48 protein-coding genes (1 of these 48 running past the window's edge) are annotated in these 57,305 nt (G+C 71.2%); 28 read left to right on the top strand and 20 right to left on the bottom strand.

Features of this window, described 5'->3' with window-relative positions; translation table 11 throughout:
• A protein-coding gene (locus VLK66_RS26635; protein ID WP_325312552.1) for a carboxypeptidase regulatory-like domain-containing protein crosses the window boundary here: on the top strand, positions 1-258 show its end. Its footprint begins 5,838 nt before the window's first position; the window shows 258 of its 6,096 coding nt (coding positions 5,839-6,096); its start codon lies off the left edge, out of view; its stop codon occupies positions 256-258.
• Positions 259-477: 219 nt separating this feature from the next.
• Positions 478-1,473 carry a drug/metabolite exporter YedA gene (gene yedA / locus VLK66_RS26630; RefSeq protein ID WP_325312551.1) on the top strand — a complete coding sequence of 332 codons (996 nt, stop codon included), beginning with the start codon at positions 478-480 and terminating at the stop codon, positions 1,471-1,473.
• A gap of 209 nt (positions 1,474-1,682) precedes the next feature.
• Here yedA and VLK66_RS26625 read toward each other — a convergent pair whose 3' ends face one another.
• Together VLK66_RS26625 and VLK66_RS26620 are read right to left on the bottom strand one after the other, a co-directional pair.
• On the bottom strand, positions 1,683-3,125 hold the full coding sequence (locus VLK66_RS26625; RefSeq protein ID WP_325312550.1) for a PLP-dependent aminotransferase family protein: 1,443 nt from the start codon (positions 3,123-3,125) through the stop codon (positions 1,683-1,685).
• Positions 3,126-3,537: 412 nt separating this feature from the next.
• Positions 3,538-5,817, bottom strand: coding sequence for a glycoside hydrolase family 3 N-terminal domain-containing protein (locus VLK66_RS26620; RefSeq protein WP_325312549.1), 2,280 nt, complete (start codon positions 5,815-5,817; stop codon positions 3,538-3,540).
• Positions 5,818-6,310: 493 nt separating this feature from the next.
• Between VLK66_RS26620 and VLK66_RS26615 the strand changes: the two genes are divergently transcribed.
• Positions 6,311-6,745 (top strand): acyl-CoA thioesterase, encoded by a 435-nt coding sequence (locus tag VLK66_RS26615; protein ID WP_325312548.1) that lies wholly within the window; start codon positions 6,311-6,313, stop codon positions 6,743-6,745.
• 336 nt (positions 6,746-7,081) lie between these two features.
• On the opposite strand, the gene galK is transcribed toward VLK66_RS26615, so the two are convergent.
• Genes galK through VLK66_RS26600 form a run of 3 tightly spaced genes read right to left on the bottom strand, consistent with a single transcriptional unit; the run spans position 7,082 to position 10,325 of the window.
• Complete coding sequence (galK, locus tag VLK66_RS26610; RefSeq protein ID WP_325312547.1) at positions 7,082-8,233, bottom strand: galactokinase; 1,152 nt, start codon at positions 8,231-8,233, stop codon at positions 7,082-7,084.
• Positions 8,230-9,267, bottom strand: coding sequence for a UDP-glucose 4-epimerase GalE (gene galE, locus VLK66_RS26605; protein ID WP_325312546.1), 1,038 nt, complete (start codon positions 9,265-9,267; stop codon positions 8,230-8,232). Before galE ends, galK begins: the two co-directional genes overlap by 4 nt.
• The gene (locus VLK66_RS26600; RefSeq protein WP_325312545.1) at positions 9,264-10,325 is read right to left on the bottom strand and encodes a UDP-glucose--hexose-1-phosphate uridylyltransferase; all 1,062 of its coding nucleotides are present in this window, start codon (positions 10,323-10,325) and stop codon (positions 9,264-9,266) included. Before VLK66_RS26600 ends, galE begins: the two co-directional genes overlap by 4 nt.
• Before the next feature lie 301 nt (positions 10,326-10,626).
• Between VLK66_RS26600 and VLK66_RS26595 the strand changes: the two genes are divergently transcribed.
• The 5 genes from VLK66_RS26595 (at position 10,627) to VLK66_RS26575 (ending at position 15,304) form a co-directional block, all read left to right on the top strand.
• Complete coding sequence (locus VLK66_RS26595; RefSeq protein WP_325312544.1) at positions 10,627-11,691, top strand: J domain-containing protein; 1,065 nt, start codon at positions 10,627-10,629, stop codon at positions 11,689-11,691.
• A gap of 33 nt (positions 11,692-11,724) precedes the next feature.
• On the top strand, positions 11,725-12,651 hold the full coding sequence (locus VLK66_RS26590; protein WP_325312543.1) for a hypothetical protein: 927 nt from the start codon (positions 11,725-11,727) through the stop codon (positions 12,649-12,651).
• A 126-nt stretch (positions 12,652-12,777) separates the two neighbouring features.
• Complete coding sequence (locus VLK66_RS26585) at positions 12,778-13,998, top strand: adenylosuccinate synthetase (RefSeq protein ID WP_325312542.1); 1,221 nt, start codon at positions 12,778-12,780, stop codon at positions 13,996-13,998.
• Between the two features lie 240 nt (positions 13,999-14,238).
• Positions 14,239-14,427, top strand: coding sequence for a hypothetical protein (locus tag VLK66_RS26580; RefSeq protein ID WP_325312541.1), 189 nt, complete (start codon positions 14,239-14,241; stop codon positions 14,425-14,427).
• Positions 14,428-15,127: 700 nt separating this feature from the next.
• Positions 15,128-15,304 (top strand): hypothetical protein, encoded by a 177-nt coding sequence (locus VLK66_RS26575; protein ID WP_325312540.1) that lies wholly within the window; start codon positions 15,128-15,130, stop codon positions 15,302-15,304.
• A 119-nt stretch (positions 15,305-15,423) separates the two neighbouring features.
• Here the strand turns inward: VLK66_RS26575 and VLK66_RS26570 are convergent, their stop codons facing one another.
• Together VLK66_RS26570 and VLK66_RS26565 are read right to left on the bottom strand one after the other, a co-directional pair.
• Positions 15,424-16,131, bottom strand: a complete 708-nt coding sequence (locus VLK66_RS26570) for a molybdopterin-dependent oxidoreductase (RefSeq protein ID WP_325312539.1) — start codon at positions 16,129-16,131, stop codon at positions 15,424-15,426.
• Positions 16,128-17,180 (bottom strand): cytochrome b/b6 domain-containing protein, encoded by a 1,053-nt coding sequence (locus VLK66_RS26565; RefSeq protein WP_325312538.1) that lies wholly within the window; start codon positions 17,178-17,180, stop codon positions 16,128-16,130. Before VLK66_RS26565 ends, VLK66_RS26570 begins: the two co-directional genes overlap by 4 nt.
• A gap of 431 nt (positions 17,181-17,611) precedes the next feature.
• Between VLK66_RS26565 and VLK66_RS26560 the strand changes: the two genes are divergently transcribed.
• The 6 genes from VLK66_RS26560 (at position 17,612) to VLK66_RS26535 (ending at position 21,895) form a co-directional block, all read left to right on the top strand.
• Positions 17,612-18,037: an SCP2 sterol-binding domain-containing protein gene (locus tag VLK66_RS26560; RefSeq protein ID WP_325312537.1), complete on the top strand. Its 426-nt coding sequence runs from the start codon at positions 17,612-17,614 to the stop codon at positions 18,035-18,037.
• 228 nt (positions 18,038-18,265) lie between these two features.
• Positions 18,266-19,378 (top strand): magnesium/cobalt transporter CorA, encoded by a 1,113-nt coding sequence (gene corA, locus VLK66_RS26555; RefSeq protein ID WP_325312536.1) that lies wholly within the window; start codon positions 18,266-18,268, stop codon positions 19,376-19,378.
• The gene (locus VLK66_RS26550) at positions 19,375-19,686 is read left to right on the top strand and encodes a nucleotidyltransferase family protein (RefSeq protein WP_325312535.1); all 312 of its coding nucleotides are present in this window, start codon (positions 19,375-19,377) and stop codon (positions 19,684-19,686) included. Before corA ends, VLK66_RS26550 begins: the two co-directional genes overlap by 4 nt.
• On the top strand, positions 19,676-20,056 hold the full coding sequence (locus VLK66_RS26545; RefSeq protein WP_325312534.1) for a DUF86 domain-containing protein: 381 nt from the start codon (positions 19,676-19,678) through the stop codon (positions 20,054-20,056). Before VLK66_RS26550 ends, VLK66_RS26545 begins: the two co-directional genes overlap by 11 nt.
• Complete coding sequence (locus tag VLK66_RS26540) at positions 20,043-20,531, top strand: GNAT family N-acetyltransferase (protein WP_325312533.1); 489 nt, start codon at positions 20,043-20,045, stop codon at positions 20,529-20,531. Before VLK66_RS26545 ends, VLK66_RS26540 begins: the two co-directional genes overlap by 14 nt.
• 17 nt (positions 20,532-20,548) lie before the next feature.
• Positions 20,549-21,895: an aspartate aminotransferase family protein gene (locus VLK66_RS26535; RefSeq protein WP_325312532.1), complete on the top strand. Its 1,347-nt coding sequence runs from the start codon at positions 20,549-20,551 to the stop codon at positions 21,893-21,895.
• Positions 21,896-21,982: 87 nt separating this feature from the next.
• Here VLK66_RS26535 and VLK66_RS26530 read toward each other — a convergent pair whose 3' ends face one another.
• The 3 genes from VLK66_RS26530 to VLK66_RS26520 all read right to left on the bottom strand — a co-directional run bounded on the left by VLK66_RS26530 (position 21,983) and on the right by VLK66_RS26520 (position 28,114).
• Positions 21,983-22,570 (bottom strand): hypothetical protein, encoded by a 588-nt coding sequence (locus VLK66_RS26530; RefSeq protein WP_325312531.1) that lies wholly within the window; start codon positions 22,568-22,570, stop codon positions 21,983-21,985.
• Positions 22,571-22,710: 140 nt separating this feature from the next.
• Positions 22,711-25,233, bottom strand: coding sequence for a PBP1A family penicillin-binding protein (locus tag VLK66_RS26525; protein WP_325312530.1), 2,523 nt, complete (start codon positions 25,231-25,233; stop codon positions 22,711-22,713).
• Positions 25,234-25,822: 589 nt separating this feature from the next.
• Complete coding sequence (locus VLK66_RS26520) at positions 25,823-28,114, bottom strand: PBP1A family penicillin-binding protein (RefSeq protein WP_325312529.1); 2,292 nt, start codon at positions 28,112-28,114, stop codon at positions 25,823-25,825.
• A gap of 143 nt (positions 28,115-28,257) precedes the next feature.
• Between VLK66_RS26520 and VLK66_RS26515 the strand changes: the two genes are divergently transcribed.
• The 6 genes from VLK66_RS26515 (at position 28,258) to VLK66_RS26490 (ending at position 33,012) form a co-directional block, all read left to right on the top strand.
• Positions 28,258-28,782: a dihydrofolate reductase family protein gene (locus tag VLK66_RS26515; RefSeq protein ID WP_325312528.1), complete on the top strand. Its 525-nt coding sequence runs from the start codon at positions 28,258-28,260 to the stop codon at positions 28,780-28,782.
• 192 nt (positions 28,783-28,974) lie between these two features.
• A complete protein-coding gene (locus VLK66_RS26510; protein WP_325312527.1) occupies positions 28,975-30,399 on the top strand; it encodes a mercuric reductase in 1,425 nt (474 codons plus the stop codon).
• A 93-nt stretch (positions 30,400-30,492) separates the two neighbouring features.
• Positions 30,493-31,083, top strand: a complete 591-nt coding sequence (locus VLK66_RS26505) for a hypothetical protein (RefSeq protein WP_325312526.1) — start codon at positions 30,493-30,495, stop codon at positions 31,081-31,083.
• Between the two features lie 330 nt (positions 31,084-31,413).
• Positions 31,414-32,022, top strand: a complete 609-nt coding sequence (locus VLK66_RS26500) for an SRPBCC domain-containing protein (RefSeq protein ID WP_325312525.1) — start codon at positions 31,414-31,416, stop codon at positions 32,020-32,022.
• 5 nt (positions 32,023-32,027) lie between these two features.
• Positions 32,028-32,615: a TetR/AcrR family transcriptional regulator gene (locus VLK66_RS26495; RefSeq protein WP_325312524.1), complete on the top strand. Its 588-nt coding sequence runs from the start codon at positions 32,028-32,030 to the stop codon at positions 32,613-32,615.
• A 28-nt stretch (positions 32,616-32,643) separates the two neighbouring features.
• Entirely contained in the window at positions 32,644-33,012 is a 369-nt protein-coding gene (locus VLK66_RS26490) for a hypothetical protein (protein WP_325312523.1), read from the top strand.
• A gap of 383 nt (positions 33,013-33,395) precedes the next feature.
• On the opposite strand, the gene VLK66_RS26485 is transcribed toward VLK66_RS26490, so the two are convergent.
• Positions 33,396-35,753 (bottom strand): TonB-dependent siderophore receptor, encoded by a 2,358-nt coding sequence (locus VLK66_RS26485; protein ID WP_325312522.1) that lies wholly within the window; start codon positions 35,751-35,753, stop codon positions 33,396-33,398.
• A gap of 509 nt (positions 35,754-36,262) precedes the next feature.
• Here VLK66_RS26485 and VLK66_RS26480 point away from each other — a divergent pair.
• The 4 genes from VLK66_RS26480 (at position 36,263) to VLK66_RS26465 (ending at position 40,558) form a co-directional block, all read left to right on the top strand.
• Positions 36,263-38,134, top strand: a complete 1,872-nt coding sequence (locus VLK66_RS26480; RefSeq protein ID WP_325312521.1) for a chorismate-binding protein — start codon at positions 36,263-36,265, stop codon at positions 38,132-38,134.
• A gap of 185 nt (positions 38,135-38,319) precedes the next feature.
• Entirely contained in the window at positions 38,320-39,354 is a 1,035-nt protein-coding gene (locus VLK66_RS26475; RefSeq protein WP_325312520.1) for an acetamidase/formamidase family protein, read from the top strand.
• Complete coding sequence (locus VLK66_RS26470) at positions 39,351-39,692, top strand: hypothetical protein (protein WP_325312519.1); 342 nt, start codon at positions 39,351-39,353, stop codon at positions 39,690-39,692. Before VLK66_RS26475 ends, VLK66_RS26470 begins: the two co-directional genes overlap by 4 nt.
• A complete protein-coding gene (locus tag VLK66_RS26465; RefSeq protein WP_325312518.1) occupies positions 39,692-40,558 on the top strand; it encodes a dienelactone hydrolase family protein in 867 nt (288 codons plus the stop codon). Before VLK66_RS26470 ends, VLK66_RS26465 begins: the two co-directional genes overlap by 1 nt.
• Positions 40,559-40,975: 417 nt before the next feature.
• On the opposite strand, the gene VLK66_RS26460 is transcribed toward VLK66_RS26465, so the two are convergent.
• A complete protein-coding gene (locus VLK66_RS26460) occupies positions 40,976-42,370 on the bottom strand; it encodes an alkaline phosphatase PhoX (RefSeq protein WP_325312517.1) in 1,395 nt (464 codons plus the stop codon).
• Between the two features lie 70 nt (positions 42,371-42,440).
• The gene (locus VLK66_RS26455) at positions 42,441-43,583 is read right to left on the bottom strand and encodes a hypothetical protein (protein WP_325312516.1); all 1,143 of its coding nucleotides are present in this window, start codon (positions 43,581-43,583) and stop codon (positions 42,441-42,443) included.
• Positions 43,584-43,820: 237 nt separating this feature from the next.
• Here VLK66_RS26455 and VLK66_RS26450 point away from each other — a divergent pair, with 237 nt between their 5' ends.
• Both VLK66_RS26450 and VLK66_RS26445 read left to right on the top strand, forming a co-directional pair.
• On the top strand, positions 43,821-44,585 hold the full coding sequence (locus VLK66_RS26450; protein WP_349260552.1) for a histidine phosphatase family protein: 765 nt from the start codon (positions 43,821-43,823) through the stop codon (positions 44,583-44,585).
• Positions 44,582-45,466, top strand: coding sequence for an NAD(P)H-hydrate dehydratase (locus tag VLK66_RS26445; protein WP_325312514.1), 885 nt, complete (start codon positions 44,582-44,584; stop codon positions 45,464-45,466). The genes VLK66_RS26450 and VLK66_RS26445 overlap by 4 nt, the downstream gene beginning before the upstream one ends.
• Positions 45,467-45,723: 257 nt before the next feature.
• On the opposite strand, the gene VLK66_RS26440 is transcribed toward VLK66_RS26445, so the two are convergent.
• Positions 45,724-46,263, bottom strand: a complete 540-nt coding sequence (locus VLK66_RS26440) for a hypothetical protein (protein WP_325312513.1) — start codon at positions 46,261-46,263, stop codon at positions 45,724-45,726.
• Positions 46,264-46,720: 457 nt separating this feature from the next.
• Between VLK66_RS26440 and VLK66_RS26435 the strand changes: the two genes are divergently transcribed.
• Entirely contained in the window at positions 46,721-47,185 is a 465-nt protein-coding gene (locus VLK66_RS26435) for a Plug domain-containing protein (RefSeq protein ID WP_325312512.1), read from the top strand.
• Positions 47,186-47,531: 346 nt separating this feature from the next.
• Here VLK66_RS26435 and VLK66_RS26430 read toward each other — a convergent pair whose 3' ends face one another.
• The 6 genes from VLK66_RS26430 to VLK66_RS26405 all read right to left on the bottom strand — a co-directional run bounded on the left by VLK66_RS26430 (position 47,532) and on the right by VLK66_RS26405 (position 56,565).
• Positions 47,532-48,917 carry a hypothetical protein gene (locus VLK66_RS26430; RefSeq protein ID WP_325312511.1) on the bottom strand — a complete coding sequence of 462 codons (1,386 nt, stop codon included), beginning with the start codon at positions 48,915-48,917 and terminating at the stop codon, positions 47,532-47,534.
• A 21-nt stretch (positions 48,918-48,938) separates the two neighbouring features.
• Positions 48,939-51,911, bottom strand: coding sequence for a SusC/RagA family TonB-linked outer membrane protein (locus VLK66_RS26425; protein ID WP_325312510.1), 2,973 nt, complete (start codon positions 51,909-51,911; stop codon positions 48,939-48,941).
• A 634-nt stretch (positions 51,912-52,545) separates the two neighbouring features.
• Positions 52,546-53,343 (bottom strand): SprT-like domain-containing protein, encoded by a 798-nt coding sequence (locus tag VLK66_RS26420; protein WP_325312509.1) that lies wholly within the window; start codon positions 53,341-53,343, stop codon positions 52,546-52,548.
• Between the two features lie 21 nt (positions 53,344-53,364).
• The gene (locus VLK66_RS26415) at positions 53,365-54,477 is read right to left on the bottom strand and encodes a radical SAM protein (protein ID WP_325312508.1); all 1,113 of its coding nucleotides are present in this window, start codon (positions 54,475-54,477) and stop codon (positions 53,365-53,367) included.
• 198 nt (positions 54,478-54,675) lie between these two features.
• The gene (locus VLK66_RS26410; protein ID WP_325312507.1) at positions 54,676-55,410 is read right to left on the bottom strand and encodes an SDR family oxidoreductase; all 735 of its coding nucleotides are present in this window, start codon (positions 55,408-55,410) and stop codon (positions 54,676-54,678) included.
• A 129-nt stretch (positions 55,411-55,539) separates the two neighbouring features.
• Positions 55,540-56,565 (bottom strand): NAD(P)/FAD-dependent oxidoreductase, encoded by a 1,026-nt coding sequence (locus tag VLK66_RS26405; protein ID WP_325312506.1) that lies wholly within the window; start codon positions 56,563-56,565, stop codon positions 55,540-55,542.
• Positions 56,566-56,863: 298 nt separating this feature from the next.
• On the opposite strand from VLK66_RS26405, the gene VLK66_RS26400 reads away from it, so the two are divergent.
• Complete coding sequence (locus VLK66_RS26400) at positions 56,864-57,241, top strand: type IV pilin protein (protein WP_325312505.1); 378 nt, start codon at positions 56,864-56,866, stop codon at positions 57,239-57,241.
• Positions 57,242-57,305: the final 64 nt, after the last annotated feature.

Raw genomic sequence — 57,305 nt, 5'->3', positions numbered from 1 at the left:
TCCGTGCAGGACAACCAGGCCGCCCCCGCCGAGCCGACGGAGGCAATGACCTTCACGCAGTACGGGGTGCAGGACTTCCAGGTGCAGTACTGGACCGGGTCGGCGTGGGTGCGGGTGCCGGGCGGGGCGGTGACGAACAACGACCGGGTGTGGCGCCGCATCGCGTTCCCGCCGCTGACCACCGACCGCGTCCGCGTGGTGGTCACGCGCGCGGCGGGCGGGTACAGCCGCATCGCCCAGCTCGAGGCCTGGAGCTGACCGCGGCGCCGCCGCCCTCCGCGCCGGCGCTCGCTCTCCCCTGATCCAGCGGCCCCCCGCGTCTCCCGGACGCGGGGGGCCGCGCGTCTCTCCCCTCCCGAACTGTGCTGGGCGGCAAACCCGGTTTCTGCATCTGTCATCCCCCCCACGCCCGCGGATACCTTCGACGGTGCCGCCGGTCGAGCATCGGCGGTGGGAGATGCGACCGCGGAGCGGAGAATGGTGGAGACGACGGGGCCGGGCCGGGCGAAGACCATCGCGGCGTTCGCCATCGTGTACGTGGTGTGGGGATCCACGTACCTGGCGATCCTGTACGCCATCCGCGCCATTCCGCCGCTGCTGATGGCGGGCGCGCGCTTCGCCGCGGCGGGGGTGATCCTGTACACCGTGCTGCGGCTGCGCGGCGCGGAACGGCCCACGCGGCGCAACTGGATGGCCGCGGCGGTCGCCGGCACGGGAATGCTGGTGATGGGGAACGGCGCCGTGACCTGGGCCGAGCAGCGCGTGCCGTCCGGCGTGGCGGCGCTGGTCGTGGCGTCGGTGCCGCTGTGGATGGTGATCCTGGAGTGGGCGCGCCCCCGCGGCCGCCTGCCCTCGCGCGGCGTGCTGCTCGGCGTGCTGATCGGCGCCGCGGGGCTCGTATTCCTCGTCGCGCCGTGGAACGCGGGCGGCGGATCGATCGACCGGACCGCGGTGGGCGTGGTGCTCGTCGGCGCCTTCTGCTGGGCGGCGGGGTCGCTCTACACCCGCACCGCGCCGCTCCCGCGCAACGTGCTGCTGGGCGCGGCGATGGAGATGCTGGCCGCGGGCGCGGTCCTGCTCGCCGCGGGCCTGGTCTCGGGCGAGGGCGCGCGGCTGCGCTGGTCGGCGATCGACGCGGTGGCCATCGCCTCGGTGGCGTACCTGGCCGTCTTCGGCTCGGTGGTGGCGTTCAGCGCGTACGCCTGGCTGCTGGGCAACTGTCCCGCCACGCGCGTGGCGACGTACGCGTACGTGAACCCGGTCGTCGCCGTGCTGCTGGGGTGGTGGTTCGCGGACGAGGCGCTGACCGCGCGCACCGTGGGCGCCATGGCCGTCATCGTTGCCGGTGTGGTGATCGTGAACACCGCCCGCGCGCGCCCCCAGCCGATCGATTCCGCCGCATCGCCATCGCCCCGCGCGCCTGTCCCAACCCCGTCCGGACGTCAGCGCAGGCGGAGGACGACGCGGGCCTGAGCCGGTACGCAAAAGTCTCTGTCGACTTTCATCATCGCCCGACCGCTACATCGTTGATCTCACGCGGAGACGCGGAGACGCGGAGGATTCGTCACGGCACGGAGTTCTCCGCGACTCCGCGTCTCCGCGTGAGAAATCACCGTTGGGGAGACGCGGAGATCGAGTCGAGTCTCCGGTCCTCTGGTGCTCTGCGACAAAACCGCCGCCGGTCAGGGTGCGACGCAGTCCGCGGCGAGTTCGCGGATGACGTCGAGCGCCTGGGCGGTGCGGTCGCTCCAGGGGTGGCCGGCGCTCAGGCGGATGCAGTTGCGGTATCCGGCGCTGGGGGTGAAGACGGGGCCCGGGGCCAGGCTGATCCCCCGCCCCGCCGCCCGCCGGTGCAGCTCCATCGCGTCCGTCCCCTCGGGCAGCTCCACCCACAGCACGAACCCGCCCTGCGGCCGGCTGACGCGCGTCCCGGCCGGGAGGCGCTCGGCGGCCTCGAAGCCCAGGCGCTCCACGTTGGCGGCCAGCGTGCGCCGCAGCCGCCGCAGGTGGTGCGCGTAGCCGCCCGCCGACAGCAGCTCGGCCAGCGCCAGCTGCGGCGCCGAAGCGGTGGTGAGGGTCGTCGCCGCCTTCAGCCGCTCCACCGCCGCGCGGAAGCGGCCCGGGAACGCCCACCCCACGCGGAACCCCGGCGCCAGCGTCTTGGAAAAGGTGCCGCAGCGCAGCACCCACCCCTCGCGGTCCCACGCCTGCAGCGCGCGCGGCCGCGCCTCGCCGAAGTGCAGGTCGCCGAAGGTGTCGTCCTCAATGGCGGGTACGCCGTACCGCGCCAGCAGCTCCGCGACCCGGCGCCTGTGCTCGTCCGGCATCCGCGCGCCCAGCGGGTTCTGGAAGCTGGGCGTCAGCACGCACGCCTTCGCCGCGCCGGAGCGGAGCGCCTCTTCCAGCGCGTCCACGCAGATGCCGTCGCGCGGTTCGGTGGGGATCTCCAGCGCGCGCATCCCCAGCGCCTCGATGGCCTGCAGCGTCCCGAAGTAGGTGGGCGATTCGACCGCGATCGCGTCTCCCGGCTTCGCGACGGCGCGCAGGCAGAGCGAGATGGCCTCGCTGCAGCCGCAGGTGATCACCACGTCGGCGGCGGATGCGGCGCACCCGGCGTCCATCGCCAGCTTCGCGATCTCGCGCCGCAGCTCGGGCGTCCCCGCGGGCGCGTACGAGGCGGGATGGCGCCGCTCGCGGCGGGCGGCCGCGCCCAGCAGCCGCGCCAGCCGCGCCACGGGAAGGAAGTCGGGGTGCGGGAGCGCGGCGCCGAGCGGCACCAGCGCCGGATCGCCCACGGCCGCCAGGAACGCGGCAATGGTGTCGCTCACGCTCACGTCGCACGCCACGCACGGCGGCGCCGTGCGCCCGGGCTCGGCCACGCGCGAGCGCTCGCGCGGCTGCACGTAGAAGCCGGACTGCGGCCGCGCGCGGATCACCCGGCGGTCCTCCAGCAGCCGGTATGCCTGCAGCACGGTGGTCACGCTCACGCCGTGCTGGGTGCTCATCCGGCGGACGGAGGGCACGCGGTCGCCCGGCCGCAGCGTTCCCGCCTCGATCATCCGCACCAGCTCGCCCGCCAGCGCCTGGTAGGCGAACCGCTCCTCCGCCTGCGCAACCTGGATCATCGCCCCGACACCGGATGGAGGTGGATCTTCCGCAACTGTACTGCTATCGATTCTACGTTCCAGAATCTGTTATCGTCAACCGTGGCGGATCGCGTAGGGATGTGCTGGTGTGGTGATAGAGACGGATTGTTAAGCAGATGAGAGGATTTCCTCGCGTGATTCAACAATCGGCGAGAGAGCGGAGGCGTGGCGAAAATGCGACTGAAGTCGCGGCTACAACGGCACGCAGTCCGCCTTCGCGGACTTCCCGTGCGAAGGCCACGCCGGCGCGTCACCCGATGTCGCATCGGCCGCGATGATGGCCGGGGCCACGCCATCGGCGAGGCGCGAGCGACGTGTGCCGTTGTAGCCGCGACCTCGGTCGCATTTTTCCCCCTCGCCTGTGCCATGACGCCATGACCCGCGCGCGAGATCACCGCGTCGTCCCACCTCCGGTCGATGCCGCCGCGCCGGTGGCGTCCGTGGCGCCGGTGGCAACGGTGAAGCTCGCGGTCAGGCCGCCCACCATCACGTCGAACGTCCCTGCCTCCAGAACCGGCCGCCCGTCGCGCCCCACGTACGTGAGGTCGTCGGCCGACAGCGTGAACGTCACCGTCCGCGCCTCGCCCGGCTGCAGGGTGATGCGCTGAAAGCCGCGCAGCCGCCGCACCGCGGGCGACAGCGACGCGAACCGCTGCCGGGTGAAGAACAGCACCGTCTCCGTTCCCTCGCGGCCGCCGGTGTTGCGGACGGTGACGGTGACGGGGAGGGTGCCGCCGGGGCGGAGCGTGGCCGCGCCGGTCTTCAGGCCGGAATAGGCGAAGGTCGTGTAGCCCAGGCCGCTGCCGAACTCGAAGAGGGGATGGAAGGCGTTGGCCGCGGCCGGCCCGATCTCGTCGGTGCGCTTGTGGTCGTAGGGAACGAGCTGGTTCACCGCGCGGGGATAGGTGAAGGGGAGGCGGCCGGACGGGTTGGCGTCGCCGAAGAGGACGTCGGCCAGCGCCTCGCCGCCGTGCATCCCCGGCCAGTACGCCATCACGATCGCCCTGGCCCCGCCGGCCACGCGGGTGATGACGCGCGGGCGGCCCTCGACCAGGACGAGCACCACCGGCGTCCCCGTCGCCTCGATGGCCTCCACCAGCCGCAGCTGCGGCTCGGGCAGGGTGAGATCGTCGATGTTTCCCGGCGTCTCGGCGTACGCGTCTTCCCCGACCGCCACCACCGCCACGTCGGCGTCGCGCGCGGCGCGGGCGGCGGCCGCGATGTCCATCGTGTCGGCGAAGGCGGCGCCGGGGACGTAGCGAACGTCGCGGCCGCGCTTCAGCATCGCCTCCAGCAGCGTCCGCGGGCCGGCTGGGAATTGCGACGCGTCGCTCCCCTGCCAGGTGTAGGTCCATCCCCCGTTCAGCGCGGTCAGCGACTGCGCGGCCGGGCCGGTGACCAGGATGCGCGCGGCCTTCCGCAGCGGGAGGACGCCGCCCTCGTTCTTCAGCAGGGTGATGGCCTCGCGCGCGGCCTGCCGCGACACGGCGGCGGAGGCCTCGCCGCCGACGCGGTGCGCGGCGGTCTCGTCGGGGAACGGCGCCTCGAACAGGCCCAGGTCCGCCTTCAGCGTCAGGATGCGGCGGACGGACTGGTCGATGCGGCTCTCGGGGATGGTGCCCTCGCGCACCAGGGCGATCAGGTCGTCGTAGAACTGGTAGTCGTTGGGCGTCATGCTCACGTCCACGCCCGCCTGCACCGCCATCCGCACCGCGTCCTTCAGCGTGGGGGCCACGTGGTGGCGGGTGTTGAGGTAGATGATGTCGGCCCAGTCGGTCACGATCACCCCGTCGAAGCCCAGCTCGCCGCGGAGGACGTCGGTCAGCCAGTAGCGGCTGGCGTGCAGCGGCTCGCCGTCGATCTCGCCGCTGTTCACCATCACCGCGCGCGCGCCGGCGCGGACCGCGGCGGCGAACGGCGGCAGGTAGCTCTCGCGCACCTCGCGCACGGTCATGTACGCGGGGGTGCGGTCGTGGCCGGAGCGGGGGTTGGAGTAGCCCAGGTAGTGCTTCATCGTGGCCGCCACGCGACCGCCGCGCTGCATCCCCGCCACCTGGCTGCGCCCCATCAGCGACGCGAGCCACGGGTCCTCGCCGAAGGTCTCGTAGAAGCGCGGCCAGAGCGGCTGGCGGCCCACGTCCAGCACCGGCGCGAAGTTCCACGGCAGCGCCGACGCGTACGCCTCGTCGCCGGTGATCTCGCCGGCGCGGCGGGCCAGCGCGGTGTCGAACGTGGCGGCGATGGCGATGTTCTGCGGGAAGAGGGTGCCGCCGCGCGTGTAATTGGCCCCGTGCACGAAGTCGATGCCGTAGAGGATGGGGATGCCGAGCCGCGTCTCGAGCATGGCCACGCGCTGGATCCGGCGGACGGCGTCGTGCCACCCCTCCACGGTGAGCGCGCCCTGCTCGACGTTCAGGATGGAGCCGATGTGCCGGTTCACGATCCCTTCGCGCAGCCTGGCGACGTCCAGCCGCACGCTGTCGCGGTGGGGCGTGCCCGGCGCGGTGAAGGCGGAGAGGGTGAGCTGCGTCATCTGCCCCACCTTCTCCTCCAGCGTCATCCGCGCCAGCAGCGAGTCGACGCGCGCGCGCCGCGCCTGCGTTTGCGTCTGCGCGGCTGCCGGGGCAACGAGGATGGCCTGCGCCGCAAGGAGCATCAGAATGCGCTTCATGTCCTCCCGTCGGATACGATGTGGGCTGGGCTGGCCGGGATCGTCACCAATCGGACTCCCCACGAGAGACGTCATCCTGAGGCCGGGCACGCCGAAACCGCGTCGTCACAAACGCTTGCAGGCCGAAGGATCCATACTCGTCCCGCACGTCTGTGTCGGACGCGCACGTGCGTTGCCCTGCATCGCTGGCCAGCATCACCGCGCATTCGAAAGTGACGTGGCGCCCCGGCTATAGATCCTTCGGCCTGCCATCTTCATCGCCGTGACAAGTTCAGCGTGGCCGGCCTCAGGATGACGTCTCTCAGATTGACGTCTCTCTTGCTCGTCGACTTCCCCCCGGATTCCCCCCGGAACAGCCGGCGCGCGGGAAGCGCAGGATGAGGGCCGCGGCGGCATCTCCCGCCGCCATGCGCCTCGTTGCGCGCCCGCGCCGCGCGCGGCATCATCCTGTACCCCGGCATCATCGCGCACTCCCCGCTACCCGCGCCCCCCGATGGCGACCTCCGCCGACGCGTTCGAGACGTCCGTCGCCATCCTCCCCGGCGACGTGGACGACATCGGGCACGTGAACAACATCGTCTACCTGCGCTGGGTGCAGGAGGCCGCCATCGCGCACTGGACGGCGGTCGCGCCGCCGCACGTGCAGCGCGCGGTGGGCTGGGTGGTGCTGCGGCACGAGATCGACTACCGCCGCCCTGCGCTCCCGGGCGACGCCGTCCGCGCGCGCACCTGGGTGAGCCTGGCCGACGCCGTCCGCGTGGAGCGCCACACCGAGATCGTCCGCGCGGGCGACGGGACGCTGCTGGCGCGGGCGCGCACCCTCTGGTGCCCGCTCGCCACCGCCACCGGCCGCCCGCTGCGCGTGTCCGACGAGCTGCGCGTGCTCTTCTCCGTCCCCGAAGCCGACGGCCGCACGCTCAAGCGCTGACGTGCATCGCCACAAAAGACGAGCAGGGGAGCGGAGATGGCATCTCCGCTCCCCTGCTTCGCTGTGCATCCTCCGGCATCGCTGCCCTCTCCCCGCGCCTGAGAGCGCTCGCCCTCTCCCGTTCCGGGCGAGGGGCTGTCCGGCATCCACGGGGCCTGCATCCTCTGGTCGCGGCTATCTTTCGGAGTGGCGGAGATTCGGCCCAGCTACCTCTCCCGGTCCGGGAGAGGTGGACGGCCTCGGCCGGCCGGAGAGGGCGCGATGCCGGGCCGAACGCGCCTGAATCCTGCCTCTCTGCTTCTCCACTCCTCCGTGTGAGACATCTGCCGTTGGTCCTTACCTGACCTCCTCGATCGAGGCGCCCGGGGCGGCGGCGCAGACGTAGACGCGCGGCTCCAGGCCGACGGCGGCGCGATACGCATCACCAACTTTGCGGGCGAAGTCGTCCGCGGCCGATCGCTCGACCAGCGCGACCGCGCAGCCACCGAAGCCCGCGCCCGTCATCCGCGCGCCGAAGCAGGCGGGGTGCGCCTGGGCCAGCTCCACGATGGCGTCCAGCTCGCGGCGCGAGACCTGGAAGTCGTCGCGCAGGCTGGCGTGGCTCAGGTCCACCAATCGCCCCACCTCCGCGGCGTCGCCGCGCTCCAGCGCGGCGGCGGCGGCCAGCGTGCGCTCGTTCTCGCCCACCACGTGGCGGGCGCGGCGCAGCGTCACCGGGTCCAGCTCCGCGGCGCGCGACTCCAGCGTCGCCACGTCCACGTCGCGCAGCGCGGGGACGCCCAGGCGCTCTGCCGCCACCTCGGTGGCGCGGCGGCGCTCGTTGTACTCGGAATCGACCAGCCCGCGGCGCGTGCCCGTGTCCATCACCACCACCGCGGTCCCGGGCGGCAGCGGGACCGGGCGCGTCTCGAGCGAGCGGCAGTCGATCAGCAGCGCGTGCCCCGCCTCGCCCGCGGCCGAAATCATCTGGTCCATGATCCCGCACCGCACGCCCACCCAGCCGTTCTCGGCCCTCTGCGCCAGCAGCGCCATCCGCCGCGCGTCCCAGTCGATCCCCGAAACCGCCGCGAACGCGCGCGCCGCCGCCAGTTCCAGCGCGGCGCTGGACGACAGCCCGGCGCCCTTCGGCACGTCGCCGCTCGCCACGCCCTCCCATCCCCGCAGCGCGAGCTCGTCCCCCAGCGCCCACGCCATCCCCCGCACGTACTCCAGCCAGCCGCCGCCCGCGCTCTCCAGCCGCCCCAGGTCGAACTCCCCCGTCTCCCCGAAGTCCAGCGACGCGACGGAGACGCGCGAATCGGCCCGCGGGCGGAGGGCGATCCACACCGCGCGGTCGATGGCCATCGGCAGCACGAAGCCGCCGCTGTAGTCGGTGTGCTCGCCGATCAGGTTCACCCGCCCCGGCGCGCGCGCCACGAAGGCCGGCGGCGCGCCGAAGCGCTCCGCGAACGCCCGAACCACCGTCTCCCGCAAGCCATTGTCGTTCATCGGGATGGGGATGAAGATGGAGATGCGGGTCCCGAGTCGTCCGATCCCCCCGAGCGATCCGCGTAGCCGTGGGGATGCGCCCGGTGCCACGCCCACGCGCTGGCGATGATGTCGCGCAGCTCGCCGTGCCGCGGCTCCCACCCCAGCTCCCGGCGGATGCGCTCGCTCTCGGCCACCAGCACCGCGGGGTCGCCCGGCCGGCGCGGCGCCACCCGCGCGGGGATGGGGTGGCCGGTGACCGCGCGCGCCGTCTCGATCACCTCGCGCACGCTGAAGCCGCGGCCGTTCCCCAGGTTGTAGGTGCGGCTCCCGCCATCCAGCGCGTGCAGCGCGCGCACGTGCGCGTCGGCCAGGTCCGCCACGTGGATGTAGTCGCGCACGCAGGTGCCGTCCGGCGTGTCGTAGTCGTCGCCGAAGATCATCACCGCCTCGCGCTGCCCCAGCGCCACCTGGAGGACGACGGGGATCAGGTGCGTCTCCGGGTCGTGGTCCTCGCCCCGGTCCGGCGACACAGCGCCCGCCGCGTTGAAGTAGCGTAGCGACGCGTACCGCATCGCGAAGCGGTCGTCCATCCAGTGCAGCAGCCGCTCCAGGATGTGCTTGCTCTCGCCGTACGGGCTCCCCGGCCGGATCGCCGCGTCGGCGGGGATGGGGATGGCGTCCGGCACGCCGAACAGGTTGGCGGTGGAGGAGAGGATGAAGCGCCGCACCCCGTGCTCCACCGCCGATTCCAGCAGGTTCAGCCCGTTGCGCACGTTCTCGCCCAGGTGCAGGAACGGCCGCTCCATCGACTCGCCCACCAGCGTGTGCGAGGCGAAGTGCAGGATTCCCTCGGGGCGGTGCGCCGCCATCGCGTCTTCCACCGCCGCGCGGTCCGCCAGGTCGCCGACGATGAGCTCCGCGCGCGGGTCGACCGCCTTGCGGTGCCCCTGCGACAGGCGGTCGAAGACGACCACCTGGTGCCCCGCGTCGGCCAGCTGCGTGACCACCACGCTGCCGATGTACCCCGCGCCGCCGGTGACCAGGAGCCTCATGCGCCGCCTCCCCGGCCGTCCTCCGGGACCGCGCGCAGCCGCTCCGCCGCGGCCTCGGGGGTCAGGTCGCGCTGCGGCTCGGCCATCATCTCGTATCCCACCATGAACTTGCGCACGGTCGCGGACCTCAGCAGCGGGGGATGGAAGTGCATGTGGAGGTGCCACTCCGGGTGCGGCTCCCCGTCCGTGGGCGCCTGGTGGAATCCGGCGGAGTAGGGGAAGGAGATGCCGAACAGCGCGTCGTAGCGTGCCGTCAGCCGCCGGAGGACGTCCGCCAGCCCGTCGCGCTCCGCGTCGTCCAGCGCGGCGAGATCGGCCACGGGGCGGCGGGAGATGACGAGGGTTTCGAACGGCCACACCGCCCAGAACGGCACCAGCGCGGCGAAGGCGTCGTTCGCGCAGACCGTGCGCTCGCCGCGCGCCTCCTCCAGCGCCAGGTAGTCGCCCAGCAGCGTGCGCCCGTGGCGGCGGTGGTGCTCCGCCTGCGTCGCCGTTTCGCGCATGGGGATGAGGGGGATGGAGCGCTGCGCCCAGATCTGGCCGTGCGGATGAGGATTGCTGCACCCCATCATCTCGCCCTTGTTCTCGAAGATCTGCACGTGGCCGATCTCCGGCCGGCTCCCCAGCGATGCGTACTGCTCCGCCCACACGTCCACCACGCGGCGGATGCCGGGCGTTGCCATCTCCGCCAGCGTCAGGTCGTGCCGCGGCGAGAAGCAGACGACGCGGCAGACGCCCGGCTCCGCGCGCGCCACCAGCAGCCCGTCCACGTCCACGCCCGCCTCGGGTGCATCCGGCCGCAGCGCGGCGAAGTCGTTGTCGAACACGAAGGTGCCGGCGTACTGCGGGTTCCGCGCGCCGCCGGCCCGCGGGTTCCCCGGGCAGAGATAGCAGCCGGGATCGTACGCCGGCCGCTCGGCGCGCAGCACGGGCTCCACCTGCCCCTGCCACGGCCGCAGGGCGCGGTGCGGCGACACCAGCACCCACTCGCCGGTGAGCGGGTTCAGCCGCCGGTGCGGGTGCTCCGCCAGCAGCGTCGCCCCAGCGCGCTCAGCCACGCCGCACCATCCCGAACGCGCGCACAGAATCTTCGCGTCCCCTCATCCCCCGCTCTTTCTCGTCATCGTCCCGACCGATCCCATCCGCCGCCGCAACCGCCGCACCGGAGACGGATCAGCCTCCGGGGGAAACATGGACCGCGGCGCGGACATCGGAAAGCAGGAGCAGTGCAGACGAGCTCAGACCGTCGAAATGCTTGACACGTTCGAGCAACCGGATTATTCTCATTTTGAGAATGATATAGAGGCAGGCCAAGTCCTGCGAATCCGCACCATCCCGAGACGCGGCAGAAACGAGATCATGCCTACCCTCACCGACGCACCGGCCACGATCACCGCCGCCGCGCTCCTCGCGATTCCCGCCTGGCAGCCGGAGAAGCTGTTCAGCGGCGACGACGAGCGCGACCGGCGGCTGTACCGCAGGCTCGCGCTGGACTTCCACCCGGACCGCCACCCCGCCAACACCGAATCGTTCAAGCACCTGAGCGCGCTGAAGAACGCGCGCGACACGAAGATCGAGGCGAAGACGTGGACCGGCGCGGGCGTACGGGAGCTGGTGCTGCGGAGCGGAAAACGCCTCGTCGTTCGCTACCTGCGCCGCCACACCTTCGAGCTCGGCACGCTCTTCATCAGCCCGCGTTCGGTCACGTATCTCTTCCGCGAAGACCACCGCGCGCTGTGCCGGAACGCCGTCCGCACCATCCGCGGCTTCCGCTACGCGAACGACGCCATGCGCGACGAGGTCTCCCGCTTCCTCCCCCGCATCGAGCTGGAGGCGGAGACGGCCGACGGCCCCGCGCTCGTCATCGCCAAATCCCCCGGCGTCATCCGCCTGCGCGACGTGCTGGACCACCTGGGCGGGAGGATGGACCCGCGCCACGTGGCCTGGATCCTCAGCACCCTCCACAACTTGGGCGCGTACCTCACCTGGGCGGGGCTCACGCACAACGCCATCGACCTGGACAGCTACTTCATCTCCCCCAACGACCACGCGGGGATGCTGCTGGGCGGCTGGTGGTACGCGCGGCGGGAGGGCGAGGCGATGACGCACCTGCCGGGAGCGAGCGTGAACGTGTGGAAGACCATCCTTCCCCCCCACGCCACGGCGGCCAAGCGGGCGACCCCCAAGCTGGACCGCGAGCTCATCCGGCTCGCCGGGCGCACGCTGCTCGGCGATCCCGGAGGCACGCGCCTGCTCCGCGACCCCGCCATTCCCGCGCCGCTCGCGCGGTGGGTGACCACGCCGGGGGACGACGACGGGATTGAGGATTACGCGAACTGGGCCCGCGCGCGCGACGCGGCTTTCGGCCCGCGAAGGTTCGTCGTGATGGACCTGACGCCGCAGGAGATTTACGGCGGAGCGTAGCAGAACGGAGCCAACCTTCACCGAGAGGAAACCATGGGAAGCAGCCGATTCACCGCCGACGAATGGAACGCCTTCGCCGCCCGGTCGTTCGCCGGGAGGACGAAGAACCAGGTCCTGAACACCACCGGGATGGTGGCCGCGAACGACCCGGCGAAGATGAAGAACGGGGTGCGCGAGTCGCGCGACAGCGCCGTGAACCCGCGCTCCACCCCCATCATCATCGCCGGCGACGTTACCGGCTCGATGGACGAGCTCGCGTACCTCCTGCTGAAGGAATCGCTCCCCGCCATTGCGCTGGAGATCTACGGCCGGCAGCCCGTGAGCGATCCGCACATCCTGGTGGCGGCAATCGGCGACGTGGAGTGCCACGACCGCGCGCCGCTGCAGGTGACGCAGTTCGAGGCGGGCGCCACGGAGCTCGGCACCCAGACCCAGGCGCTGTACGTGGAGCGGGGCGGCGGCGGCAACCGCAGCGAGAGCTACCACCTGCCGTGGTACTTCGCCGCCATGCACACCAGCACCGACGCCTTCGAGAAGCGCGGCGAGAAGGGCGTGCTCTTCACCTACGGCGACGAGGGCGTGCCGCCGGCGCTCACCCGCGCGCAGATCCGCACCGTCTTCGGCACCGACGCCGAGCGCGACTACACCACCGCCGAGCTGCTGGCGATGGCGCGCCGCAGCTGGGACGTGTACCACCTGGTCATCATGCAGGGGAGCCACGCCCGCACCTACCCGCAGGTGCTGGACGAGTGGCGCGCGCTGCTCGGCCAGAACGCGATCCCCGTGGACGACTACACGAAGCTGGGCGAGATCATCGTCAGCATCCTGCAGGTGCGGCAGGGGCACGACAAGGACGCCGTGGCCGCCTCGTGGAGCGGCGACACCTCGCTGGTGGTGCGGAGCGCGCTCCGCGGCCTGACCGCCGGCGCGGTCGCGGAGGCGGGGCTCGTCACCCTGTAGCCCCATCTGGACCCGGGGTGCCGGGCGGATCCGTCCGGCACCCGGGCGCTCCACACTGCGTTTTCGGTAGATGATGACGACGCGGGGAGAGATCGTCCTCCCCGCCAACCCGCGAGAGAGCCGGCCATGAAGCACGCCAGCGTGGTGATCGGTGCGAATTTCGGGGATGAAGGAAAGGGGCTGATGACGGATTTCCTCGCCCGCACGTACGGGGGAGATGGAGTCCTGGTCGCCCGGTTCAACGGGGGAGCGCAGGCCGGGCACACTGTCGTGACGGACGACGGCGGCCGCCACGTGTTCAGCCACTTCGGCGCGGGGACGCTGGCCGGCGCCGATACCCTGCTCACCCGGCACTTCATCGCCAACCCCATCATCTTCCAGCGCGAGCGTGGGGAGCTGGAAGCGCTCGGCATCGACCCGCTCGTCTCCGTCGATCCGCGGGCGCTCGTCACCACGCCCTACGACATGCTGATCAACGAGATGGTGGAGACGAGCCGCGGGGCCGCGCGCCACGGCAGCGTGGGCCTCGGCATCAACGAGACGGTCACGCGGAGCGACAGCCGGGGCTTCCGCCTGACCGCCGGCGATGCGCTGAACGGCCCCGCGGCGGTGGAAACGATGCTCCGGCGCATCCGGAAGACGTGGGTGCCCCGGCGCGTCGCCACGCTCGGCATCGAGGCGGAATACCAGCGGCGGCGGGAGATGATCGAAAGCGAAGCGCTGGCCGAGAGCTGGCTCGCGGTTCTGGACAACTTCCTCCAGCGCGCCCACGTCCGCGCCGACACGGAGGTGCTGGGCGAGCACGAGACGGTCGTCTTCGAGGGCGCGCAGGGGCTGGCGCTGGACCAGACGCGCGGCGCGTTTCCGCACGTCACCCGCTCCAACACGGGCGTGCGGAACGTGGCGGAGATGCTGAACGAGCTGCCGCCCGCCGAGTTGCTGGTGACCTACGCCACGCGCGCCTACATGACGCGCCACGGCGCCGGCCCGCTGCAGGGCGAACTCGCGGAGAAGCCGTTCCCCGGCGTGTACGATCTCACGAACGTGCCGCACGCGTTCCAGGGCCGGCTCCGCTACGCCCTGCTGGACGTCGCCGCGCTCCGCGACCGCATCGCCGAGGATTTCCGCGACACGGAGATGCTGGACCGCACGGACGGGCTCCGGATGGCCGTCGCCGTCACCTGCCTGGACCAGCTCCCGGAGGCCGCGGCATGGACGTGCGAGGGCGAAGCCGTGCAAGGCAGCCCGGACGATCTGGTCGACGCGGTGCGATCGCACCTCTCCGCGGAGGTGTTCGCCGCAAGCGGCTCCCGCGCCGCCGACATCGCCGCGGAAATCCCCGTCTGACACCAGACCCGGGGAAGTGTCAGATTTACGGCCGCCGCCAACACTCGTCGGCGGGTCGACGTCGGAAGAGGCCGTTTCGTCCCCACCCACCGCGCTTCATCCCTCCAGCATTGAGATCGCATCACCGATCACGCTACCCTTCAATCGCCAGCGCTGCCCGGAGGGGCGCCATCCGCCCCCCGGGTCGCGCATGCACGGTTCCCGCCCGTCGTCCGAAACCACCATCCTGGAGATACCCCCATGGGCAAGAAGCTGCGCCTGAGCCTGGAACGGTTGGAAGTGGAGAGCTTTTCCGTGCGAACGGAGGAGGAGACCGAAGGGACGGTGGCGGCGTTCGCCACGCGTCGCGACAACGAAACCTGCGGTGGTCCTACCTGCATCGAGGCGAGCAACTGCGTGCAGTTTACCTGCTTCTTCTATCCCTGCTGACGCTCGCCGGGCACACCCGGATCGAACGAAGTGCCCGGCCGCGGAAACCGGAGGGTCTCTTCCCGCCCGATTCGCCCCGGAGGGGCGCGATCCACCCGTCGGTGTCGAGCGAAAACCGGGCGCCTCCCCGCGGAGGCGCCCGGTCTCCATTCATGCGACAGTCCAACCGCGATTTGCTTCCCGGCGAGATCATCCGCCCGCGGCCGGCTCAGCGCGCCTGCCGGATCCCGGGCAGGCAGCCGATGAGCGCGCGGAGGCGGCGTCCATAACGACGGGATACGCATACGCACGATAGACCAGCGGGCGGCCTCGCGCAGTACAGGCAATCAGCGTCTGAGGGTTGCAGGGCGCCGTCGAGACCCCCGACTCTTCGCTTTCCCTGAAACGCCTTCTTCTCCGACGATTTATGTGCCTTGACCGGAGAACCCGGACATCGGTATCGTGGAGCCGAGCCCACCCTCATCACACCCCGACGGCCTTGGCGCACGCCCCGCACCACGCGCGCTGTTCGCGCCGCCACGGGAACACCCACCCCTCTGCTGGGATGTCGCCAGCGCGCACCCCGCATCCGGAGGAGCGATGAAGAAGGGCAGCCCTGGCCGGGCTGATCTGCCCGGAAACGAACGTCCGCTCCGCCCATCCCACTCCGTGCGCCTTCGGCTTCCGAATGCGCATCCACACACAATCCGGAGATGAACGGATGAGAAAGATCCAGCTGGACGTGGAGTCGCTGCGGATCGCCAGCTTCGCGACGCAGGAGACGCCGGACTGGCGCGGGACGGTGCTCGCGCACGACATCACTCAGAACGCGGCGCAGTGCACCACCAAGACCCTCGGGTGCCCCATCACCTGGGGTTGCCCGTACACCACGCCCTGACGCGGGGGCCTGTCCCCCGTCACGAAGGCGCGGATGGACGGCACAAGGTCACAGTGACAAAGGCCCGCCGGGGGACGCATCCCCGGCGGGCCTTCCGTCACCCGTGGGCGAGGCGTAACTCACGTCCCCCCGTACCACTCGTACCCCTTGTCGCTCCAGTATCCGCCGTTGCGCTGGGGCATGAAGACAACTCGGGTTAAATACTTGGTGTTCTTGTAGCCCAGCTTCACCGGCGAGTGCACGCGCGCGGGGGCGCCGTACCACGCGTCCAGGAAGCGGCCCTCGCGCGCGAAGGCGACGAGCGTCTGCGGGTGCATGGCGCTCTCCAGATCCCAGCTCTCGTGGTAGCCGCTGTCGAAGCTCTGGAAGTCGGCGTAGCCCGCGTCCGGCCTGATGCCGGCGAGCCTGGCCAGCTCGCTGACGCGCACGCCGGTGAACTGCGTGGACGCCGTCCACCCCTCCACACAGTAGTGGTTGATGCGCTGCGTGACGTGCGGCAGCTTCGCCAGGTCCTCCAGCGTCAGCCGCAGCGGCCGCGCGACGGCGCCGCCCACCTCCAGCGCCCACTTCCCGCGCACGCGCTCGTCCCACACCGGGTGCGAGCGGGAGATGTAGTACGAGGGCATCCGGCCGGCCACGTTGCGCGCGCTGGCCGCGTGGTCCATCGACGTGTGGCGGAAGAGGAAGCGCTCCACCCCCTCGTTCTCGCGCTCCGCCCAGCGCAGGATCGATTGCGCGCTCCTGGGCCCGCGCGAGTCGCAGGCTTCGGCCAGCAGCGCCGCGGCCGACAGGCCGCCCAGCGCCAGGAATCGCCGCCGGTCCATCATCGCCCCGCCTCCTTTCCGCTCTCCCGCGCATCGGCCGCCGGCTGGTCCGCATCGCCCGCATCCGCACCCGCCGCACGGCGGTCGGCGGCGATGGCGGCCGGCTGTGCATCTCCATCCGCCGCGGGGCGATCGGGCACGGACGGCCCCGCATCTCCATCACCCGGAACGGCGAGCGGGGAGACGGTGGATGCCGCGGGCTTCCGATCTCCATCTTCCAGAACGACGGGCGCTGGGGTGACGGATGGGCGGACGTCTCGATCCCCATCTGCATCCCCCTGAACCACCTTCGGGGCGGGCGCGGGGCGGGCGATGGCGAGCACGGGCTTCGGCCTGCCGCGCAGGAAGGGGCGCGCGTTCAGCGCCTCGGGAGAGCGGGATTCGTCGTAGCGGCCGGTGATCATCGACGGCAGCGACGCCGGGTCGACGGCGAAGACCATGAAGACGTGGCCCAGGCCCAGGAGGACGAGCGTGAGCATCACCAGGAAGTGCCAGTAGCGCGCCCACACGTAGCCGCCGAACAGCCCCGTGAGCGGCGCCAGCTGTACCGGCTTCCAGATGGCCAGCCCGGTGAGCACCGCCAGCACGCCCAGCCACGGCAGCGCGAAGTACACGCCCTTCTGCAGCGCGTTGTGCTTCCCCTGGCGCGGGTGCGTCTTCCGGACGAAGAGATAGAACTTGATCATCTCCCACGCGTCGCGCGGGTCGCCGCGGCGTGGGGCCAGGTCGCGCCACTCGCCGTGCAGCCAGATGAACGCCAGGTAGATGGCCCCGTTCACCGCCAGCACCCACATCATGGCGAAGTGCCAGTTCCGCGCGCCCGCCAGCCACCCGCCGAAGGTGAGCCACCCGGGGATCGCGTGCCCCTCCCACGGCCAGCAGCAGAACGCCTCGCCCTTGCGCGCGAACGCCGGGTACGCGTTGAAGATGCGCAGCCCGCTGCCCACCATGAGGGTGAGCGCGACCACGTTCACCCAGTGCGTGGCGCGCACGATCCAGTGGTGGCGCCTGGTCTCGCGGGGCGCGTCGGGATGCGCGGTGGAATCGTGCATGGAGATGGAGATCGGGGGTGAGATGCCCGGCCGGGTGCGCGGTGGGACGCGCGGATGCGATGCCCGGTCTGATGGCGCCCGCGCCGATGCGGTTACATACGCCGCGGCGCGCTCGATCGGATGTGATCTGAAGGTGCATCCGATGCGATGTGTTTCCAAGCACTTCGGCCCGAGCGACGCGCGGCCGGGACTTCCGCGTGCGTCCGCGGCATCGCGCCCTCTCCGGCCGGCCGAGACCGTCCACCTCTCCCGTACCGGGAGAGGTAGCTCGACGAGATCCGTGCGAACAACGGAGACATCCTGCCCGCCCGGCTGGCCCCTTGATGCCTGACGCCAGCCGCGCGCCCGTTGCCCCGCCCCGGCGCGGCGGCTACCGTTCCCGCGTCCCGCGTGCGGAAGATGGTTCACCCAATGGAGATCGGGGACGGCGGATGGAGGTGTTCACGGAGGAGTGGGCGCGCGCGTGCTGCGAGGCGCTGAACCGCAGCGAGGCGTACCGCGCCTCCGCCGCCACGTGGGAGGGAGCGATCGTGCTGGCGATGTCGGCGGACGGGGCGCAGGGGGTGGAGGCGGACCGCGCGGTGTACATCGACGCGCACCAGGGCGCCTGCCGCGGCGCCCGCGTCGCCACGGAGGAAGAGGGCACCAACGCGCCCTTCGTCTTCCGCGCGGACGCGGCCACGTGGCAGCGCCTCCTCGCCGGCCAGGTCGACCCCGTCGGCGCGGTGATGCAGGGCAAGCTGCGCCTCGTCCGCGGCAACCTCCTCACCCTGGCGAAGTACGCGCAGGCGGCGAAGGACATGGTCACCGCCGCGGCCACGGTAGGCGGCACGTTCGACGGAAATGGAAGTGCGTGAGTGCGCGGGTCCGGTGCGGGACGAGCCCTAGCCGCGTCCGCGCTGAGTTCCCCCCTTTCTCCCGCGGAGCGGGGGAGAGGGGCCGGGGGAGGGGGCCAGCCAGGCGGGCAAGATGCCTCTTCCCAGCACGGATACGTCAGGCAAACGCACTCACGCACTTCCGCACTCACGCACTCACGCACTTCCACACGTGCCGTCCACTCTCGCACCTTCGACCGAGGAAACCGTGTGAAGCGCCGCGACCTGCTGCGTATGCCGCTGAACGCGGCGCTCGAAGGCGTGGCCCCCGCCATGGAGCGCGGGATGCGCCCGCCGCCCGGCTCCTCGCCGGGAATGCTGGAGTCCATGCCCGGCGCCGTGGCCCCGCGCGTGACCGTGTTCGCCTTCGGCCCGCACGAGATCACCGAGTTCACGGCCGACGACCTGCACGCGCTGCCCAGGCTCCGCGGCAAGTTTCCCGTCGTGTGGGTGAACGTGGACGGGGTGGCGCACGCCGGGACGGTGCAGACCATCGGCGAGGGGTTCTGCCTGCACCGGCTGGCGCTGGAAGACGTGATGCACGTCACCCAGCGGCCCAAGGTGGAGGCGTACGACGGGCACCTGTTCATCGTGGTGAAGATGGCCCGGCGGGACCCCAGGCTGGACCTGGAGCAGGTCGGCATCTTCCTGGGCCCGGACTTCGTCGTCACCTTCCAGGAGCACCCCGGCGACGTCTTCGGCGAGGTGCGCGAGCGGCTGCGCGCCGGGCACGCCAAGATCCGCGCCTGCGGGGCCGACTACCTGGCGTACGCGCTGCTCGACGCCATCATCGACAACTACTTTCCCGTGGTGGAGGAGTACGTCGACGAGCTGGAGGCGCTGGAAGACGACATCGTGACGCGGCCCACGCACGCCTGCATCCACCGCCTGCACGACATCAAGCGCGAGCTGATGGCGCTCCGGCGCGCCATCTGGCCCATGCGCGAGGCGCTGAACGTGCTGGTGCGCGACCCCGGCGAGCTGGTGCGCGAGGACACGATGGTGTACCTGCGCGACTGCCAGGACCACGCCTTCCAGATCCTGGATCTGGTGGAGAACTTCCGCGAGGTGGCGGGTTCGCTCACCGACCTGTACATCAGCACGGTGGGCAACCGCACCAACGACATCATGAAGGTGCTCACCATCTTCGCGGCCATCTTCATCCCCCTGAGCTTCATCACCGGCATCTACGGGATGAACCTCCAGCACCCGGACCATGCGTGGTACTGGGCCTGGCCGTTCGTGTCGGGGGTGATGGTGATGATGGCGCTGGGCCTGCTCTACTTCTTCTACCGCCGCGGCTGGATCGGAGACCGGGGATGAACAAATCAGCGTCCGACGCGAAGCGCGACCGGGTTCTGGACGTGCTCCGCAAGAATCGCGAAGACCTGAAGAGCTACGGCGCAACTTCGATCTCCGTTTTCGGCTCGGTTGCTCGTGGAGAGGCGGGACCGGGGAGCGACGTGGACCTTCTCGTCGAGGTGGACGACCGGATGACGTTGTTCCGCCTCTCCCGGCTGAAGAACCATCTCCAGGAGCTGCTGGGACTCCCGGTGGACCTGGTGACGCCGGGTGCCCTCCGCCCCCACATGCGCGAGACCATTCTCGCGGAGGCGATCCGTGCGGCCTAGCAGAACGTGGCAGCAGCGACTCCAGGACATCATCGCCTCTGCGGAGTTCATCCTGGGGATGATGCGTGGTCGCGGCGAAGAAGCTCTAGCGGCGGACCGCAGTCTCCGAGACGCGGTGCTGTACAACTTCGTGGTCATCGGTGAGGCGGCCCGGTCCGTTCCGAAAGAAGTCGAGACGCGCCACAGCGTGGTGCCGTGGAAAGACATGCGTGACATGCGGAACTGGGTCGCGCACGGTTATCACGGAGTTGATCTGGAGATCGTAGCGCGTACCATCCGCGAAGACCTCCCCGACCTCATCGAAAATCTCACCCGGATTCTTACCATCGATTCCGGAGGAGAAGCCGGGCTGGCGAATGCCCGGGAGTGACCGAAGCACCGGGATTGTCGGCGAAACCGACCTCGCCTTCTCCCCAGCCAGCATCGCCGACGAGGAGGTGCTGGCGGAGCTGATGCGCGAGTTCTACGTGCACGAGGGGCTCGACTTCGAGCGGGCGCGGGCGCGCGAGGCGTTCCGCACGCTGGTGGCGGACCCGGCGCTCGGGCGCGTCTGGCTCTTCCGCGTGGGCGGCGACGTCGTCGGCTACGCGGCGGTGACGGTGTGCTATTCGCTGGAGTTCGCCGGGCGGTACGCGCTGGTCGACGAGCTGTACGTGCGCGAGGGATGGCGCGGGCGCGGAATCGGCGCGCGGGCGCTGGAGCTGGCGGCCGAGGCGTGCCGCGAGCTGGGCGTGGCCGCCGTGCGGCTGGAGGTGGACACCTGGAACACGCGGGCGATGGCGCTCTACCGGCGCCTAGGATTCGAGCTGCAGGAGCGGTACATGATGAGCCGGTGGATCGCGTGACGGAGGATTTCGGACGCTTGCTCCCCCGCGTGCGCGTGGCGCCGCCGGGGCCGGAGTCGCGGCGGCTGGCGGCCGAGCTGGCGCGGGTGGAATCGCCCAACGTCACGTACCTGGGCGACGACTTCCCCGTCTTCTGGGACGAGGCGAGGGGCGCGAACGTGCGCGATGTGGACGGCAACGTCTACGTGGACCTGACCGCCGCCTTCGCCGTCGCCGGGCCGGGGCACGCGCACCCGCGCATCGTGGCCGCCGTGCAGGCGCAGGCCGAAAAGCTGATGCACGGCATGGGCGACGTGCATCCCCCCGCCATCAAGGTCGACCTCCTCCGCGCGCTGGCCGGGGTCGCGCCGGGGGGGCTGAGCCGCGCCGTCCTCGCCAGCTCCGGCGCCGAGGCCGTCGAGGCCGCGCTGAAGACGGCGGCGATCGCCACGGGAAAGCCGCGCGTGCTCGCCTTCCACGGCTCGTACCACGGCCTCACCTACGGCGCGCTGGCCGCCAGCGGCCGCGAGGACTTCCGCGCGCCGTTCGCCTCGCAGCTCCCCCGCATCGCCGCGTTCGCGCCGTACCCGTACGCCTACCGCTCCCCGTTCGGCCGCGACGCGCGGGAGGTGGGCGATGCGACGCTGCGCTACGTCGAATACCTCCTCGATACACCGGGCACCGCGACGGAGGGCATCGGCGCCATCCTGGTCGAGCCGGTCCAGGGCCGCGGCGGCGACGTGGTGCCGCCGGACGGCTTCCTTCCCGGCCTGCGCCGCATCTGCGACCAGCGCGGGCTGCTGCTGATCTTCGACGAGATCTACACCGGCTTCGGGCGCACCGGGCGCTGGTTCGCGGGCGAGCACTGGGGCGTCACCCCCGACATCCTCTGCGTGGGCAAGGGGATGACGGGGGGGATGCCGTTCGCCGCGTGCATCGGCACCGGCGCGGTGATGGAGGCGTGGCCCAAGTCGAAGGGCGAGGCGATCCACACCTCCACCTTCCTCGGCCATCCGCTCGGCTGCGCGGCCGCGCTCGCCTCCATCTCCGTGCTGCGCGACGAGCGGCTGGTGGAGCGGTCGGCGGAGCTGGGCGCGCGCATCCTCTCACGACTCGGGGAGATGACGGAAGATCACCCCCGCGTTGGCGAGGTGCGCGGATTGGGGATGATGATCGGAATCGAGCTCGTCCGCGACCGGGAGACGCGCGAGCCCGCGCCGGAGCTCGCCGGCCGCATCGTGATCGAGACACTGCGCCGCGGGATCCTGACGCTGGGCGGCGGCATCCACGGCAACGTGCTCTCCCTCTCCCCGCCCTTCGTCCTCACCGACGAGCAGGCCGACGCCGCGCTCGCGACCCTGCGGGACGTGCTCGAACAGCTCTGACCAACGATGGGTTTTCATCGTCCGAAAACCGAAAGGGCCCTCTCGCGTGAGAAGGCCCTTCGTACTTCCGTACTTCCGTACTTCGGTTCAGTCCTGCCGCGACCGCGGCGGCTGTCCCCCGCCCGCAGCCTGCATCAGCCGTCCCTGCAGCTCGCGGCCGCGGGCGAGCAGGCGGTCGGTCTCCGGCTCCATCTGCAGCATCCGCGCGTGGAGGCGCTGCTCCAGCGCCGCCGAGCGCTGCGCGATGGCGGGCTGGCGCATCACCGCCTGCTGCGCGCGCATGAAGCGCTGCTGGATGGGCACCAGCTCGGCGTTCAGCTGCTGCACCCGGGCGCGGTCGCCGCGCTGCACCGCGTCGGCGGCCTCGGCCTGCATGCTCTCCACGCGGCGGGCCAGCGCGTCCAGCCCGGGGTCGGCGCGCTGCAGGGCCGCCTTCACGTCGCGGAAGAGCGCTTCCTGCTCGCCGCGTAGCTGCGCGTCCTGCATCACGCGGTTGTGCGCCGCCTGCAGCCGCCCCTGGATCTGCTGCAGCTCGGCCATCCATGCCCGCGCGTTGGCGGTGGCGGACGTCTGCGGCGTGGCGCGCGCGGCCACCGGCCGCGGGGTCTGCGCCGCGAGCGCCGCGGGAACCATCAGGGCGGCGAACACCGCCGCCCGCGAGAATCGGTGGGTCAAAACGGATCTCTCTCCCAGGTGTGGAGCCGCCGCCGGGGCGGGCCGGATAACCGCGGCGCCGCGTCCAGCCTGTGGACGCGGCGCCTGTACAACCCCGCAGCGCTCCCGGTGTTTCACCAACTCCGGCCCGGAACGCCCGTCTACGCCCCCGCTCCCGTGGTGTCCGCGGGCGGCGGAGTCGTCCCGCCCGAGGTGCCGCCCGACGACCCCGAGGAGCCCGACGACGACCCCGACGTCCCGTCGCCCGCGTTGCCGGACGACGTGCCGCCCACCGGGTCGCCCAGCACCCGCGGCTGCGTGCGCGTGCGCCCGCCGGCCCCGTCGCGGCCGCCGTCCGAGGCCACCGGCGGCGCGTCGCCGATCACCGGCGGCGGCGCGGTCGGACGGACGCGCGTCCGCCCGGTCGTGCGCGTCCCCGCGCCCGCGCCGGCGACGGGCGGAGTGGCGTACGGGTCCTCCACGCTCCCCGGCAAGGGCGTCACCGGCGGGGCGCCGGCGGCCTCGCGGCGGCGCTTCTCCTCCAGCTCGGGCCAGTACACGCCGCGCTGCTCCAGGTCGCTCATCCCCGCCGAGTCCTGGTAGGCCCAGGCGCCCTGCTCCGGGTCCTGCCAGGCCGTGTCCGACGGATACGGCGCGGCGGGGAAGCAGTTCTGCCGCACCGGCGCGGAGTGGATGAAGTACTCGGTGTACGCCTGCCCGCTCCCCGGGCACGAGGCGTCCATCGCCATCCCGGTGCGGCGGTCCACCTGCTCGCTGATGACTCCGCCGGGCATGGGCCACGCGGCCGGCATCCGGCGCGACTGGTAGATGCGCGACATGATGCGCGCCCACACCGGCGCCGCGATGGTGCCGCCGCTGGCCTGGGGCACGATGGTCACCGGGCGGTCGAAGCCGAACCACACCGCGCCCACCAGGTCCGGCGTGTACCCCACGAACCAGACGTCGGTGGCGCCGTTGGTGGTCCCCGTCTTTCCCGCCGCGGGGCCGCGGAAGCCGGCGGCGCGCACGGGCGCCGCCGTCCCGCGGTCCACCACGTCGCGCAGCATGGAGGTCAGCACGAACGCCTCCTCCGCCTGGATCACGCGGTGCGCCTCGGCGTCCTCGTGCTGCCACACCACGTTCCCCTCCTGGTCCTCCACGCGGCGAATCACGTGCGGCGCCACCAGCGAGCCGCCGTTGTCGAACGCCGCGAAGGCGCGCACCAGCTCGATGGGCCGCACCTCGGCCGCGCCCAGCGCCGTGGAGGGCATGGTGGAGATGGGCGTGCTGATCCCCAGGTCGCGCGCGGTGCGCACCACGTCGTCCATCCCCACCTGCTGCGCCACCTGCACGGTCACCGTGTTCTTGGACTGCGTCAGCGCGTCGCGCAGCGTCATGGGCCCCGCGTACGAGCCGGTGTAGTTGCGCGGCGACCAGACGCGGTTGCGCGAAAGCTGGATCTGGATGGGCTTGTCCTCGAAGATCTGGCTGGCGGGGATCCCCTCCTCCAGCGCCGTCAGGTACACGAACGGCTTGAAGGCCGAGCCCGGCTGCCGCACCGCCTGGAACACGCGGTCGAACTTGCTGTCGTCGTAGTCGCGCCCGCCCACCAGCGCGTGGATCTCGCCCGTCCTGGCATCCATCACGATCGCGGTTCCCTGCAGGTACGGCGTCTGCCCGTCCTCCGTCGTCCCCTTGGTCTTCGCGTAGGTGTCGTGGCGGAAGGCGCCGAACGCGCCGGACTCGATGGCCACCGCCTGCCGCCCCACCTCCTCCTCGGCCGCCTTCTGGGCCACGGGGTCGTAGCTGGTGAACACGCGCAGCCCCGAGGTGTTGTCCACCCCGCCCAGCGCGTCTTCCAGCTCGCGCCGCACCCGCTCCACGAACCAGGCCCCGGCAATGCGCGGCCCCGCGCGCCCCTGCCGGGCCAGCCGCAGCGGCTCGCGGGTGGCGGCGTCGGCGTCGGCCTGCGAGACGTAGCCGGCCTTCGCCATCTCGTGCAGCACCAGGTTGCGCCGCCGCAGGGCCGCCTCGCGGTTCTCGCGCGGGTTGATCTTGCTGGGCGACACGGGAAGCCCGCCCAGCGTGGCCGCCTCGGCCAGCGTGAGGCGCGACGCCGGCTTGCCGAAGTACTCGCGCGAGGCCGCGTCCACCCCGTACGTCCCCTCGCCCAGGTAGATGTGGTTGAGGTACAGCTCCAGGATCTTGTCCTTGGGGAAGGCCCGCTCGATCTGCCGGGCCACGCGGATCTCCAGCACCTTGCGGCGCAGCGACCGCTCCTGGTACGGCAGCGCGCGGGGGAACAGGTTGCGCGCCAGCTGCATGGTGATGGTGCTGCCGCCCTCCGACACGCCGCCGGTCTTCACGTTCTTGAACAGCGCGCCGCCGAAGCGCTTCCAGTCCACGCCGCCGTGGTCGTAGAAGCGGCGGTCCTCCACGGCCATGAAGGCCTTGGGCAGGAAGCCGGGCATGGAGTCCAGCGGCAGCACGCGCCGGTCGATCCCCAGGGTGCCGAAGGGGCGGCCGGCGATGTCCATGAGCTGGGAGCCCTCGGACTGATAGCGTTCCAGCTCGGACACGGGCGCGCATCCGCCCATCCCGCACGGCGCGAACCACAGCCAGCCGAAGCCGGCCAGCGCCAGCACGGAAACGGCGAGGAGCGCGATGGTGAGCTTGCGTTTCATGGATCTGCTCGTGGGTCGCAGGGTGCAACACCTGTAGTGCGCGTTCCGTGCCGGAGTGTGTAAGCTCTGTACAGGGAGAAGATTAGGAGTGCGGAAGTGCGGAAGTGCGGAAGTGCGAGGGTGCGTGAGTGCTGAGTGCTGAGTGCTGAGGGCTGAGGGCTGAGTGCTCGGGGCATTATCGGGGGATGTGGATCCGGCCACACGATTACCCTCGACGCGCACGAATCCTCGGAAGCACGGATGTGAAGTCCGCGAAGGCGTCGCGAAGGCGGACTGTGTGCAGTTGTAGCCGCGAGTTCACTCGCATTTTCGCGCCAGAACATCCGCGCCACACATACACCGAGCCCCGCACCTCGATCGAGGCGCGGGGCTCGTCTTACCCGCGGCCACTACTCAGCCTGGCACTCGCGCTTATGCTGGAGCGCGAGTCCGCGAAGGCGGACTTTGGGCAGTTGTTGCCGCGAATTCATTCGCCCTTGCCCCAGCCTCGGCACCCCCTGGAAGTGGCACTCGGCACTCGGCACTCGGCACTCGGCACTCAGCACTCAGCACTCAGCACTCAGCACTCACGCACTTCCGCACTTCCGCGCTACGGCCGCTTCCGCTTCCCATCCTCCTGCGCCGGCGCGGGCGCGGCGCCCTGCGGCTGCACGAAGTCCTCGGGGCGCGGGACGCGCTTCTGTCCGGGGAACACCGGGCGCCCCGGCAGCTCCGGCGTGGGGTCCACGAACTGCGGCTCGGCGGCGCGCGGCGCCGGGCAGCTGGGCTCCGGCGCGTACCGCGCCGCGAAGTAGTCGATCACCCCGCCCCACGGGCAGTCGGCCGACAGCACCCGCCCCCCCGCCATCCGCCGCGCCACCACCGACTCCGGCCGCTTCCACGGCTGCGGCGCGGGGCGGCCCAGGTAGTAGCGCCGCATTACCTTGGCCCACACCGGCACCGCCAGCACGCCGCCGGTGGCCCCGGCCACGATCGTCTGCGGGTTGTCCAGCCCGATCCACACCCCCGCCAGCAGCTCGGGGGTGAAGCCCACGAACCACAGGTCGGTGTTGTCGTTCGTGGTCCCCGTCTTCCCCGCGGCGGGGATGTCGTAGTTCAGCCCGCCCACCGCCGGGTCGCGCGCCGGGTACCCGGTGCCGTGGTCCACCACGTCGCGCATCATGTCCGTCATCAGCCAGGCGACAGCAGGATCGACCGTCGGCTCCGGGTACTGCGGCGGCTGCCAGAGGAGGCGCCCCTGGTGGTCCAGCACCTTCACCACGTACTGCGGGGGGACGCGGTATCCCCCGTTGCCGAAGGTGGCGTACGCGGCGATCAGGTCGATGGGGTACACCGCCGCCGAGCCGATGTAGACCGACGGATATCCGGGGATCCGCGTGCCGATCCCCGCGCGCGCGGCCATGCTCCGCACCGCGTCGATCCCCACCTCGCGCCCCAGGCGGATGGCCACCATGTTCTTGGAGAACTTCAGCCCCGTGCGCATGGGGATGTAGCCGCTGTAGCGCCCGTCGTAGTTCTTCGGGTTCCAGTACGTCCCGTCGCCGGTGGGAATGGAGATGGGCTCGTCGGCCACCTCGTACTGCGGGCTGCGGCCGTGCTCCAGCGCCGCCGCGTACACGAACGGCTTGAAGCTGCTCCCCGGCTGCCGCAGCGCCTGCGTGGCCCGGTTGAACTGGCTCTGGCTGAAGTCGCGCCCGCCCACCAGCGCGCGCACCACGCCCGTCCCCGGGTCCATCACCACGACCACGCCCTGCAGGTACGGGGTGAAGCGCACCGGCTCGCCCGGCTTGATCTGCGAGGTGAACTTCTCGTAGGTGGGGTGGCTGTATCCCCCGTACTCGCCGTGCTCCACCGCGCGCAGCTGCTGCTCCAGCGCCTGCTCGGCGGTCTGCTGCAGCACGGGGTCGATTCCCGTGTAGATCTTCAGCCCGCCGGTGTACAGCAGCTCGCCGAAGCGCGCCTCCAGCTCGCGGCGCACCGCCTCCACGAAGTACGGCGCGCGGATGGCCCCCTTGGGCGGCGGAAGCACCAGCGGCTCGGCCTTCGCGCGCTCCGCCTGCTCGGACGTGATGACGCCCGCCTCGGCCATCTTCTCCAGCACCCGGTCGCGGCGGCGCTGGGCGCGGTCGGGGTGCTCGCGCGGGTTGTACGCGCTGGGCGCCTGCGGGAGGCCGGCGATGGTGGCCGCCTCGGAGATGGAGAGCTGCGACGCGGGCTTGTTGAAGTACGTCCGCGCGGCCGCCTCCACCCCGTACGCGCCGGCGCCCAGGTAGATGTGGTTGATGTACAGCTCGAGGATGCGCTCCTTGCTGAGCGTGCGCTCCATCTCCAGCGCCAGCCGCACCTCGGCCAGCTTGCGGCGCACGCTCTTCTCGTTGGGCGGCAGCTGCTGCGGGAACATGTTGCGGGCCAGCTGCATGGTGATGGTGCTGCCGCCCGTGCTGCCGAACCCGCCGATCACGTTGTCGCGGATGGCGCCCAGCACACGCACCGGGTCCACCCCCTCGTGGTGGAAGAAGCGCGCGTCCTCGATGGCCACGAAGGCCAGCGGCACGTAGCGCGGCAGCGTGCGGATGCTCACCAGCGTGCGCCGCTCGCGGTAGAACGAGCCCAGCTGCCCGCCGCGCGCGTCCAGCACCACGCTGGCCTGCCGCGGCGCGAAGTCCTGCACCTGCTCGGCGGTGGGGCAGGTGCCGCTGCAGGCGCGCGTCCACGCCGCGGCCGCCGCGCCGGTGGTGCAGCTGGCCAGGCTCACCAGCCCCAGCCCGATCACGATCCTGCGCTCGCCGCGGTCGCGCCACGCCTCCTTCAGGCGCCGCCACGCGCGGTCCGCGCGCCCGCGCCACAGGTCCGTATCGATCCGCTTCCAGGTCACCGCCATCGCTTCGAGCCCGCTTGGGTTGGGACGAACGGAGGTCCGCCGTAGCTCCGGTCTGCGTTGAAGCGTATATAGATACACCCCGCGCGCCCGCCGTGCCACGTTTGCTGCGCGCTTCGCCGGCCCCAGAAGCCCCGGAGGTTTCCATGCGCACCGTCACCTACGGCGCCGCCTGCAGCCTGGACCACTTCATCGCGCGCGACGACGGCGCGGTCGACTGGCTGCGCTGGAGCGACGACGTGAGCGCCATCATGTCCGCGTACTGGGCCACCGTCGACACGGTGCTGATGGGGCGGAAGACGTACGAGGCCGCGGTCGCCAACGGCTCTGCGGGATCCAGTCCGGGGGTGAAGGGATACGTCTTCTCCCGGACGATGACCGTGCGGCCCCTCGGCGGGGTGGAGCTCGTCACCGGCGACGCCGCCCCGTTCGTGCGCGAGCTGAAGTCGCTCCCCGGAAAGGGGATCTGCGTGATGGGCGGCGGCGACCTGGCGCGCTCGCTCTTCGAGGCCGACCTGATCGACGAGGTGGGCGCGAACGTTCACCCGGTTCTCCTCGGCTCCGGCATCCCCCTCTTCCGCCCCTTCGGCCGCCAGCTCGACCTGGAGCTGCTGGAGAACCGCGCGATCGGCGGCGGCTGCGTGTACCTGCTTTACCGCGTGAAACGCTGAACCCTCCCCCGCGCTGTGTTCCCCCCTTTCTCCCGCGCAGCGGAGGAGAGGGGGCCAGCCAGGCGGGCAAGGTGCCTCTTCGAAGCCGGGATATCGGAAAGCTGGATGGATGCTGGAGTAACGCGGGGGATATCCGCCCCCGCGCGGAGTCACGCACTCTCGCACTTTCGCACTCTCGCACCTGGGGTTCCCGTGGAGCGTTACGACCTGGCGGTGATCGGCGGGGGAACGGCGGGGCTGGTGTCGGCGGCGGTCTCGGCGGGGATCGGGGCGCGGACGGCGCTGGTGGAGCAGCACCGGCTCGGCGGCGAGTGCCTGTGGACGGGGTGCGTGCCGTCCAAGGCCATCATCCGCTCCGCCGCCGTCCTCCACACCCTCCGCCGCGCCGCCGACTTCGGCATCGAGGTGGACGGCGGCCGCGCCGACTTCCGGCGGGTGATGGAGCGCGTGCACGCCGTCATCCGCCAGATCGAGCCGCACGACTCGCCGGAGCGCTTCCGCGGCATGGGCGTGGACGTGGTCGAGGGCCGCGCGCGCTTCGTCTCCCCCGGGGAAGCCGAGGTCGGCGGCCGCCGCATCCGCTCGAAGCGCTGGATCCTGGCGACCGGCTCGCGCACCGCCATCCCCCAAATCGCCGGACTGGAGGAGGCGGGATACCTCACGCACGAGACGCTGTGGGATCTCCGCGCGCTCCCGGAATCCATGCTCGTCCTCGGCGCGGGGCCGATCGGAATCGAGATGGCGCAGGCGTTCGCGCGGCTGGGCTCGCGCGTGACGGTGGTCAGCGCGGCGGAGCAGGTGCTGCACCGCGAGGACCCCGAGATCGCCGCCGTCCTCCGCCGCCAGCTGGAGCGCGAGGGGATCACCCTCCACCTCGGCACCCGGGCGACGGCGGTGCGCGTCGAGGACGGGCAGAAGGTGATCACCATCCGTACGAAGACGGGGGAGATGGAGATCCGCGCGGCCGTGATCCTCGTCGCCACCGGCCGCAAGCCGAACGTGGAGGAGATGGGGCTGGACGCGATCGGCGTGGAATCGACTGACAAGGGCGTGACGGTGGATGCCGCTCTGCGCACCTCCGCGTCCAACGTGTGGGCGGCGGGCGACGTGGCCGGGCCGTACCGCTTCACCCACGTGGCCGACTACCAGGCCCGCATCGCCGCGCCGAACGCGCTCTTCCCGCTGCGCCGGAAGGTGGACTACCGCGTGGTCCCCTGGTGCACCTACACCGAGCCCGAGGTCGCCCGCGTGGGCCTCACCGAAGCCGAGGCGCGCGACGAGTGGGGCGACAAGGCGGGCGTCTTCCGCTACGGGCACGATTCGCTGGACCGCGCCCTCTGCGACGGCGAGCCGGAGGGGCTCACCAAGCTCGTGCTCGATCCGAAAGGACGCATCGCCGGCGCGCACGTCGTCGGGCCGCGCGCGGGGGAGACCATCCACGAGGCCGTCCTCGCCGTCCGGCATCGCCTGAAGCTGTCGGACCTTTCGGGGATGATCCACATCTACCCCACCTACCCCGAATCACTGAAGCGCGCCGCCGACGCCTTCCTCCGCGCGAAGTATTCGGGCGGCCTCGCGCGCCGCGTCGCGGATCTGGCCGTGCGCTGGCTGGTGTGACGGAGATGCGAATCTAACCCATTGCGGGAACGCGATTTGCACTCTCCGCAAGCAACCGCCAATTCAGGCGGCATCGCACTGGGAGGGACGATCATGGACCGCAACGACAGCAACCCCGGCATGGTGGAGCGCGAGATGGACGAGACGCCCATGCGCGGCGACTCCAGCGAGCGCGAGGAGATGAGCGGCTCGCCCTCGGAGCGCGACCACCTGCAGCGCGACGGCCAGGTGGAGCGCGAGGGGATGCAGGGCGACGGCCAGGAGCGCGACGCCATGCGCGGCAGCGAGATGGAGCGCGACGGCATGGGCGGGATGGAGGGCTCGCGCCACGGCCGCATGGCCAGCGACGACATGGAGGGCAGCTCCAGCCGCAGCCTGGGCGACGGGGCGATGGAGGGGATGTCGTCGTCCGACCGCGAGAGCATGCAGGGCGCGGCGGGGATGCAGGGCGACATGGGCACGCCGTCGGACAGCCTGGGCGCCGGGAACACGAACGCGAACGACGCCCAGATGCGGTCCAGCGGCCGCGAGGGCGGCTACGGCTACGACCGCCCGGCCGACGTCGAGGGCACGCGCGACACCATGGAGGGCTCGTCGCGCGACACCGGCCAGGGCACCGACCGCGAGCGCCCCATCGACGGGAGCGACCGCGGCACCGGCACCACCACGGCTCGCGACTGGTAAACCTCCGCCCAGCCGTGAGACTGCCCCGGCCGGGTTCGCCCGGCCGGGGCTTTCTTGTGCGTCGATCGCGCGATCCGATGGTTCGGGTGCGCGAAAATGCGGCTGAAGCCGCGGCTACAAAGGCACGCAGTCCGCCTTCGCGGACTTCACATTCGTGTGGCCCCCACATCCCCTCGGATCCGCGATGATGCCGCGGCCGCAGTCCCGCAGGGACTTTGTGCAGTTGTTGCCCGCGAATTTATTCGCCGGGGTGGAGATTGCCGGAGCGCACTCACCCATCTGTCGCAAACAAGAATCTTGACATTGTCTCCGCTCGCGAGCATGAGTTGAATGCTCAACCAAGTCCTTCATCTCCATCTCCCCACCCGCACCTCGTCTCCCGTGATCCGGACCGCAGCCATCACCGGCGCGCTGGCGCTGGCGCTCGTTCCCGCCGCGGGCGCGGGGCAGAACGCGCAGGGACCGCAGCCGTCGCCCCGCCCGACCCCCGCCGGCGCGTTCGTCGTCGAGCAGAGCGTCACCGTCCCCGGCACCCCCGCCAAAGCCTTTGCGGCCATCACCGGCGACGTGCTCCCGTGGTGGGACCATCACCTCTTCGCCAATCCCCGGCGGATGTACCTGGAGCCGCGGGTGGGCGGGTGCTTCTGCGAGGTCGCGGACAGCCTGGGCGGGAACGCGGTGCGCCACGCGGTGGTCACCGTGGTCGACCGCCCGAACACGCTGCGCTACGAGGGACCGCTGGGGCTCACGGGGATGGCGGTGAGCGCCGTCACCACGTACACCTTCGCGGCGCGCGGCGACAGCACGGTGGTGAAGGTGGAGTTCCACGCCGCGGGCGAGCTGCCGCCGGGGCTGGACGCGGCGGTGGACGGCGTGTGGCGCCACTTCCTGGCGGAGCGCTTCAAGCCCTGGTACGAGCGCACCCGCGGCCGGCGCTGAGCCCGATGCACGCGCAGGACACCCGCGAGCGGCTGCTGGACGCGGCGATGCGGCTGTTCTGGGAGAAGGGGTACAACTCCACCAGCATCGCCGACGTGCTGCAGGCGGCGCGCGCCAACGCGGGAAGCCTGTACCACTTCTTTCCCACCAAGCAGGACCTGCTGGTGGCGGTGCTCACCCGCTTCCGCGACGGCATCCATCCCATGCTGCTGGACCCGGCGTGGGAGGGCGTGGCGGACCCGCTGGAGCGGATCTTCGCGCTGCTCGCACGCTACCGGCAGGCGCTGGTGGACACCGACTGCTTCTACGGGTGCCCCATCGGCAGCCTCGCGCTGGAGCTGCACGAGCCCGACCCGCCCGTGCGCGAGCTGCTGGCCGCCAACTTCGGCGCCTGGACCGCCGCCGTCGAAGGGTGCCTGGACGACGCGGCGGACCGGCTGGCGGGCGACGTGGACCGCCGCGCGCTGGCGCAGTTCATTCTCACCACCATGGAAGGCGCGGTGATGCAGGCGCGCACCCACCGCAGCCTGGAGCCGTACGACGCCTGCATCGGCCAGCTCCGCCGCTACATCGCCACCCTGCAGTCCCCCTGACCCACCCCCTCGCACTGGAGATCGCACCATGTCCACCCCGAACAACCGCGCGCTCGCCGAGGCCACCGCCGCCGGCACCGTCCTGCAGCTCACGATGGTGATCCTGGGCCACTGGGCGCCCGTCATCGCCAGCCTCTTCGCGGTGCTGGGGATGGCAATCTCGCTGGTGGCCGGCGCCCTCTACGCGCGGATGGCGCGCCCGGGGATCGGCCAGGGCGCCGTCGGCGGCGCGGTCGCGGGCGGCGTCTGCGCGCTGATCGGCATCGCCGTCTCCTTCGCGCTGGGCGACGTGCCCGCCGTGGTGCTGGCGTTCGGCACGGTCAGCTCGGCCGTCACCGGCGCCATCGGCGGCGCCGCGGTAGCCGCCCTCACCCGCCGCCCCGCGACGAACAGCTGACAATCGGGAGAGCTTCTTCGACGCCACGGCCCAAGACGTCATCCTGAGGCCGGCCACACGGCAACCCGTTCCCGTGCAATAGGTTGCAGGCCGAAGGATCCATAGCCGGCCGAGCACGTGACTCGGGGCATCGCACCGAGCCTTCCGTCGATCGACAACGCGAGGAGGCATCGGCGCGGCGCTCGGAGTGACGTGTGGCCTACGTTATAGATCCTTCGGCCTGCTGATTCTGGCGAGGGATAAGTGACTGTGTGGCCGGCCTCAGGATGACGTCTTTTTCGTTGGTGCGAGGATTAGCCAGGTGAGAATCGCACAAGAAGAAGCAGAGCAGCGCACCCTCCGCTGCTCTGCTTCTCTGCGTGCAACCCTGATGTTGTCCGGCCCTACGGATGCGCGGTGAGGGAGATGCGGAGCGTGCGCTTGGCGCCCGGCATGATGTTGTTGTTCCCCTGGCTCGTGGCGTAGTACCTCTTGTCGAACAGGTTCTCCACGTTCACCTGCGCGCCCAGCGCGGGGTTGATGCGCACGAACAGCGCGCCGTCGGCCCGCGTGAAGCCGGGCAGCGTCACCGTGTTGTCGATCGCCGCGAACATGTCGCTCTGCCGCACGACGCCCAGGCCCAGCCCCAGCGCCGGCATCACCTGCACGCGGTTCCACAGCGACACCGTCTGGTGCGGCACCAGGGGAACGCGCGCGCCCGCCTTCGCCGCGCTGGTGGCGCTCACGATCCGCGCGTTCTGCGACGCGAACCCGCCCACGATCTGCCAGTTCCGCGTGACGTTCCCCGCGGCGCCCAGCTCGAAGCCGGTGGTCCGCTGCGCGCCCGTCTGCACGATCCGCGACGGGTCCGCCGGGTCCGGCGCCGAGGTGTTGGTGCGGTCCAGCCGGTACACGGCCGCGGTGAGCGCCAGGTTCGGCCGCACGTCCCACTTCGCCCCCACCTCGCGGTTGGCGAAGCGCTCCGGCTCCAGCGTCTCGGTCGTGGCCGTCAGCGAGCTGAACTGGTCGCCGCTGCTGGGGAGGTAGGAGATGCTCCAGCTCCCGTACAGCGACGCCGTCCGCACCGGCTTCAGCACCAGCCCCGCGCGCGGCGACCACAGCTCGTCGCGGCGGCCCAGCTCGTCTCCATTCCGGTTGTTGCGGTAATCCACGTCGAAGCGGTCGAAGCGGAGCCCGCCCACCGCCTGCAGCCAGGGCGTGAGCTCCGCCTGCTCCTGCAGGTACACGCCGGCGACGGTCGCGATCGTACGGTTGTCCGCGTCCGTCGCGCTCTGCCGGAAGGTGATGGGCGTGGTGACCGTGGGATCGCCGAAGGGGACGGAGAAGGAGGTCAACGCGTCGTTGTAGTAGCCGGTGTTGCGCACCTGCGCCGTGCGCTGGCGGCTGACCTCCGCGCCCAGCAGCACCGTGTGCTTCACGCCACCGGTGGGCGCCACGGCGATGAGGTCCGTCTGGTTGAACCAGTTGCGGCGGCCGATCGCGTGGTTGTACGCGCTCAGCGCCACCTGGCTGGCGTCCGCGTTCACCGCGCCGGGATAGCTGTTCTGGTAGAACTTGTCGTAGTCGGCGAAGCGCGAGCGGTTGCGCAGGGTGATGGCGCCCGCCGTGTGCTCCACCGACGCCGTCGCCGCGTGCACCCGCATCCGCGCGTGCGAGATGTCGGGGTTGCCGAAGAAGGTGGTGATGTCGGTCTCCGCCGGGCGCCCCTGGAACGAGGGGATGCCGCGGTCCACGTTGCGGCGGTCGCTGAACAGCTCGTAGCCCGCGCGGACGGTGGTGTTGCCGAGGCCGATCGCCAGCGTGGGATTGATGCCGTAACGCTGGAGATCCGCCCGGTCGCGGAAGCCGCCGGAGTTCTCGTACATCCCGTTGAAGCGCGCGGCCACCGTCCCGCTCAGCCCCTCGCCGACGTCGATCATCGTGCGGCGATGGCCCCACGAGCCCGTCTCGGCGGTGAGCGTGCGGACGGGGGCCCACTGCGCCTCCTTGCTCACGCGGTTCAGCACGCCCCCGCCACCGCCGCGGCCGAAGATCATGGCGTTGCTCCCCTTCAGCGCCTCCACCCGCTCGGCGTTGTACAGGTCGCGCAGATACTGCGCGTCGTCGCGCACGCCGTCCACGAAGAAGTCGGCCGTGCTCGCGTTGCCGCGGATGGTGGGCGCGTCGCGGTGCCCCTCGCCCTGCCCCATCTGCACGCCGGGAACGTAGCGCACCACGTCGGCCATCCCCTGCATGGCCTGGTCGGAGATCACGTCGCGCGTGACCACGCTCACCGACTGCGGCACGTCGCGCAGCGGCGTGGGCGTCTTCATCGCGGTGGTGCTGCGCACGGCCGAGTAGCCGGCGCTGCGCTCGGCGGTGGCGGTGATCGACTTCAGCGCGTACTCGCCCCCGTCGGCGGGGATCACGATGGCGGTGCGGACGCCGGAGAAGCGCGCGGTGAGGCCGGTGCCCTCCAGCAGCAGCCGCAGCGCCTCGGCGGCGGTGAAGGTGCCGCTGACGGCGTGCGTGCGCGCCGCGGCGCCCGCGGTGGACGCCAGCTGCACGCGCACGTCGGCCTGGCGCGAGAACTCGCCCAGCGCCTCCGCCACCGGCAGCGCGGGAATGCTGAAGGAGATGCGCCCAAGCGTGTCGCCCGGCGTCATGGCCGCGGCAAAGTCGAAGGCCGGCCGGGCGGCCTGCCCGTGGGCCGAAGCGCTGGCGAGCACGCACAGCGCGCCCGCGGCGGATAGCAGTCTCATGGTCGAGCACAGTCCAGGATGGTTGAGAACGATTCTCAATCACATCCTAAGCTCCCTCACCGCCTCGCGCAACAGCGCCATTCCGTCCGGAATTCTGGGCTTGGACGCAAGCTGTTGCGGGGAAGATACTTGCACCGTCTGATCATGGACGAAGGAGGTCGGTCGTGAGCGCCGATGCCGCGGGATGAGCGGATCAGCCTCGCGCGGTTTGCGAAGCTTCCCGTCGTTGTTGCTGCGACTTCCTCAGTCGCCGGTGCGTGGCCGGCCCGCTCACCGGCATCGTCTCCCGCCCGAAATCCGTCGCAACGAACACCGCCTGACGCATCCCCGCGGATTCGTTAGATTTCTCGCATCACCCCGGCACCGCGCGCCCATCCGCTGCCGCGCCGGGGGCGATGCCCAGCCCTCCAGCGCCCGCGCGATTCATCCGCAGCTCCGAGCCACGGATGGCGCGCGGAAGCCGCTGGAGCGCTTGTTTCTGTCTCCCGTCCATCATCCCGGCCCGTTCCATGAGCACCGAGCGCCGCCCGTTCTCCGTCCATCCCGATCGCCCCTTCTTCCTCCTGCGGCGGAAGAACGAGCCGGGCGTGTGGCTCTGCACCGGCCAGATCCGCCGCGACCGCGCGATCGACGACATCCCCCGGCGCACCGGGCCCGCGGGCGCCGAAACGCTGGACTCGGTCAGCCTCATTCCCTTCGCGCAGGCGCGCGAGCGCGGCTTTCCCGTGCACGACGGCGGCGAGCCCATCCTCACGCTGATGGTGGACGAGGCCACGGAGTACGGGCTGGACGAGGTGCTGGCCGCGCTCCCCGACCGCCCGGTGGAGCTGCGCGACCTGGAGTTCGACACCACCCCCGAGGAGTACGAGGCCACCGTCCGCCGCATCGTCGAGCACGAGATCGGGCGCGGCGAAGGCAGCAACTTCGTCATCGCCCGGCGCTGCACGGCCACGCTCCCCGGAAGCTCGTTCGAGGGAATCCTGAGCATCGTCCGCTCGTTCCTCACCCACGAGTTCGGCACCTACTGGACCTTTCTGTTCAGCGACGGCGAGCGCTACGTGCTGGGCGCCACGCCGGAGCGGCACATCTCCGCGCGCGGCGGGCAGGTGATGATGAACCCCATCTCCGGCACCTTCCGCAAGGAGCCGGGCGCCACGCCGGCCGCCGCCCAGCGCGCGTTCCTGGACTTCCTGCGCGACGAGAAGGAGATCTTCGAGCTCTTCATGGTGACGGACGAAGAACTGAAGATCATGTGCGAGCTGTGCGACCAGGGCGGCGCCATCGTGGGCCCGCTGCTGAAGGAGATGAGCCGCCTGATCCACACCGAGTACCTGCTGCTGGGCGAGTCCGGCCGCGGCATCTCCGAGCTGCTGCGCGAGTCGATGTTCGCGCCCACCGTCACCGGCAGCCCGGTGCAGAGCGCCTTCCGCGTGATCCACCGCTACGAGCGCGAGTCGCGCGGCTACTACGGCGCCACCATCGCCCTGATGGGCCGCGACGCGGAAGGGCAGCCCACGCTCGACGCCCCCATCACCATCCGCACCCTCGAGGTGGACCGCGACGGACGGCTCGTCGTCCGGGTCGGCGCCACGCTGGTGCGCGGGTCGGACCCGGCCAGCGAGGTGAAGGAGACGGAGGTGAAGATTGCCGGCGTGCTGAACGCCATCCGCGCCAGCGGCACCGCGGCCGCGCGCCCCCAGCGCCTGCTGGACGCGGTCGACGCCGAAACCGTGCAGATCCTGCTGCAGCGCCGCAATCTGTATCTCTCCCGCTTCTGGTTCGAGCCGCAGAGCGCCGTCTACTCCGTGGTGCCGCGGCTGCGGGGGAAGCGGGTGACCATCGTGGAGGCCGACGACAGCTTCGCCAACATGCTGAAGCGGATGATCGGGCAGATGGGGGCCGAGGTGCGCGTGGTGCGCTACGCCGACTTCTCGCTGGACGACGCGGCCGACCTGGTGGTGATGGGCCCCGGCCCCGGCGACCCGACGTCGCGCACCGACCCGCGGATGGTGCGGATGCGCGAGATCATCGCCGGGCTGCGCGATGCGGGGCGGCCGTTCTTCGCCGAGTGCCTGTCGCACCAGATCCTGTCGGAGATGCTGGGCCTTCCGGTGATCAACAAGCAGGTGCCCTTCCAGGGCGCGCAGGAGGTGATCGACCTCTTCGGCCACCCGGAGCGCGTGGGCTTCTACAACACCTTCGCGGCGATGGCCGATCGCGAGCTTCCCGGCGTGGAGATCGCGGCGGACGCGCAGACGCGCGAGGTGCACGCGCTGCGCGGCCCCGGCTTCGTGAGCGTGCAGTTCCACCCCGAGTCCATCCTCACCCCGCGCGGCTACGACCTGGTCCGCGACGCCCTGGTCTCGCTCCTCCCGGACTGACCGGGGAAAAGATCGGGGTTCAGGCGGAGAAGCAGGGCAGCGGAGGAGTTTCATCTCTCCGCTGCGCTGCTTCCTTTTCCGATATCCGGGTCCGCTTGCACGATCCCCGCGCCGCGGCTAGCCTGTCCTCCGTCCATTCCCCACTCGATTTCGCCCCTTCCGCTCCCTCGCGGGAAGGAGTGCCCATGCCCCGCTTCTCGACCGCCGCGGCCGCGCTCGCCGCGCTCTTCGCGGCCATTTCGCCCGGCGCCGCGCAGACGACGCACCGCCTGATGCCGACGCCGGCGACCGTCGCGTGGGGATATTACGACGCCGCCGCGGCGCCGGTGCTGCGCATCCGCTCGGGCGACCAGCTGGTGGTGGGCACGCTCATCACCTCCACCCCCGAACGGCTGCAGGCGGCCGGCGTGCCGCCCGCGCAGATCGAGCCGGCGCTGCGCGAGATCACGCGCACGGTTACCAACCGGGGCCCGGGCGGCCACATCCTCACCGGCCCCGTCTACGTGGAGGGCGCCGACTCGGGCGACGTGCTGGAGGTGCGCATCCAGCGCATCGAGCTGGCCATCCCCTACGCCTACAACGCGTTCGGCGTGGGCCGCGGCTTTCTGCCGGAAGACTTTCCGTACGCGCGGATGCGCATCATCCCCCTGGACCGGCGGCGGATGGTGGCCCGCTTCGCGCCGGGGATCGACGTTCCGCTGCATCCGTTCTTCGGCAGCATCGGCGTGGCGCCGCCGCGCTCGCGCGGGCGCGTGAACAGCGCGCCGCCCGACATCCACGCCGGCAACCTGGACAACAAGGAGCTGGTGGCGGGCACCACGCTCTACATCCCCGTCCACACGCCGGGCGCGCTGCTGGAGATCGGCGACGGCCACGCCGGGCAGGGGAACGGCGAGGTCGACATCACCGCGCTGGAGACGTCGCTCACGGGCACCTTCCGCGTCATCGTGCGCAAGGACATGCACCTGGCGTGGCCGCGCGCCGAGACGCCCACGCACTGGATCACGATGGGGATGGATACGTCGCTGGTGCAGGCGACCAGGATCGCGGTGCGGCAGGCGATCGACTTCCTGATGACCACGCAGGGGCTCTCGCACGACGACGCCTACATGCTCACCAGCGTGGCCTGCGACGTCGACATCACCGAGCTGGTGGACGGCAACGTGGGCGTGCACGTGATGATCCCCAAGGCGATCCTGCGGCGGCGGGCTTCGCAGTGAAACTGCACGTGATCGATCACCACCCGGCTGCGTGGTTCCTGCTGGACGAAGGGAAGCCGGGTGCAGAAAACCACTACTACCTGGACGTCAATTGCGGCGAGGGAGCCGCCGGCTTCTCCCTGCTCGTCCAGCTGTCCGATGCGGAGCGCGAGGAGTACAGGGCGCTCGGGCGCGTCTTCATCGAATATCTCGCCGCGAAGATCGCGTACCGGTGGCGCGATTTCAGCGAACGCGATCTGGAAAGCCGCCTGCAGGCTGAAGTATCCGACGCCGTCGCGAGGTTCAGAAGCCAGCCGGGATCGGACGAGAAAAACCCTCCACCCCTGGAGCGCGACTGATGCGTAGAATCGCCCCCGTGCTGGCTCTTCCGATCTCCGTCCTCCTGGCCGCGTGCACGCCGCGCATGGGCGGGTCCGCGGACACGGCCTCGGCCGCACGCTCGCAGACCGCGATCCCCGCGGGCGCCGCGGAGGTGCAGGCGCGCCTGGCCGCCTCGCCCCGCCACGGCGAGTGGGCGATGGTGAGCGCCGGGCCGGGCGACAGCGTGCGCGCGTGGGTCGTCTACCCCGAGCGGCGGGACCGCGCGCCGGTGGTGGTGGTCGTGCACGAGATCTTCGGCCTCACCGGCTGGATCCGCGGCGTGGCCGACCAGCTCGCGGCCGACGGCTTCATCGCCATCGCGCCGGACCTGCTGTCGGGGAAGGGCGTGCCGGTGGGGCCGGACGGCGACCCGGTGCGCGACTCGGCCACGGCCGCCATCCGCACGCTGGACGCGGCCACGGTGCAGCGCCGGCTGGACGCCACGGCGCGCTACGCCATGGCGCTCCCGGCGGCGCTTCCGCGTTACGGCATCGTCGGCTTCTGCTGGGGCGGCGGCGTCTCGTTCGCCCACGCGGTGCACGCGCCGGGTCTGGGCGCGTCGGTCGTCTACTACGGCGTCTCGCCTTCCACCCAGTCGCTGGCGAGCGTGCGCGCGCCGGTGCTGGGGCTGTACGGCGAGAACGACGCGCGCGTCGATGCCACCATCGCCCCCGCCGACTCGGCGATGCGCGCGCTGGGGCGGACGTACCAGCACCAAGTCTTTCCCGGCGCGGGCCATGGCTTCCTGCGCCAGCAGGACGGCCAGAACGGCGCCAACCTGCAGGCCGCGCGCGCCGCATGGCCGCGCACCGTCCAGTGGTTCCACCGCCACCTCCGCGGCTGACCCGCCCAACAAAAGCAGAGCAGCGAGATGCTCCCGCTGCTCTGCTTTTAGTTCCGATTATCCCGAAGAAACGAGACGTCATCCTGAGGCCGGCCACGCCGAAGCCGAGTCCGCACAGGCACTCGCAGGCCGAAGGATCTATAGCCAGTCCAAGCACGTGAGTCGCGGATTCACGCCGAACGGTCTTCGTTGTGCGATGATTTCCGGCCGAAGAACGTCGGTGCGTTCCTTCCATTCACGTGCTGAACGGGCGATAGATCCTTCGGCCTGCAAAGTTCTGCGCGGATTCGGAGGATGGCGTGGCCGGCCTCAGGATGACGTCTTGGGGGCTTCGGATCCAGGAGCATCAGATTGCAGAGAAGCAGGCGGCGGAGAATTTCTCTCTGCTGTGCTGCTTCTCTGCGTTAAACCGTTCCTTCAGCTCCCCGGCACCTTCAGGTACAGCAGCTGTCCGTTCTCGCGCGTGAGCCCCAGCGCGGGAACGGGCTTCGTGTGCGCCTGCACGTCGAAGAGCCACGCGCCGTCGCCCATCCACGCGGACGCGTCCACGATGCCGCTGGACTCCCAGCATGTCCCCGCGCTGTAGCTGCACTCCGGGTTGTTCAGCTCCACGACGGCCGTCGGCGCGCCCAGCGAGCCGTCCGCCGCCAGCGGAAAGCGCCAGATCCGCGGCGCGCGCGTGAACGCCGGGTTCGCGGCGTCCTCCTGCACCATCAGGCTGCGCGCTCCCGCCGCCATGTTGTCCGGCGACGCCCACCCCGCCGCCGGCCCCGCGGACCGCGCCAGCAGCACGAGCCGCGCCTGCGTGGGGTCCCCCGGCTGCATCTCCAGGCGGTAGATGGAGCCGAACGGATCCCACGGCGCCGCGGTGGACGGAACGCTCCCCGACCCCGTGTCCGCGAAGTACAGCGCGGGGGTGGAAACGCCGGAGCGGTGATCGTAATCCCCGTCCTCCGTCCCCACGAAGCGGAAGGCGCCCAGCGCGTTCACCGCCAGCTGCAGCTGCGCCGACGTCATCGCCGCCGCGCCGTCGATCGCGACGAAGTGGCCGGCGATCGCATCGCCCGCGTGCAGCTGCCCCACGTTCGCCGCCGCGGACGAGGTGAAGACGTACAGCGTTCCCCGCCCCGCCAGCACGTCCGCCTCGCTCGCGGCCACGTACAGGTACAGCTCCGAGCTGCCGCGGTTGTCGTCCATCCCGGCCATCACCACGCGTCCGGGAAATCCGGGGATCGGCACCAGGTTCTCGTGCGCGAAGCGCCCCACCCACGGCATCTCCACCACCTGCCCGCTCTTGCCGAGGGCGATCGCCATCCCGTCCTTGGCCCCGCCGACCGTCTCCTCGCCCACCAGAAACCAGCCGCCGGGAAGGCCGACCGACGCATCGGCGAAGGTGGCCGAGCAGAAGTTGCGATACCCGGCCGATCCGCCCACCGCGTAGCTGCCGGAGAGCACCGAGCGCGTGGCCGGGTCCAGCACCAGCCGCGACACGCGCGCGCCGGCCCAGTGCGCCTGTCCGTCCGTCCCCGGCACCCCGGCGCCGCCGGTCTCGTGCGCGGCGAACAGCACCAGCCGGCCGCCCTCCAGGTAGCCGCCCAGCCCGTCGGGGATGGGAGACCACGCGAAGCCGCCGGGCAGCGAGTCGCCCACGCTCAGGATGGGCTGCAGCGCCGCGCCGTTCAACGCCGTGGCCATCGCCGGCTGCGCGGTCACGAAGCCGGGCGTCTCCGCCGGCCCTGTCCCTTCCGAGCACGCGCTCGCCGCCACGGCCAGCGCGGCGGCGAGCATTGGTCCCCTCGTCTTCGTCAGCATCGACCTCGTAGTTCCATCCCCATGCACTTCAAGAGCGGCCGCCGGAAGGACGCGCGGCGCCCGCTCTCCGTCACCCCGCCGTTCCCGCCCAGCTCGCGCGGCGCACCCGCAGCAGGTCGCCGCTGGCGGGGTTCGGCGCGCCGTAGCCGCACCCCAGCCCGAACCAGAAGTCGCCCCCGCTCTCCTCGAACGACCGCGCGAAGGCAGCCGAGGCGAAGTGGAATACCTCCTGCCAGGCCACCGTGTCGACCGTGCGGTAGACGCGCACCGTGTACCCGCCCGCCGCGGCCGGCGCCGACGCCAGCACGTACATCGTGTCGCCACGCACCAGCAGGTCGTACGGCACCGCCGCCGCGTCGGGGAACACCGCGCGCCGCACCTCGCGCAGGTCGCGCGTCACGGCCAGCGAAACCGGCACCCAGTCGAAGCTGCTGCCGGCGGCGATGTAGACCAGCACGCCGCGGAACTCGGTCGGGCGCACCATCCGCCCCCACGCGCCGTCCGCCAGGCCGGGAAGGAGCAGCTTCCCGGCCGCCCCGGTCTTCACGAAGCGCTCGCCGTCGAAGCGCAGGAGCGGCCGCGCCGCCGTGCTGTCGCTCGCGTTCATCAGCGGGGCGCCGTACAGCTCGCCGCCCAGCTCGAACAGGTCGTACACGCGGTCCGTCTCGTCGGTCACCGCCGTCCAGCTCTCGCCGCGGTCGCGCGACGCCAGCAGCGTCTCCTGCCCGCGCACCTCCTCGGTCCCCAGCGCGGCGAACAGGCGCCCGCCGTGCAGCGCCAGGTCGAACACGTGCAGCCCATGCGGGATGGTGCGGTGCTCGGCCCACCTGCCGCCCTCCAGGCGGTAGAACTCGCCCTTCGTCCAGTCGCCGCGCCCGTCGTGGCCGGGCACGTACAGCTCGCCACCCAGCACGCGGAACTCGTCCACCTGCTCGTCGTTCGTGCTGAACTCCTGCGCCATGGCGCCGGTGGCCCCGTCCAGCGACCACACGGGGATCGGCCCCCAGTTGTCGATGCTGTCGCCGTGCCCCAGCCAGATCCGGCCGCCGAAGAGCTGCATGTCCCACACGTTGCGCGCGTACGCCGACGCCTGCGTGAACACGTTCCCCAGCCGCTCCGGCGCCACCTCCACCGGCCGCGTCTCCTTCGACAGGTCGGGACGCAGCGGCTCCACGCAGCCGCCCAGCGCCGCGACCAGCAGCGCCACGCTCACGAGTCGCGGAGGGAAATGGAGGGGGAGATGAAGCACTGCTCGAATCCTCGGCAACCGCGGATGGGTCCGTCAATTGTTCAAACGCGCTTTCCACCCGCCCGCGAGATGCGGCGGACCGGCGGGGAGAACGGTGGGACGGGCAAATTAACCGTCCGGGCGCCGGCGTCCAAGCCCGTCTGGTACGCTCTTTGACCCGTCGCACCGCCCGGAACCATGACGCAAGAAGAAGGGGCGGCGATGGAGCAGACCTGGCCCGACGTGATGTGGATCGTGCGCCACGGCGAGAGCGCGGGAAACGTGGCCGCCGCGGCGGCGCGCGACGCCGGCCTGCCGATGATCGCCATCGCCCAGCGCGACGTGGACGTGCCGCTGAGCCCGCGCGGGACCGAGCAGGCCGCCGCGCTCGGCCGCTGGTTCGCCGCCCTGCCGCCGTCGCAGCGCCCCACCGTCGTCCTCGCCTCGCCCTACGTCCGCGCGCGCGCCACCGCCGAGCTGATCCGCGCCGCGGGGGGCACGGAGGACCCGGACGAGGAGGTGATCGTGGACGAGCGGCTGCGCGAGCGCGAGTTCGGCATCCTGGACCGGCTGACCGCGGTGGGGATCCAGCAGCGCTTTCCCGAGCAGGCCGAGCACCGCCGCCTCCTGGGCAAGTTCTACCACCGCCCCCCCGGCGGCGAAAGCTGGGCCGACGTCATCCTGCGCCTGCGCAGCGCGCTGGACACCGTGAACCTGCACTACTCCCGCGAGCGCGTGCTGGTCGTCTGCCACGAGGTGGTCGTCCTCTGCCTGCGCTACCTGCTGGAGTGCATGACCGAGGAGGAGATCCTGGGGATCGAGCGCGCGCACGACGTGGCCAACTGCGGCGTCACCTCGTACGAGTTCAACCCGCGGGCCGGGCGGAGGGGGAAGATGGAGCTGCGGCTCTTCAACTTCGTCGCCCCGCTCGTGCAGGCCGGCGCGGACGTCACCACCCGGCGCGACGTTCCCGCGGGCGCCAAGTGACGCGCGCGCTCCCGCTCACCTCCGCGCGGCTGCGCGCCCTCGCGCCGCCCTCGCCCGACGAGCGGGGGAGCAAGGAGGAGCGCGGCCGCGTCCTCGTCGCCGGCGGCGCGCGCGAGACGCCGGGCGCGCTCCTCCTGGCCGGCACCGCCGCCCTCCGCGCCGGCGCGGGGAAGCTCCGGCTGGCGACGGCCGAGAGCGTCGCCCTGGCCGCGGCGATCGCCATCCCCGAAGCGCGCCTCTTCCCCCTCGCCGAGACGAAGGCGGGCGGCATCTCTCCCGAGGCAGCGGGGGAGATCGTGCGCCTGGCGAACGCGGCCGGCGCGCTCCTCCTCGGCCCGGGAATCGTGGAGCCGGACGAGGCCACCGCCCTCGCCCGCGCCGTGCTGGCGGAGGTGGACGGGCCCGCGGTGGTGCTGGACGCGGGATGCCTCCCCTGCCTCGCGGACGAGCGGGGGCTGCTCCACCACCTGGGCGGCCGCGCCGTCATCACCCCGCACGCGGGCGAGATGGCGGGGGTGATGGGAATGGAGAAGGAAGAGGTCGAGGCCGATCCCCTCGCCGTCGCCCGCCGCGCCGCGCGGGAATTGGGCGCCGCCGTCGCGCTGAAGGGGCCGGACACCATCATCGCCGCGCCGGACGGACGCGCGTACCGCTACGCCGGCGGCCAGGTCGGGCTCGCCACCTCCGGCTCGGGCGACGTGCTGGCCGGCCTGGTCGCCGGGCTGCTGGCCCGCGGCGCGGACGCGGCCGGCGCCGCCGCGTGGGGCGTCTGGCTCCACGGCGAGGCCGGCAACGCGCTCGCCCGCCGCGTGGGCCGCATCGGCTTCCTCGCCCGCGAGCTCCCCGCCGAAGTCCCTCGCCTCCTTCAGCGCCTCGCCTGACCGAACGCGTCGCGCGTCTTTTCCTGGTCTTCAGGCAATCCGGTATGACGTCATCCTGAGGGCGACCACGCCGAACCCGCATCCGCACCAAGAGTTGCAGCCCGAAGGATCCATACTCGCCAGGCACGTGATTCTCGGGAACGCGACCGAATCCCCCTCCACCCGTCGTCCGACGCACGAAAGCCGCAGAGGCGCCGGGAAGATGGTTCGTCTCTCCGCGCCTCCACGGCTCCGCGTGAGCCCCGGCGATGCCGGCGTCAGCCGCCGACCGCCAGCCCCACGCGCCGGTTGATCTCGTGCTCCAGCCGCCCCGTCGAGGCGCAGTTCACGGGGGGATTCGAGGTTCCCGGCTGGCGGGCGTTCGCCTGCGCCACCGTTTCCAGCCGCGTCCCCGTCCCCTGCGCCGTCAGCGTGCTGGTGATGGTGATCTGCAGGCGGTAGGTGGAGGCGATGTCCGCGCCCATCACGCCGGCGCCGCAGTTGAAGTACTCGGACAGGTTCGTCCCGCCCAGGCGGCGGCTGATCTCCAGGTCGCGGTTCCCCAGCGTCCACCTGGCCGGGTCGCGCATCCCCACCGGCACACCCACGGCCTGGTACGCCTGCTCCAGCGCCGCGAACACCGTGTCGCGGCCCGCGGCCAGCGTGGCGGCCACCGGCGCGGCGCCGCCGTACGCGTCGAACATCACGTCCGCCGACGACTGGCCGTTGGGAACGGAGAGGACCGTGGTCGTCCTCTGGTAGCTGCCGCCGCCGCCCGTGCCGCCGCTCGCGCAGCCGGCCAGGGCCGCAACCGCCATCACGATGAGCTCGCCTCGAACCATGCTCTCCTCGCTCGATGAATTATCATGACCGGCACCGGACCCGGACGGCCGGCGCCCGCTCCGTCTCCCCGCGTCCCGCATCGGCCGCGCCACGGGCGGCGCTCCGGCGGACGCACGGCGCCCGTCTCCCCACCGCGTGTCCCCGCGCCTTGAAAGACGCCTCTTCCGCCCGCATCCGTTAAGACACGCAGCGGGCGCGGAACCCCGACGAGAACGCCCGGGGTGTCAGAACCGGGACGCTTGAAGCGTCCTACGCACATGGGGCGGCGTCATTCCGGAGGACCGTAGCGCCGGCAGCCTTGCGGCTCGGAAGATGCGGCTTCAATCATTCGTGGGCGGCCCGCGTCCGTCGCGGCGCGGCGTCCCCCCACCCGGCTCCACGCCGTGCGCCCGCTCCCGCGCGCGCATCCCGCACTTCGGCCCGGAGGTCGCCATGACCGCTCGCCCCGTCCGCCTCGGCATCACCCTGGCCGCCCTCCTGGCCACCACCGCGGGCTGCGCCACCCTGCACCCCGCCCGAGACGGCGAATCGCACTCGCCCGCGCGCTCGACCTCGCATTACCTGAGCTCGCAGGAGATCAAAGAGTCGGGCGCGCAGAACGCCTGGGAGGTGCTGCGGCGGCTGGGCGGCGTGCGGCTGCAGGAGACGGCCGACGGCACCCCGGTGGGAATCCGCCCCACCCGCGGCCACCAGACCATCGTGCTCGACGACACCCCCATCGTGCTGCTCGACGGCGCGCGGCTGCTGGACTTCGCCCTCCTGCGCTCCGTCCCCGCGCGCCAGATCGACTCCGTCGAGTTCCTGAACGGGATCAACGGCACGCTGAAGCACGGCACCGGCGGCGGCGGCGGCGCCATCGTCATCCTCACCCGCGTGGACGTCGACCACAGCAACTGAACCCTCCGGCACCTCGTCCGGAGCACCACCGAAGGGTGCGGAGCCGTCGCTCCGCACCCTTTCCGTTTCCCCGCCGCCACCTCCCGCCGGCCGGTCCCGGCCACTCATTCACGTCGCCCGATTGACCATCGCCGAAGGGCCTGCTCCACGCAGGAAGCCGGGCGCGGAGATCCCCCCTGCTCTTCTGCTTCTCTGCGTGATCGCATCCTGATCCCCGGGCCCGGCCGCACCAACGGGGGACGCGAAACGGCAAGACGAAGGGGCGGGCACCCGGAGGTGCCCGCCCCTTCGCTTTTCCGCTCCCGTCGAGCGCCGGGAAGAAATCCCCGGCGCCCGTCCGCCCGGCTTACGCCGCGCGGCTGGTGCAGCCCGTGAAGTTGGGGTTGTTCCCCTCGTCCACGAAGATCGGGAGGTTCTTGTCGGTGCCGTACGTGCCACCGCGGATGTAGTCACCCGACGGGAACACCTGCGCCTCCGTGAGGCCGTACTGGCGGATCTCGCGGCGCATGTCGCCCAGACGGTGCGACGTGAGCCACAGCCAGAACGCGCGCTCCTGGAAGAACTGCTGGATACGGCCCGTCGCGGTGCCCGGGTCGGCCAGCGCCGGCAGGCTGATCGTGGCCCGCAGCGTGTTCAGCACCGGCAGGTAGGCGGCGCTCGCGCCGCCGTTCAGCAGCGCCTCGGCCTCGATCAGGCGCGCCTCGATGCCGTTGGCCAGCGTGACGTCGCTGTCACGCGCCGGGTACTTCAGCTGGTTCCAGAAGACCGGATCGGGGAAGTTCGTGTCGAACGGATCCCCGCCGTCCTCGTACTCCACGCGCGGATCGTTGGCCGAGCGGTAGGGGAGCCCCTCGCCGCCTTCCACGTCCGACACGCCGTAGCGCCGGGCGTCGGTGGTGTAGTTGTACACCCCGTTCTCCTGGCGCGACGTGTTGTCCGAATACGGCACGTCGTAGGAGAAGGTGGTCGGAACCGCCGCGACCAGCGCCGCGGCGGCGGCACGGTTGCCCTGGTCCAGCAGCGCGCGTGCCTTGCCGATCGTGGCCAGCCGCGCCTGGCTCGAGCCAGCCGGAGCGATCGCCAGCGCCGAGTCGAAGCGCGCGATGGCGGTGGCCAGCACCTCGTTCGTGCTCTGCGGCGAACCGAACGTCGGGTCACCGCCCGTGAACGGAATGCTGCTGAACGTCACGCCGGCGCAGTAGTTCTCGGCGAAGAAGATGTACGTGTACCCGGCCAGCGCGAACAGCTCCGCACGGCGCGGATCCGTCGGCAGCCCGTTCTCCTTGAACAGGTCGGTGCCGTTCTCGGCCGCACGGCGGGCGCGGTGCAGGTTGCGCTCCGCGTCGCTCAGCTGCCCGTTCGCCGAGCTCCCCGGCGTGCTGGCGGGCGTGATGTCCCGCTGGTCGATCTCGATGCGGGTGTTGAAGGTGTCGGTGCTCTGGAACTCGTCGCCCAGAAGCCCGCTCAGCAGGATCTGGCCCTCGTTCCGGCTGCCGCCGCCGGTATCGCCGCCGCCCGCGTAGGCGTGGGCGAAGTCGGCCAGGGCGCCGGCGTACACCGCCGGAAGGGCCTCGCGCCCCGCCACCGAGCCCGGGGTGGCCACATCCGGGTCGTCCACCTCGAGGATCTTGTCTACCGAGCAGGCGCCCAGCGGGAGCAGAAGCCCCAGCGCAGCGACCCGCAGCGGGAAGGGCCGGAAGCCCCTCCCCTGGTTACGTGTGGTATGCCTCATCTCGTGACTGCTCCTTTGAGATTAGAAGCCCAGATCGATCCGGGCGGTCCAGTAGCGGACCGGCGGCTGGCCCAGGAAGTCGAACGTGTTGAAGTTCGTCTGTCCGCCGCTGTTGATCTCCGGATCCAGGCCCGTGTAGTCGGTCCAGGTCTTCAGGTTCCGGCCCGACACCGTCAGGCTCAGGTTGCCCAGCCCGAAGCGCGAGTACATCGAGCGCGGCGCCATCAGCGTGAACGACACCTCGCGCAGCTTGGTGAAGCTGGCGTCCTCGATGTAGCCGGTGTACACGCCGAAGGCCGCATCGGCCAGGGCGCGCGCCTGCAGGTCCAGCGGGCTGGTGCGGTCGTTGATGGCCTGGCAGTTCCGGATCACGCCGCAGCGGAACTCCTCGGTGCTGTTGAACAGCTTGTACCCGCCCTTGTGGTCCAGCAGGGCCGACACGCGCAGCACGTCGAAGAAGGTCAGCGTGGTGTTCAGCGACGACTCGCGCGTGGGGAACGGCGTCCCCTGGAACTCGGCGGTGTCGCCCAGCGTGATCTCGGCAACCTGGATGCGGTTGTCGTGGTTCGCGTCATTGAACGTGTACGGCACGCCGAAGTAGGCGCCCAGGGCGTAGCCCTCCTGGTGGCGCTGCGAGTCGCCGCCGATCCCGAAGATGATCGGGTCCACGCCCTCGCCCAGCTCCAGGAGCTTGTTGTGATTGGTCGAGTAGGTGACGGTGGCGTCCCAGCGGAGCGGGCGCGTCTCGAGGACGTGCGCGTTCACCAGGGCCTCCCAGCCCTTGTTCGACACCCGGCCCAGGTTCACGGTCTGCGTGGTGCTCGAGCCCAGCGAGGGCGCCAGGCGGCGGCTGACCAGCGCGTCGCGCGAAACCTTGTCGTAGTGCGTGATCTCGAAGCCCAGCCGGTCGTTCAGCACGCCCAGGTCGGCGCCGAACTCGATCTCGCGCGAACGCTCGGGCTTCAGCCCCACGTTGCCCGCGCCGCCGGTGGTGATGCCCGGGACGCTGGCCTCGTCGCCACCCGCGCGGATGGTGCCCGAGATGATGTTGAAGAACGGCTTGGCGGTACGCTGCCCCGGCGCCAGGCCCGACTGCCCGTACGCGGCGCGCAGGCGCAGCGTGCTGAGCAGGCTGGTCTGCGGGAACCACGGCTCCTCGGCCACCACCCACGAGGCCGACAGAGACGGGTAGTAGATGAAGCCCAGGTCCTGGCCGAACGCGCTGTTGCGGTCGCCGCGGACCGAGCCGGTCAGGTACACCTTGTCACGCCACGCGAACTGCTGCGAGGCCAGCAGGCCCAGCGTCTTGATGTCGCCGGTGGTCTCGCCGATCGAGAAGCGCTCGGCGATCGAACCCAGCGAGTTGGTGCCGGGCCCCAGGTTGTACCCGCCGGCGCTGTACAGCTGCGACACGTCGCGGTAGAACGACACACCCGCCGTGGTCGTCGAGGCCAGGCTCGGCGTCAGGTCGAAGGTGGCCGTCCCGCTGCCGTTGGCGGTGAAGTTGCGCACCAGCGCGGGCAGCACGAAGCGGTAGCCGATCACGTAGTCCGGCACGCCGTTGGCGGGCTGGAAGATGTTCGGCAGCAGGTCCTGGAAGTCCGTGCGGTTCAGCACGTCCATCCCCGCCACGCCGTTGAAGGTCAGCCACGACAGCGGCGAGAAGCGGGCGTTCAGGCTGCCCGTGAAGCGCTCCACGCGCTGCGAGTTGTCGAAGGCGTAGCGCAGGTCCTTGGCGTACGAGAAGTAGCCGCCGCGGACGTCGGTGGCGCTGCAGGGGTTGCAGGCCTGCCCCAGGATGCCGCCGCCGATGAAGCCCTCGACCGCGTTGTCGTTGTACGGAAGCTGGGCGTGGTTGCTCACGTAGCCCGTGCGCAGCGACACGTTCAGCTTGCGGGTGACCTGCGCGGTCAGGTTGCCGCGGAGGTTCACCTGGTCCAGCCGGTTGTTCTGGTAGATGCCGTTCTCGCGCTGCGACTCGCCGGACACGAAGTACTGGATGTCCTGCGTGCCGCCGCCGATGGAAAGGCCCACCGTGCGCTGGCTGCCGTCACGGAACGGCGAGTTCTGCTCCAGCGGGTTGTACGACTGCAGCGTGCCCGGAATGCAGGTCGACGAGACCAGGCACTGGCCGGTGCCGGCGGCGTTCAGCTGGCGGTAGTTGGTGGGGTACTGATTGGGCTCGGTGATCGAGCCCAGCTCGCTCCACACGTTCCACCGCGTCTTGCCGGCGCGGCCGCGCTTGGTGGTGATCTGGATCACGCCGTTGGCGGCCGCGGTGCCGTAGAGCGCCGACGCGGCGGGCCCCTTCAGCACCTCGATGTTCTCGATCTCCTCGGGGTTGATGTCGTTCAGCCGCGAGAAGTCCTGCCCGGCCACGTCGAGCTGCGACGACTGCGTGTTGCTGTTCACGCGCACGCCGTCGATGAAGACGATGGGGTCGTTGGACAGGGAGATCGAGTTGCTGCCGCGGATACGGATGCGCGCACCCGTGCCCGAGGTGCCCGAGCTCTGCAGCACCTCGACGCCCGCCGCGCGGCCCTGGATGAGCTGCGAGACGTTCGACACGGCCGCCATGTTCACGCTGTCGGCGCGAACCGTCGACACCGAGTTGCCGAGCTCGCGCGTGCGCTGCTCGTTACCGGTGGCGGTGGCGACCAGGCCGCCCAGCTGGATGGCCGAGCTGCTCAGGGTGATGTCGGCGGTGGCGGTGCCACCGGCCGCCAGGTTCGCCGTCACGGTGCGGGTCGAGAACCCGAGACGCGAAGCGGTGACCTGGTGCGTGCCCGCAGACACGCCGGTGATGCGGTACTGGCCGTTCTCGTTCGTAACCGCGCGAAGCGCGGTACCCACCACGTTCACCGTCGCCGTGGCGACAGGCTGCGCGTTCTGCGCATTGGTGACGCGGCCGGTGATCGTTCCGGTCTGCGCCGCCGCGATGGTGGGGACTACTGCCGCCGCGAAGGCGGCCACCAACAACCGGAGCCTTTTCATGGTCTCTCCTCAGCACGGTCGAAGTTCCACTGCCATCCGGCGGCTGTCGCGCCGGAAAGCCGGGTTGAGCACAAGGTAGGCAACCTCCTGCGGAAGTGGTGGAGTGATGAGCACCCGGACAGGGAAGACCCCCACCGGGATGAAAAACAGATGTTCTAGAAGCTGCGCTCGGGAGTACCGTGCTTACCGACCCGCCGCGGGCAGCTTTCCAAGGTAACGTAACCTTAACCGGTCTGGCAACATGCGTTTACGCCAGAGTTGCCGATGTCGGCCGCCCCGCAGGGGAAACCGGCCGAACGAGCGTTCGTCCACGGAATGCGCTCGCGCCGGGGTCGGCCCCGGTGGAGGCGCATTCCGGCGCGCTCACGTCTAACGGTCTTATAACGAACGAGTCGCGAGAATCAGGACATGCTGGGGAGTGCACTGCGGAAATGCAAGCCTGCCGCAAGTCCGCAACTTCCGAGCCGTGATACTCTCCGGGGTAGCACGCGTGGAGTATACGTGCCCGGACCGCAAAGTTCCAGTGTTCGCGCCCTCCGCCTGCGCGAACCCCGCTCCACGCGCCCGGAGGGCCGCTCCCCGCGCGCCGTCGCGTCCACCGTAACGCACGCGCGGCGGGATGTTAACGGCCGCGTCACGCCCGTTTCCACTTCACCGGGCGGGTGGCGCGGGGGTGCACGTCCAGCCGGTGGGCCATGCGCCGGAAGGCCGGGCCGTGGTCCACCGCCGCCCCCTCGATGTACTGCCAGAGGTGGATCATCTCGTGGCGGACGGTCTGCTCGGCCTCGCCGGGCGCGCCGTGCACGCACAGCCGCCAGGAGATGACGATCTCCAGCGGCTGGCTGGAGAAGTGGCCGTTCCGCCGCCGCATGTTGCGCGACAGGTGGATGGGCACCCTCGGCAGCCGCCCGCCGAAGTGGGCACGGTTGGTCGCGTCGAACTCGGCCTGCAGCCGCTCCAGGTGCGGCCGGTCGGCCGGGTGCTCGCGCCGCCGCCGCCGCCGCGGCGGGGCCGGGCTCGCGGGGATGTCGTTGATGAAGCGCTGCACCACCTCCTTCGCCATCGCCCGCCGCTTCCCCTTCGTTCCCGGGGTGTAGAGGATGGCCACGGCTGCCAGGACCCCCTCGTCGGCCGCGGCGAAGGCGATGTTCATGCGGATCACCGTGCGGTCGCGGCCCACCGAGACCATCACCCGCCGGTTGTGGGTGAACCGCACCCGCTGGTGGGGCGCGCCGTGGCGGCGCAGCACGGCCAGCACGCCGGCCTCGTTGCGCGCGTCCGGCTGGTCCGCGGACGCAGTCGCAGGGACGGCAGCGCGCGGCGGAGGCGCGGGGGCGCGCGGCGCGGGCGGAGCGGGTTCCGGGCGCGCGGGCGGGCCGTCCGGCTCCGGGTGGGAGCCGAACAGGTCCAGGAGGATGTCCTTGAGCTTCACTGCGCGGGTGCCGCGGCGGGGTCAGGCGGCCGCCAGCGCGGGCGGTCGCTCCGCGTGGCGGTACTCCACGGTGTAGCCCAGCGCGCGGGGAACGGCCAGGAGGCGGTCCAGGTCCAGGTCCACGCGGGCGCCGGCCTTCTGCGTCACCTCGTCCTCGATGGGCAGGTCGAAGTCGTCGGCGCCGTACTCCAGCGCGCGGAACGCCTCCTCGTTCTGCGTGAGCACCGAGGTGCGAAAGTGCTTCACGTTGTCCAGGAAGATCCGCGAGAGCGCCATGTGCCGCCAGTATTCGCGCGGGGTGATCTCCGCACCCCCCAGGTCCGTGCCGTACGGCTTGTAGGTCCAGCAGAGGAAGGAGAAGAGCCCGCCCAGCCCGTCGGCCAGGCAGCCGTCCTGGAAGTCGCGGGTGCGCTGCAGGTGCTCCAGCCGCTCCTCCAGCGTCTCGTCGAAGCCGATCACCATCGTAGCCGTGGTGCGCATCCCGGCGTCGACGATGGCGCGCTGGGCCTGGAAGTACTCGCGCACCGTGTACTTGAACCTGGCGTGGCGCCGGCGGAAGTCCTCGGTCAGGATCTCGCTGCCGCCGCCGGTGATCCAGTGCACCCCCGCGTCGCGCAGCCGCGCCGCCGCGTCGGCGTACGACAGGTCCGCGCGGTCGGCCAGGAACATGAACTCGGCGATGGTCAGCGCGTAGAACTCCACCCGCTCGCCGTACCGCTCGCGCACGGCGGCGAAGAGGTCGGCGTAGAAGTGCAGCGGCAGCTTCGGGTTGAAGCCGCCGTTGAAGCCCACCAGGTCGCCGCCCACGCGCAGGAGGTCGTCGATCTTGGCGAACACGTCCTCCCGGGTCATCACGTAGCCGCCGGGCTGGTTGGGAAGGACGTAGAAGGCGCAGTAGTCGCACTGCGCCACGCACACGTTGGTGTAGTTGATGATGCGCATCACCATGTAGGTGGCGCGGCCGGGCTGGTGGTAGCGCGCGCGGACGAGCTGCGCCAGCCGCTTCAGCTCGTCGTCGCCCGCGTGGTGCCAGAGCACCGCCGCGTCGTCCGCGGTGATGCGTCCGCCCGCCTCGACCGTCGCGGCGATGCGGCCCAGCGCGGCGGCGTTCGCGCCCCCCGATGTATCCGGCACGTGCGGCTCCTCGTGTGTCCTCGGAAGTGCTTTCGATTCTACCGCTTAAGAATGGGAGCGGGGGCGGGGCGGGTCAACCGGCAGGGGACAGGGGACAGGGGACAGGGGACAGGGGACAGGGGACAGGGGACAGGGGACAGGGGACAGGGGACAGGGGAAGATCGGGAGATGGTGGAGATGCGGGGAGGGCAGTGGGGATCAGCCGCGGAGCATGCGGCCGCCGTCGACGACCAGGATCTCGCCGGTGACGTAGTCCGCGTGCAGGAGATAGAGGACGGCGCGGACCACGTCGTCCGGCGAGCCGAGGCGGCGGAGGGGGGTGCCGCGCTCCAGGGCGTCCAGCTCGTCCGTGCCCATGCTCTCCGGCGGGAGCACGGCGCCGGGGGCAATGCCATTCACGCGCACCTCCGGAGCGAGCGAGCGCGCGGCCACCTTCGTCACGTGCACCAGCCCGGCCTTGGCGATGCCGTGCGCCGCGTACGCCGCCCAGGTCTGGATCCCCGCCAGGTCGCACAGGTTCACCACGGCGCCGCGGCGCTCGCGCAGCACCGGCGCTAGGTGGCGGATGAGGAAGAAAGGCGCGCGCAGGTTCACCGCCATCGTGTGGTCCCACAGCGTCTCGTCCGTCTCCTCCAGCCGCTCGGGGGGGAAGACGGAGGCGTTGTTTACCAGCACATCGATCCCTCCAAAGATCCCCGCGGCTTCGTCCGCCAGCCGCCGCACCTCGTCCGCGCGCGACAGGTCGGCGCCGATGCTGGCCGCCTCTCCCCCGCCCCGCCGGATCTCCTCGACGAGCGCCTCCGCGGCGGCAGACGAGGAGTTGTAGTGCACGACTACCCGCATCCCCTCCCCCGCCAGCGCGAGGGAGATGGCACGCCCGACGCGCACCGCGCCACCGGTGACCAGCGCGACCTTGTTCGAGAGATCCATCATCCCCCCAGCCCGTCTTGAAGCGCCGCCCGGCCGCCATCGTGGCAATCGGGCCCGTGCGCGAAGAGTATCGCCGAGGCTGTAAACGAGAAAGGCGCCTTGCGGCGCCTTCCCTGCTTCCTTCACCCGATCTCAATCATCCTGCTTGAAGATCTTGAGATTCGTCGAGTGGCCGGGATTGACCCGCGCCTTCGGATTGATGTGATGCACGGCGTTGTTCACGGCGATCGCGGCCTCGCCGTAGCCGGTGGCGATGAGCTCCAGCTTGCCGGGGTAGTGCACCACGTCGCCTGCGGCGTACACGCCGGGGAGATTGGTCTCCATCAGTTGGCTGACCTTGATGGTGTTCTTCTCCAGCTCCAGCCCCCAGTTGCCGATGGGGCCCAGGTCCGGCTTGAAGCCCAGAAGGGCGACCACGGCGTCGACCTCCATCTCCACGTCCTCGTTCGTGTCGTTGTTATAGATGGTGGCCTTCGCCACGCACCCGGCCCGGCCGTGGATGGAGCGCACCTCGTACGGCGTCTTCACCGCCACCTCGCCCGCCTCGGCGGCCTTCCACATCTGCTCCACGCTGGCTTTGTGGGCCCGGAACTCGGGGCGGCGGTGGATGAGGGTGACCTCGCTGGCCACGCCCTTCAGGCCCAGCACCCAGTCCACCGCGCTGTCGCCGCCGCCCACCAGGAGCACGCGCTTGCCGCGGAAGTCCTCGGGCTGGCGCACGTGGGTGTGCACGCCGCCGCCGTCGCCCGCGTGCTCGTTCCACCCCGGGCACTCCAGCACACGCGGGTTCAGCGCGCCCTTCCCGGCGGTGATCACCACCGTCTTCGTGAGGTACTCGCCCTTCTGCGTGACCAGGCGGATGTGGTCGCCGTCCGGCTCCAGCCGCTGCACCTCCTCGCCCAGCACTACCTCGGGGCCGAACTGGGTGCCCTGCTCGATCATGTTCTTCGCCAGGTCCTTGGCCAGGATGCGCGGCAGCCCGCCCACGTCGAAGACGTACTTCTCGGGATACAGGGCCATCAGCTGCCCGCCCAGCTGCGGCAGCGCATCCACGATGCGGCAGCTTACGCCGCGCAGCCCCGCGTAGAAGGCGGCGAACAGCCCCGTGGGCCCGCCGCCGATGATGGTCACGTCCGTGATGCCGCTCGCGTCCGACACGCCCCGCTCCGTTTGCTGAGATGAAGGCCGCGCCACCCGGCGCGGGGGACCGATATTGGCGGGCCGCGCCGCTCCCCCGCAAGTGCTACCGGCTGCAACCCCGAAGCGTTGCAGCCTGCAAGAGATCGTGCAGCTTCTCCCGTGAATCCGAAAAACATCTGTCCCCATACATAACCCAAACCACTATCTACCATACACTTGGCCGTCATGCGGCACGGGGCACACCCATTGCCTTTTCCCAAGCCGACAGCACGATCGTGCTGGATCAACCCCACACCCCAGTTCTGGAGCGATCCCCATGCGCCGCACCGTCCGCAACACCAAGGGCTTCACCCTGATCGAGCTGATGATCGTGGTCGTGATCATCGGCATCCTGGCCGCCCTGGCGATCCCCCGCTTCACGCAGGCCTCGGCCCGCGCGAAGGAGAAGGAAGCCGATGGCATCCTCAAGCAGGTGTACACCCTGCAGCAGACCTACTACGCGAACAACGGCACCTGGGCCACCGGCTTCAGCGACCTGACCGCGGTGGGCTGGGAGACGCCGACCGGCCTGAAGTGGTACACCGCCCCGACCTCGGTCACCTTCCCGGTCTCGATGGGCGGCTGCACCGGCAAGGGCTACAACACGCGCCAGATCAGCGACACCGGCGCCATCACCGACAACGGCGCCTGCTGATCCACGGGCCCGTAAGGCGGCGCGGCACCGGAAGCTCCTGCTTCCGGTGCCGCCTGCCGGGGCT

The sequence above is a fragment of the Longimicrobium sp. genome (assembly GCF_035474595.1).
Classification (GTDB): Bacteria; Gemmatimonadota; Gemmatimonadetes; order Longimicrobiales; family Longimicrobiaceae; genus Longimicrobium.
This window is presented reverse-complemented; position numbering and strand designations above follow the sequence as displayed.

Coding starts and splice junctions, on each gene's coding strand:
- VLK66_RS26625 (WP_325312550.1), bottom strand. CDS start 3,125: ATGATCCAGGTTGCGCAGGCGGAGGAGCGGTTCGCCTACCAGGCGCTG.
- VLK66_RS26565 (WP_325312538.1), bottom strand. CDS start 17,180: ATGCACGATTCCACCGCGCATCCCGACGCGCCCCGCGAGACCAGGCGC.
- yedA (WP_325312551.1), top strand. CDS start 478: ATGGTGGAGACGACGGGGCCGGGCCGGGCGAAGACCATCGCGGCGTTC.
- VLK66_RS26570 (WP_325312539.1), bottom strand. CDS start 16,131: ATGATGGACCGGCGGCGATTCCTGGCGCTGGGCGGCCTGTCGGCCGCG.
- VLK66_RS26590 (WP_325312543.1), top strand. CDS start 11,725: ATGGGAAGCAGCCGATTCACCGCCGACGAATGGAACGCCTTCGCCGCC.
- VLK66_RS26620 (WP_325312549.1), bottom strand. CDS start 5,817: ATGAAGCGCATTCTGATGCTCCTTGCGGCGCAGGCCATCCTCGTTGCC.
- VLK66_RS26410 (WP_325312507.1), bottom strand. CDS start 55,410: ATGATGGATCTCTCGAACAAGGTCGCGCTGGTCACCGGTGGCGCGGTG.
- VLK66_RS26595 (WP_325312544.1), top strand. CDS start 10,627: ATGCCTACCCTCACCGACGCACCGGCCACGATCACCGCCGCCGCGCTC.
- galK (WP_325312547.1), bottom strand. CDS start 8,233: ATGAACGACAATGGCTTGCGGGAGACGGTGGTTCGGGCGTTCGCGGAG.
- VLK66_RS26490 (WP_325312523.1), top strand. CDS start 32,644: ATGTCCACCCCGAACAACCGCGCGCTCGCCGAGGCCACCGCCGCCGGC.
- galE (WP_325312546.1), bottom strand. CDS start 9,267: ATGAGGCTCCTGGTCACCGGCGGCGCGGGGTACATCGGCAGCGTGGTG.
- VLK66_RS26440 (WP_325312513.1), bottom strand. CDS start 46,263: ATGGCGGTTGCGGCCCTGGCCGGCTGCGCGAGCGGCGGCACGGGCGGC.
- VLK66_RS26485 (WP_325312522.1), bottom strand. CDS start 35,753: ATGAGACTGCTATCCGCCGCGGGCGCGCTGTGCGTGCTCGCCAGCGCT.
- VLK66_RS26400 (WP_325312505.1), top strand. CDS start 56,864: ATGCGCCGCACCGTCCGCAACACCAAGGGCTTCACCCTGATCGAGCTG.
- VLK66_RS26560 (WP_325312537.1), top strand. CDS start 17,612: ATGGAGGTGTTCACGGAGGAGTGGGCGCGCGCGTGCTGCGAGGCGCTG.
- VLK66_RS26540 (WP_325312533.1), top strand. CDS start 20,043: ATGCCCGGGAGTGACCGAAGCACCGGGATTGTCGGCGAAACCGACCTC.
- VLK66_RS26480 (WP_325312521.1), top strand. CDS start 36,263: ATGAGCACCGAGCGCCGCCCGTTCTCCGTCCATCCCGATCGCCCCTTC.
- VLK66_RS26550 (WP_325312535.1), top strand. CDS start 19,375: ATGAACAAATCAGCGTCCGACGCGAAGCGCGACCGGGTTCTGGACGTG.
- VLK66_RS26450 (WP_349260552.1), top strand. CDS start 43,821: ATGGAGCAGACCTGGCCCGACGTGATGTGGATCGTGCGCCACGGCGAG.
- VLK66_RS26460 (WP_325312517.1), bottom strand. CDS start 42,370: ATGCTGACGAAGACGAGGGGACCAATGCTCGCCGCCGCGCTGGCCGTG.
- VLK66_RS26495 (WP_325312524.1), top strand. CDS start 32,028: ATGCACGCGCAGGACACCCGCGAGCGGCTGCTGGACGCGGCGATGCGG.
- VLK66_RS26500 (WP_325312525.1), top strand. CDS start 31,414: ATGCTCAACCAAGTCCTTCATCTCCATCTCCCCACCCGCACCTCGTCT.
- VLK66_RS26435 (WP_325312512.1), top strand. CDS start 46,721: ATGACCGCTCGCCCCGTCCGCCTCGGCATCACCCTGGCCGCCCTCCTG.
- VLK66_RS26515 (WP_325312528.1), top strand. CDS start 28,258: ATGCGCACCGTCACCTACGGCGCCGCCTGCAGCCTGGACCACTTCATC.
- VLK66_RS26580 (WP_325312541.1), top strand. CDS start 14,239: ATGGGCAAGAAGCTGCGCCTGAGCCTGGAACGGTTGGAAGTGGAGAGC.
- VLK66_RS26425 (WP_325312510.1), bottom strand. CDS start 51,911: ATGAAAAGGCTCCGGTTGTTGGTGGCCGCCTTCGCGGCGGCAGTAGTC.
- VLK66_RS26520 (WP_325312529.1), bottom strand. CDS start 28,114: ATGGCGGTGACCTGGAAGCGGATCGATACGGACCTGTGGCGCGGGCGC.
- VLK66_RS26430 (WP_325312511.1), bottom strand. CDS start 48,917: ATGAGGCATACCACACGTAACCAGGGGAGGGGCTTCCGGCCCTTCCCG.
- VLK66_RS26575 (WP_325312540.1), top strand. CDS start 15,128: ATGAGAAAGATCCAGCTGGACGTGGAGTCGCTGCGGATCGCCAGCTTC.
- VLK66_RS26585 (WP_325312542.1), top strand. CDS start 12,778: ATGAAGCACGCCAGCGTGGTGATCGGTGCGAATTTCGGGGATGAAGGA.
- VLK66_RS26505 (WP_325312526.1), top strand. CDS start 30,493: ATGGACCGCAACGACAGCAACCCCGGCATGGTGGAGCGCGAGATGGAC.
- VLK66_RS26465 (WP_325312518.1), top strand. CDS start 39,692: ATGCGTAGAATCGCCCCCGTGCTGGCTCTTCCGATCTCCGTCCTCCTG.
- VLK66_RS26615 (WP_325312548.1), top strand. CDS start 6,311: ATGGCGACCTCCGCCGACGCGTTCGAGACGTCCGTCGCCATCCTCCCC.
- VLK66_RS26475 (WP_325312520.1), top strand. CDS start 38,320: ATGCCCCGCTTCTCGACCGCCGCGGCCGCGCTCGCCGCGCTCTTCGCG.
- VLK66_RS26525 (WP_325312530.1), bottom strand. CDS start 25,233: ATGAAACGCAAGCTCACCATCGCGCTCCTCGCCGTTTCCGTGCTGGCG.